This window comes from Microbacterium sp. K36 (assembly GCF_004794355.1).
Taxonomy (GTDB): Bacteria; Actinomycetota; Actinomycetes; order Actinomycetales; family Microbacteriaceae; genus Microbacterium; species Microbacterium paraoxydans_D.
In genome coordinates, this window is sequence record NZ_SSDN01000101.1 from 1 (window position 1) to 56,985 (window position 56,985).

Annotated in this window: 57 protein-coding genes (1 of these 57 only partly in view); 14 read left to right on the forward strand and 43 right to left on the reverse strand. The window is 68.7% G+C overall.

Annotation, left to right across the window (positions count from 1 at the left end; genetic code table 11):
- Both uvrB and coaE read right to left on the reverse strand, forming a co-directional pair.
- Nucleotides 1-2,017, reverse strand: a 2,017-nt coding sequence (gene uvrB / locus DW296_RS15710) for an excinuclease ABC subunit UvrB (RefSeq protein WP_136052976.1), incomplete at its 3' end; no start/stop codon positions are given.
- A 56-nt stretch (nt 2,018-2,073) separates the two neighbouring features.
- Nucleotides 2,074-2,673: a dephospho-CoA kinase gene (gene coaE / locus DW296_RS15715; RefSeq protein WP_136052977.1), complete on the reverse strand. Its 600-nt coding sequence runs from the start codon at nt 2,671-2,673 to the stop codon at nt 2,074-2,076.
- 126 nt (nt 2,674-2,799) lie between these two features.
- Here coaE and DW296_RS15720 point away from each other — a divergent pair, with 126 nt between their 5' ends.
- From DW296_RS15720 to DW296_RS15730, 3 genes are read left to right on the forward strand one after another with little or no spacing between them, the layout of a single operon-like run.
- Nucleotides 2,800-3,357, forward strand: a complete 558-nt coding sequence (locus DW296_RS15720) for a hypothetical protein (RefSeq protein ID WP_136052978.1) — start codon at nt 2,800-2,802, stop codon at nt 3,355-3,357.
- A gap of 34 nt (nt 3,358-3,391) precedes the next feature.
- Nucleotides 3,392-3,907: a signal peptidase I gene (locus DW296_RS15725; RefSeq protein ID WP_240743108.1), complete on the forward strand. Its 516-nt coding sequence runs from the start codon at nt 3,392-3,394 to the stop codon at nt 3,905-3,907.
- Nucleotides 3,908-3,930: 23 nt separating this feature from the next.
- On the forward strand, nt 3,931-4,434 hold the full coding sequence (locus DW296_RS15730) for a hypothetical protein (protein WP_136052979.1): 504 nt from the start codon (nt 3,931-3,933) through the stop codon (nt 4,432-4,434).
- 27 nt (nt 4,435-4,461) lie between these two features.
- On the opposite strand, the gene DW296_RS15735 is transcribed toward DW296_RS15730, so the two are convergent.
- The 7 genes from DW296_RS15735 to rpsA all read right to left on the reverse strand — a co-directional run bounded on the left by DW296_RS15735 (nt 4,462) and on the right by rpsA (nt 12,670).
- Nucleotides 4,462-5,034, reverse strand: coding sequence for a CoA-binding protein (locus DW296_RS15735; RefSeq protein WP_136052980.1), 573 nt, complete (start codon nt 5,032-5,034; stop codon nt 4,462-4,464).
- A complete protein-coding gene (locus DW296_RS15740; RefSeq protein ID WP_136052981.1) occupies nt 5,031-6,335 on the reverse strand; it encodes an O-acetylhomoserine aminocarboxypropyltransferase/cysteine synthase family protein in 1,305 nt (434 codons plus the stop codon). Before DW296_RS15740 ends, DW296_RS15735 begins: the two co-directional genes overlap by 4 nt.
- Entirely contained in the window at nt 6,332-8,338 is a 2,007-nt protein-coding gene (acs, locus tag DW296_RS15745; protein ID WP_136052982.1) for an acetate--CoA ligase, read from the reverse strand. Before acs ends, DW296_RS15740 begins: the two co-directional genes overlap by 4 nt.
- Nucleotides 8,329-9,186 carry an ABC transporter permease gene (locus tag DW296_RS15750; RefSeq protein ID WP_136052983.1) on the reverse strand — a complete coding sequence of 286 codons (858 nt, stop codon included), beginning with the start codon at nt 9,184-9,186 and terminating at the stop codon, nt 8,329-8,331. The genes acs and DW296_RS15750 overlap by 10 nt, the downstream gene beginning before the upstream one ends.
- On the reverse strand, nt 9,183-10,223 hold the full coding sequence (locus tag DW296_RS15755; protein ID WP_136052984.1) for an aliphatic sulfonate ABC transporter substrate-binding protein: 1,041 nt from the start codon (nt 10,221-10,223) through the stop codon (nt 9,183-9,185). The genes DW296_RS15750 and DW296_RS15755 overlap by 4 nt, the downstream gene beginning before the upstream one ends.
- Nucleotides 10,220-11,071 carry an ABC transporter ATP-binding protein gene (locus DW296_RS15760; RefSeq protein ID WP_136052985.1) on the reverse strand — a complete coding sequence of 284 codons (852 nt, stop codon included), beginning with the start codon at nt 11,069-11,071 and terminating at the stop codon, nt 10,220-10,222. The genes DW296_RS15755 and DW296_RS15760 overlap by 4 nt, the downstream gene beginning before the upstream one ends.
- 144 nt (nt 11,072-11,215) lie before the next feature.
- Complete coding sequence (gene rpsA, locus DW296_RS15765; RefSeq protein WP_060921208.1) at nt 11,216-12,670, reverse strand: 30S ribosomal protein S1; 1,455 nt, start codon at nt 12,668-12,670, stop codon at nt 11,216-11,218.
- Nucleotides 12,671-12,905: 235 nt separating this feature from the next.
- Here rpsA and DW296_RS15770 point away from each other — a divergent pair, with 235 nt between their 5' ends.
- The 3 genes from DW296_RS15770 to DW296_RS15780 all read left to right on the forward strand — a co-directional run bounded on the left by DW296_RS15770 (nt 12,906) and on the right by DW296_RS15780 (nt 15,186).
- Complete coding sequence (locus DW296_RS15770; protein ID WP_136052986.1) at nt 12,906-13,442, forward strand: hypothetical protein; 537 nt, start codon at nt 12,906-12,908, stop codon at nt 13,440-13,442.
- A 260-nt stretch (nt 13,443-13,702) separates the two neighbouring features.
- Nucleotides 13,703-14,203, forward strand: coding sequence for a hypothetical protein (locus tag DW296_RS15775; protein WP_136052987.1), 501 nt, complete (start codon nt 13,703-13,705; stop codon nt 14,201-14,203).
- Nucleotides 14,204-14,235: 32 nt separating this feature from the next.
- The gene (locus tag DW296_RS15780) at nt 14,236-15,186 is read left to right on the forward strand and encodes a 5'-3' exonuclease (RefSeq protein WP_136052988.1); all 951 of its coding nucleotides are present in this window, start codon (nt 14,236-14,238) and stop codon (nt 15,184-15,186) included.
- 12 nt (nt 15,187-15,198) lie between these two features.
- On the opposite strand, the gene DW296_RS15785 is transcribed toward DW296_RS15780, so the two are convergent.
- Both DW296_RS15785 and trpD read right to left on the reverse strand, forming a co-directional pair.
- Complete coding sequence (locus DW296_RS15785; protein ID WP_205808036.1) at nt 15,199-16,185, reverse strand: PHP domain-containing protein; 987 nt, start codon at nt 16,183-16,185, stop codon at nt 15,199-15,201.
- A 2-nt stretch (nt 16,186-16,187) separates the two neighbouring features.
- On the reverse strand, nt 16,188-17,258 hold the full coding sequence (gene trpD, locus DW296_RS15790) for an anthranilate phosphoribosyltransferase (protein ID WP_136052990.1): 1,071 nt from the start codon (nt 17,256-17,258) through the stop codon (nt 16,188-16,190).
- Nucleotides 17,259-17,450: 192 nt separating this feature from the next.
- Here trpD and ctaE point away from each other — a divergent pair, with 192 nt between their 5' ends.
- From ctaE to DW296_RS15820, 7 genes are all read left to right on the forward strand, one after another.
- Nucleotides 17,451-18,104, forward strand: a complete 654-nt coding sequence (ctaE, locus tag DW296_RS15795) for an aa3-type cytochrome oxidase subunit III (RefSeq protein WP_105950032.1) — start codon at nt 17,451-17,453, stop codon at nt 18,102-18,104.
- A gap of 20 nt (nt 18,105-18,124) precedes the next feature.
- Complete coding sequence (gene qcrC / locus DW296_RS15800; RefSeq protein WP_071329602.1) at nt 18,125-18,925, forward strand: cytochrome bc1 complex diheme cytochrome c subunit; 801 nt, start codon at nt 18,125-18,127, stop codon at nt 18,923-18,925.
- A gap of 36 nt (nt 18,926-18,961) precedes the next feature.
- Complete coding sequence (gene qcrA, locus DW296_RS15805) at nt 18,962-20,038, forward strand: cytochrome bc1 complex Rieske iron-sulfur subunit (RefSeq protein WP_025105059.1); 1,077 nt, start codon at nt 18,962-18,964, stop codon at nt 20,036-20,038.
- On the forward strand, nt 20,035-21,849 hold the full coding sequence (qcrB, locus tag DW296_RS15810) for a cytochrome bc1 complex cytochrome b subunit (RefSeq protein WP_136052991.1): 1,815 nt from the start codon (nt 20,035-20,037) through the stop codon (nt 21,847-21,849). The genes qcrA and qcrB overlap by 4 nt, the downstream gene beginning before the upstream one ends.
- Nucleotides 21,850-21,926: 77 nt before the next feature.
- Nucleotides 21,927-22,079: a hypothetical protein gene (locus DW296_RS16560; RefSeq protein ID WP_168429052.1), complete on the forward strand. Its 153-nt coding sequence runs from the start codon at nt 21,927-21,929 to the stop codon at nt 22,077-22,079.
- A complete protein-coding gene (locus DW296_RS15815; protein WP_136052992.1) occupies nt 22,076-22,600 on the forward strand; it encodes a GNAT family N-acetyltransferase in 525 nt (174 codons plus the stop codon). Before DW296_RS16560 ends, DW296_RS15815 begins: the two co-directional genes overlap by 4 nt.
- Before the next feature lie 80 nt (nt 22,601-22,680).
- Nucleotides 22,681-23,100 (forward strand): rhodanese-like domain-containing protein, encoded by a 420-nt coding sequence (locus DW296_RS15820; RefSeq protein WP_136052993.1) that lies wholly within the window; start codon nt 22,681-22,683, stop codon nt 23,098-23,100.
- A 63-nt stretch (nt 23,101-23,163) separates the two neighbouring features.
- On the opposite strand, the gene DW296_RS15825 is transcribed toward DW296_RS15820, so the two are convergent.
- From DW296_RS15825 to DW296_RS15845, 5 genes are all read right to left on the reverse strand, one after another.
- Nucleotides 23,164-23,598 (reverse strand): cytochrome c oxidase subunit 4, encoded by a 435-nt coding sequence (locus tag DW296_RS15825; protein WP_025105064.1) that lies wholly within the window; start codon nt 23,596-23,598, stop codon nt 23,164-23,166.
- 3 nt (nt 23,599-23,601) lie between these two features.
- Nucleotides 23,602-25,335, reverse strand: coding sequence for an aa3-type cytochrome oxidase subunit I (gene ctaD, locus DW296_RS15830; protein WP_025105065.1), 1,734 nt, complete (start codon nt 25,333-25,335; stop codon nt 23,602-23,604).
- 3 nt (nt 25,336-25,338) lie between these two features.
- Nucleotides 25,339-26,235 carry an aa3-type cytochrome oxidase subunit II gene (ctaC, locus tag DW296_RS15835; RefSeq protein WP_136052994.1) on the reverse strand — a complete coding sequence of 299 codons (897 nt, stop codon included), beginning with the start codon at nt 26,233-26,235 and terminating at the stop codon, nt 25,339-25,341.
- 138 nt (nt 26,236-26,373) lie between these two features.
- A complete protein-coding gene (gene erpA, locus DW296_RS15840; protein WP_136052995.1) occupies nt 26,374-26,736 on the reverse strand; it encodes an iron-sulfur cluster insertion protein ErpA in 363 nt (120 codons plus the stop codon).
- A gap of 66 nt (nt 26,737-26,802) precedes the next feature.
- Entirely contained in the window at nt 26,803-28,206 is a 1,404-nt protein-coding gene (locus DW296_RS15845; RefSeq protein WP_136052996.1) for a dipeptidase, read from the reverse strand.
- Between the two features lie 45 nt (nt 28,207-28,251).
- On the opposite strand from DW296_RS15845, the gene DW296_RS15850 reads away from it, so the two are divergent.
- Nucleotides 28,252-28,824: a DUF3043 domain-containing protein gene (locus tag DW296_RS15850; protein ID WP_060921218.1), complete on the forward strand. Its 573-nt coding sequence runs from the start codon at nt 28,252-28,254 to the stop codon at nt 28,822-28,824.
- Here the strand turns inward: DW296_RS15850 and DW296_RS15855 are convergent.
- The 27 genes from DW296_RS15855 to DW296_RS15985 all read right to left on the reverse strand — a co-directional run.
- A complete protein-coding gene (locus DW296_RS15855) occupies nt 28,799-29,836 on the reverse strand; it encodes a quinone-dependent dihydroorotate dehydrogenase (RefSeq protein WP_136052997.1) in 1,038 nt (345 codons plus the stop codon). The two genes, DW296_RS15850 and DW296_RS15855, sit on opposite strands and share 26 nt — an antisense overlap.
- Before the next feature lie 10 nt (nt 29,837-29,846).
- Entirely contained in the window at nt 29,847-30,317 is a 471-nt protein-coding gene (gene nrdR, locus DW296_RS15860) for a transcriptional regulator NrdR (RefSeq protein WP_025105071.1), read from the reverse strand.
- Between the two features lie 10 nt (nt 30,318-30,327).
- The gene (gene hisD, locus DW296_RS15865; RefSeq protein WP_136052998.1) at nt 30,328-31,632 is read right to left on the reverse strand and encodes a histidinol dehydrogenase; all 1,305 of its coding nucleotides are present in this window, start codon (nt 31,630-31,632) and stop codon (nt 30,328-30,330) included.
- A 1-nt stretch (nt 31,633) separates the two neighbouring features.
- The gene (locus DW296_RS15870; protein ID WP_136052999.1) at nt 31,634-32,860 is read right to left on the reverse strand and encodes a hypothetical protein; all 1,227 of its coding nucleotides are present in this window, start codon (nt 32,858-32,860) and stop codon (nt 31,634-31,636) included.
- Nucleotides 32,861-32,927: 67 nt separating this feature from the next.
- Entirely contained in the window at nt 32,928-36,446 is a 3,519-nt protein-coding gene (gene dnaE / locus DW296_RS15875; protein ID WP_136053000.1) for a DNA polymerase III subunit alpha, read from the reverse strand.
- A gap of 38 nt (nt 36,447-36,484) precedes the next feature.
- Nucleotides 36,485-37,549: a hypothetical protein gene (locus DW296_RS15880; protein WP_136053001.1), complete on the reverse strand. Its 1,065-nt coding sequence runs from the start codon at nt 37,547-37,549 to the stop codon at nt 36,485-36,487.
- Nucleotides 37,524-38,126, reverse strand: coding sequence for an RNA polymerase sigma factor (locus DW296_RS15885; protein WP_136053002.1), 603 nt, complete (start codon nt 38,124-38,126; stop codon nt 37,524-37,526). The genes DW296_RS15880 and DW296_RS15885 overlap by 26 nt, the downstream gene beginning before the upstream one ends.
- A gap of 31 nt (nt 38,127-38,157) precedes the next feature.
- On the reverse strand, nt 38,158-38,739 hold the full coding sequence (locus tag DW296_RS15890) for a GNAT family N-acetyltransferase (RefSeq protein WP_136053003.1): 582 nt from the start codon (nt 38,737-38,739) through the stop codon (nt 38,158-38,160).
- Between the two features lie 56 nt (nt 38,740-38,795).
- On the reverse strand, nt 38,796-39,716 hold the full coding sequence (locus DW296_RS15895) for an RluA family pseudouridine synthase (RefSeq protein ID WP_136053004.1): 921 nt from the start codon (nt 39,714-39,716) through the stop codon (nt 38,796-38,798).
- A 2-nt stretch (nt 39,717-39,718) separates the two neighbouring features.
- Entirely contained in the window at nt 39,719-40,291 is a 573-nt protein-coding gene (gene lspA, locus DW296_RS15900) for a signal peptidase II (RefSeq protein ID WP_136053005.1), read from the reverse strand.
- A 9-nt stretch (nt 40,292-40,300) separates the two neighbouring features.
- Nucleotides 40,301-40,903 (reverse strand): DivIVA domain-containing protein, encoded by a 603-nt coding sequence (locus DW296_RS15905; RefSeq protein WP_136053006.1) that lies wholly within the window; start codon nt 40,901-40,903, stop codon nt 40,301-40,303.
- Between the two features lie 181 nt (nt 40,904-41,084).
- On the reverse strand, nt 41,085-41,384 hold the full coding sequence (locus DW296_RS15910; protein ID WP_025105081.1) for a YggT family protein: 300 nt from the start codon (nt 41,382-41,384) through the stop codon (nt 41,085-41,087).
- A gap of 3 nt (nt 41,385-41,387) precedes the next feature.
- Nucleotides 41,388-41,849 carry a cell division protein SepF gene (locus tag DW296_RS15915; protein WP_136053007.1) on the reverse strand — a complete coding sequence of 154 codons (462 nt, stop codon included), beginning with the start codon at nt 41,847-41,849 and terminating at the stop codon, nt 41,388-41,390.
- Between the two features lie 43 nt (nt 41,850-41,892).
- The gene (locus DW296_RS15920) at nt 41,893-42,600 is read right to left on the reverse strand and encodes a YggS family pyridoxal phosphate-dependent enzyme (RefSeq protein WP_136053008.1); all 708 of its coding nucleotides are present in this window, start codon (nt 42,598-42,600) and stop codon (nt 41,893-41,895) included.
- Nucleotides 42,597-43,751 carry a cell division protein FtsZ gene (gene ftsZ / locus DW296_RS15925; RefSeq protein WP_136053009.1) on the reverse strand — a complete coding sequence of 385 codons (1,155 nt, stop codon included), beginning with the start codon at nt 43,749-43,751 and terminating at the stop codon, nt 42,597-42,599. The genes DW296_RS15920 and ftsZ overlap by 4 nt, the downstream gene beginning before the upstream one ends.
- 164 nt (nt 43,752-43,915) lie before the next feature.
- The gene (locus DW296_RS15930; RefSeq protein ID WP_136053010.1) at nt 43,916-44,839 is read right to left on the reverse strand and encodes an FtsQ-type POTRA domain-containing protein; all 924 of its coding nucleotides are present in this window, start codon (nt 44,837-44,839) and stop codon (nt 43,916-43,918) included.
- Between the two features lie 3 nt (nt 44,840-44,842).
- Nucleotides 44,843-46,243 (reverse strand): UDP-N-acetylmuramate--L-alanine ligase, encoded by a 1,401-nt coding sequence (gene murC, locus DW296_RS15935; RefSeq protein ID WP_136053011.1) that lies wholly within the window; start codon nt 46,241-46,243, stop codon nt 44,843-44,845.
- A gap of 42 nt (nt 46,244-46,285) precedes the next feature.
- Nucleotides 46,286-47,362, reverse strand: coding sequence for a UDP-N-acetylglucosamine--N-acetylmuramyl-(pentapeptide) pyrophosphoryl-undecaprenol N-acetylglucosamine transferase (locus DW296_RS15940; protein WP_136053012.1), 1,077 nt, complete (start codon nt 47,360-47,362; stop codon nt 46,286-46,288).
- Complete coding sequence (ftsW, locus tag DW296_RS15945) at nt 47,359-48,564, reverse strand: putative lipid II flippase FtsW (protein WP_136053013.1); 1,206 nt, start codon at nt 48,562-48,564, stop codon at nt 47,359-47,361. Before ftsW ends, DW296_RS15940 begins: the two co-directional genes overlap by 4 nt.
- Nucleotides 48,533-50,068 carry a UDP-N-acetylmuramoyl-L-alanine--D-glutamate ligase gene (murD, locus tag DW296_RS15950; protein ID WP_136053014.1) on the reverse strand — a complete coding sequence of 512 codons (1,536 nt, stop codon included), beginning with the start codon at nt 50,066-50,068 and terminating at the stop codon, nt 48,533-48,535. Before murD ends, ftsW begins: the two co-directional genes overlap by 32 nt.
- Entirely contained in the window at nt 50,058-51,164 is a 1,107-nt protein-coding gene (gene mraY / locus DW296_RS15955; protein WP_136053015.1) for a phospho-N-acetylmuramoyl-pentapeptide-transferase, read from the reverse strand. The genes murD and mraY overlap by 11 nt, the downstream gene beginning before the upstream one ends.
- Nucleotides 51,161-52,573: a UDP-N-acetylmuramoyl-tripeptide--D-alanyl-D-alanine ligase gene (locus DW296_RS15960; protein ID WP_136053016.1), complete on the reverse strand. Its 1,413-nt coding sequence runs from the start codon at nt 52,571-52,573 to the stop codon at nt 51,161-51,163. Before DW296_RS15960 ends, mraY begins: the two co-directional genes overlap by 4 nt.
- Before the next feature lie 27 nt (nt 52,574-52,600).
- A complete protein-coding gene (locus DW296_RS15965; protein ID WP_136053017.1) occupies nt 52,601-54,370 on the reverse strand; it encodes a peptidoglycan D,D-transpeptidase FtsI family protein in 1,770 nt (589 codons plus the stop codon).
- A 25-nt stretch (nt 54,371-54,395) separates the two neighbouring features.
- Nucleotides 54,396-54,968 carry a hypothetical protein gene (locus DW296_RS15970; RefSeq protein ID WP_136053018.1) on the reverse strand — a complete coding sequence of 191 codons (573 nt, stop codon included), beginning with the start codon at nt 54,966-54,968 and terminating at the stop codon, nt 54,396-54,398.
- The gene (gene rsmH / locus DW296_RS15975) at nt 54,965-55,903 is read right to left on the reverse strand and encodes a 16S rRNA (cytosine(1402)-N(4))-methyltransferase RsmH (protein WP_136053019.1); all 939 of its coding nucleotides are present in this window, start codon (nt 55,901-55,903) and stop codon (nt 54,965-54,967) included. The genes DW296_RS15970 and rsmH overlap by 4 nt, the downstream gene beginning before the upstream one ends.
- Nucleotides 55,904-56,006: 103 nt before the next feature.
- The gene (mraZ, locus tag DW296_RS15980; RefSeq protein ID WP_025105095.1) at nt 56,007-56,438 is read right to left on the reverse strand and encodes a division/cell wall cluster transcriptional repressor MraZ; all 432 of its coding nucleotides are present in this window, start codon (nt 56,436-56,438) and stop codon (nt 56,007-56,009) included.
- Nucleotides 56,439-56,699: 261 nt separating this feature from the next.
- A protein-coding gene (locus DW296_RS15985; protein ID WP_136053020.1) for a DUF3040 domain-containing protein crosses the window boundary here: on the reverse strand, nt 56,700-56,985 show its 3' portion. It continues 89 nt past the right edge of the window; 286 of the gene's 375 nt are visible here — the last part of the coding sequence; the start codon falls outside the window, past its right edge; its stop codon occupies nt 56,700-56,702.

Here is a 56,985-nt window from a genome sequence, read left to right on the forward strand (position 1 = left end):
CGTCGCGCAGGCGTCCGGCGAGCTCGAACTTCAGCTCGGCGGCGGCCGCGAGCATCTGATCGGTGAGGTCCTGGATCGTGGCCTCCAGCTGCTGGGCGCCCTCGGCCGCGATCCCGGTGCGCCTCAGGTTCGGTGTCGGCGACTTCCCCTTGCCCGACGCCCGGCCGCGGCCGGACATCAGCTCTGCCGTGTCCTGACCCTCGCGCGCCAGCACCTCGGTGATGTCGGCGATGCGCTTGCGCAGCGGCTGCGGGTCGATGCCGTGCTCCTTGTTGTACGCGATCTGCTTCTCACGGCGACGGTCGGTCTCCTCGATGGCCTTGGCCATGGAGTCCGTCATGTTGTCCGCGTACATGTGCACTTCACCGGAGACGTTTCGCGCGGCGCGGCCGATGGTCTGGATGAGCGACGTCCCGGAGCGGAGGAAGCCCTCCTTGTCCGCGTCGAGGATCGCGACGAGCGACACCTCCGGGAGGTCGAGACCCTCTCGCAGCAGGTTGATACCCACCAGGACGTCGTACACACCGGCGCGCAGTTCGCTGAGAAGCTCGACGCGACGCAGGGTGTCGACGTCGGAGTGCAGGTAGCGCACCCGGACGCCGTGCTCGCCGAGGAAGTCGGTCAGCTCCTCCGCCATCTTCTTCGTGAGCGTCGTGACGAGCACGCGCTCGTCACGCTCCACGCGAAGCCTGATCTCTTCGAGGAGATCGTCGATCTGCCCCTTCGACGGCTTGACGATGATCTCCGGATCGACCAGACCGGTCGGGCGGATGATCTGCTCCACCACGCCGTCGGCGATGCCCATCTCGTACTTGCCCGGGGTGGCGGACAGGTAGACGGTCTGCCCCACGCGGTTCTTGAACTCGTCCCAGCGCAGCGGTCGGTTGTCCATCGCGCTCGGCAGCCGGAATCCGTGGTCGACCAGGGTGCGCTTGCGGGACGCGTCGCCTTCGTACATCGCGCCGATCTGCGGCACGGTGACATGGGACTCGTCGATGACGAGCAGGAAGTCGTCCGGGAAGAAGTCGAGGAGCGTGTGCGGAGGCTCGCCGGGCATCCGTCCGTCCATGTGACGCGAGTAGTTCTCGATGCCGGAGCAGAATCCGAGCTGCTGCAGCATCTCCAGGTCGAAGGTCGTGCGCATCCGAAGGCGCTGCGCCTCGAGGAGCTTGCCCTGACGCTCGAACTCCTTCAGCCGCTCCTCCAGCTCGTGCTCGATGGTGCCGATGGAGCGCTGGATGACGTCAGTACCCGCGACGTAGTGCGAGGCCGGGAAGATCGGCACGGCGTCGAGCTTCTCGATGACCTCGCCCGTGAGCGGATGCAGCGAGTAGAGCGCCTCGATCTCGTCGCCGAAGAGCTCGATGCGGATGGCGTGCTCCTCGTACACCGGGATGATCTCGATCGTGTCGCCGCGCACGCGGAAGTTGCCGCGCGAGAAGTCGACGTCGTTGCGGTTGTACTGCATCGCGATGAACTGACGGATCAGGGCGTCGCGGTCGTACCGCTCCCCCACCTGGAGCGCGACCATGGCACGCAGGTACTCCTCCGGAGCACCCAGGCCGTAGATGCAGGAGACGGTCGATACCACGACCACATCCCGACGGCTCAGCAGGGAGTTCGTCGTCGAGTGGCGGAGACGCTCCACCTCTGCGTTGATCGAGGAGTCCTTCTCGATGAAGGTGTCCGTCTGCGGGACGTAGGCCTCGGGCTGGTAGTAGTCGTAGTACGAGACGAAGTACTCGACGGCGTTGTTCGGCATGAGCTCGCGGAACTCGTTGGCGAGCTGTGCGGCGAGGGTCTTGTTGTGCGCGAGCACGAGCGTGGGGCGCTGCACCTGCTCGACGAGCCACGCCGTGGTCGCCGATTTGCCTGTTCCGGTCGCACCGAGCAGCACGATGTCGGTCTCGCCCGCGTTGATGCGGGAAGCCAGGTCGGCGATGGCCTGCGGCTGGTCACCGGCAGGGGCGTACTCGCTGATGACCTCGAAGGGGCGGACACTGCGGGTGGGCTGCATACATCAAGCGTATGCCGCCCCTCCGACATCGGGGCCGCGTCCGGCGGCGGCACCGCTCAGCTCGCGCGGAGCCGGTCCCAGAGCGCGTCCGTCTGGGCCAGCGTTTCCGCGATCGATCCCGCGGTGTCGATGACGACGTCGGCGATCGCGAGCCGCCTGTCGTCAGGGACCTGCGCGGCGATCCGGCGGCGCGCCTCCTCCGGCGTCATCCCGCGCAGCCCGACAAGCCTCTCGAGACGGACCTCCGCGGGAGCGTGCGCGACGACGATCGCATCCCACGGGTCGTCCACACGCGCCTCCACGAGAAGCGGCACGTCGTAGACGACGACAGCATCCGGATCGGCACGCAACGCGGCGTCGAAACGGCGCTGGGACTCGGCCCGCACAGCAGGGTGCACGATGGCGTTCAGCTGCGCGAGACGGTCCGGATCGGCGAACACGGTCGCCCCGAGGGCGGCCCGGTCGAGCGACCCGTCTTCGGCGATGACGGCGTCACCGAACGTCCGCGCGATCGCATCGAGCACCTCGGATCCCGGCGCCTGGACCTCCCGCACGATCCGGTCCGCATCGACGATCACCGCGCCGAGCTCGGCGAGCCTGTTCGCGATGGTGGACTTCCCCGACGCGATGCCTCCGGTGAGAGCGATGAGCGGCATCCGACCATCCTGCCACGCCTGCCCGAGGGCGTCGCACGACACTGCCGAGGAACAATCGGGAAAGCTTCGGTCCCTCTTGAGGAAGACTTGACGGTCCCCTGAGGTGCGCTGCGTAACGTCGAAGCCATGACGAACACGGAAGCCACCGCACGCCCTGACCGCACCGAGCGACCCTCCCGACGGCGCCCGATCATGGCGTTCGCGCTGGCCGTGCTCGCGACAGGCGGCATCGGCGCCGCGCTCACGAGCGCCGCGTGGACCGACAACACGTTCTTCAGCGCCCCGGCCGCAGCGGCCACCTTCAACCTCCAGGGTTCCACCGACGGAACCACCTGGAAGGAGTCGGCCGCGAAGAACAGCATCGAGCTCGTCGTGCCCGCGGAGAAGCTGGCCAATCTGCTCCCGGGCGAGACCCGCACGATCAAGCTCTGGGTCAAGAACTCCAGCTCCGTCAACGCCGCACTCACCTCGACCGTCGAGTACGCGCCCGGCAACACGGCGACGGACTTCACGGTCAAGCCGACGGCGTCGATCAGCGGACTCGCCGCATCGCTGACCGCCTCCGGCTCCACGGCGAGCGACGAGTTCGAGCTCGTCGTCACCACCCCGGCCGACTGGGCGACGAGCAACCAGGGCAAGAGCGGCACGATCGTCGTCACGGTATCCGCCACCGCGACCAACTGACACTCACCGAGACAGCCGAGACGAAGGACGAACCGTGGTGCAGCTCCTCCGCCGCCTCTCCCTGGTCGTGCTCTGGGCGCTGGCCGCCACGGGCGTGGGCTGCGGCGTCGTCTGGGGCGCCACGGCGATCGGGCTCATCCAACCGCTCGTCGTGATCTCGGGCTCCATGGAGCCCGGGATCATGACGGGCGATCTCCTCGTCGCGACCAAGGTCCCCGCCGACTCCCTCGAAGTCGGGGACGTCGTCAGCCTCCGGAGCGCGCTGACCGACACCCTGGTGACCCACCGCATCACCGACATCGAGGCCGCCGATGGCGCGCACACCATCACCATGAAGGGCGACAACAACGACTTCTCCGACGCCTTGGACTATCCCGTGACAGGCGATGTGTGGAAGCCGGCAGTACAGCTCCCCGGGTGGGGAACCGCCATCATGAGGATGACGTCGCCCGCCGTCGCCGTCCCGCTGCTGCTCGGACTCCTGGGGCTGCTCGGCCTCAGCATGATGAGCCCCGTCGAGCGACCGGCGCGCAAGCCGCTGACCACGTGACACCCGCACGGAGGTTCTCCCCGGTGGCGGGCTTCGCGGTCGCGATGGCGCTCGTCCTCCTGTCCATCGCTCAGGGAGGCGTCTCCACCACCAGCGCGGCGTGGACGGATCGGACCGTGGTCACGGCGACGGTGACGTCCGCCTCGGCATGGTTGTCTCCGTTCGCGGGGAACACGTGCAAGGCCTACAGCAGCCGGTCGGCCGCCCCCACGACCTGCGCGATCACGGCGATCCGCTATGAGGAGATCAGCGACACCTCCGGCCACTTCTACATCAGCACCAATGCCCCCGGCGGGTCGCACCACGTCGAGGTCGACGTGGACCTGAAGAGGGCGACGGGCCTTCCCCGGACCTGGACTTCCTGGGCCGAAGCGGGGGTGCTCCGGGGCAGCCATGTCACGCCCGACCGCGCGTGGACGTGCGCGTCGCTGCCGCGGCTCACCGGCCGCAGTCTCGACTGGCACCTCACCGACCTCCAGGTTCCGGTCACGCTGCAACGCAGCACGGCGAACACGATCTGCGCGTGAGCACTCCGGAGACGGAGCGAGCGCCCCTCAGCGCGCGAGCAGCTGCCGTCGGGAGCTGATCACGCCGGTGTCGAAGCCGGCGAGATGCAGGCCGCCGTGGAAGCGGGCGTGCTCGATCTTGATGCAGCGATCCATGACGACCGAGAGACCGGCCTCCTCCGCGAGCGCCGCCGCCTCCTCGTTCCAGGAGCCGAGCTGGAGCCACAGCGTCTTCGCCCCGCTGTCGACCGCCTCCTGCGCGACCCCGGGGAGGTCGTCATGACGACGGAAGACGTCGACGATGTCGGGCTGCACCGGCAGGGCACTCAACGACGGATACACCGGTTGCCCGAGGATCTCGGTCTCCCTCGGGTTCACGAGGTAGACGTCGTAGGCCGTGCTGGAGAGCAGGTACGTCGCGACGAAGTAGGAGGCCCGCGCGGGGTTGCCCGATGCCCCGACGATGGCGATCGATCGCGCCCGCCGCAGCAGTCCGAACCGCTGCGGCTGGGTGGGGCCGGTCCAACTGCGCCCCGGTTCGACGACCGCGGGAAGCGCACAGCTGGCCGCGTCCGCGACGGGAGGAAGGGTGCAGGCGTCCCCGGCGGAGTAGGTGCTCATCGGTGGGCTCCCGTCGCGAGGGTGAGGGCCTGATCGAGGTCCCAGATGATGTCCTCCGCGTCCTCCAGGCCGACGGAGATGCGGATCAGGTCGGGGCGCACACCGGCGGCGACGAGCTGCTCCTCGGTGAGCTGACGGTGCGTGGTGGAGGCCGGGTGGATCACCAGGGTGCGGGCGTCGCCGATGTTGGCGAGATGGGACGCGAGCTGCAGGTTCTCGATGAACGCCTCCCCCGCGGCGCGGCCGTCCTCGGCGGAGACCCCGAACGCGAACACGGATCCCGGCCCCAGCGGCAGGTACCGGGCGGCACGGTCATGATGCGGATGACCTTCGAGCCCTGCCCAGGTGACGTAGGACACGCGGGGGTCGGCGGCCAGCCACTCGGCGACGACCCGGGCGTTGGCGATGTGGGCGTCGATGCGCTGGGGCAGCGTCTCCACGCCCTGCAGGAGCGTGAAGGCGGACTGCGGGCTCAGGGCGGGCCCGATGTCGCGCAGCTGTTCGGAGCGCAGCTTGGTGAGGAATCCGTACTCGCCGAAGTTGCCCCACCAGGAGATGCCGCCGTAGGAGGCCACCGGTTCGGTCATCTGCGGGAACTTGCCGTTGCCCCAGTCGAATGTGCCCTTCTCGATGACCACACCGCCGAGCGTCGTGCCGTGGCCGCCGAGGAACTTCGTGACCGAGTGGATGACGATGTCCGCCCCGTGCTCCAAGGGGCGCGCAAGGTACGGCGTGGCGAGCGTCGCGTCGACGACGAGCGGAACCCCGGCGTCGTGGGCGACGGCGGCGAGACCCGCGATGTCGGCGATCTCGCCCGACGGGTTCCCGATCATCTCGACGTAGACGACCTTGGTCTCCGGACGGATGGCCGCGGCGAAGTCGGCAGGGTCGGAGGAGCTGACGAACGTCGTCTCCACGCCGAACCGTCGCAGGGTCACGTCGAGCTGTGTGACCGTGCCGCCGTAGAGCTGCGCGGCGGCGACGACGTGATCGCCCGCGCCCACGAGGGCGGCGAACGTGATGAACTCCGCGCTCATCCCCGAGGCGGTCGCCACGGCCCCGATGCCGCCCTCCAGCGAGGCCAGCCGCTCCTCCAGGGCGGCGACGGTGGGGTTGCCGATGCGCGAGTAGATGTTGCCGTACTTCTGCAGAGCGAAGAGGTTCCCGGCGTCGGCCGCATCGTCGAAGACGAACGACGTCGTCTGGTAGATCGGCACCGCCCGCGCTCCGGTGGCGGCGTCCGGTGTGCCGCCGGCGTGCAGAGCGCGGGTGCGGAACCCGAAGCGGTGGTCCTCGGTCATGATGTCCTCGATTCTGCGGCGAGAGCGCCGGCGATGTCGTCGACGGCCCAGGGGTTCTGCAGTGACGTCGTGTCGCCGAGGGCCTGCGGAGTGCGTCCCGCGCGCCGATCCTGTTCGGCATCCCAGAGCTGCGCGAGCAGGCGGCGCATGATCTTCCCCGAGCGTGTCTTGGGCAGGTCCGGCACGACGACGACGTGCTTCGGCTTCGCGACCGGACCGATCGAGCGCGCGACCTGCGCGCGCAGCGCGTGCGCGTCGATCTCCGCCCGGCCGGATGGGGTGACGAACGCCACGACCGCCTGGCCGGTGACAGGATCCGCCACGCCGGCGGACCCGGCTTCGCCGACCGTCTCGTGCGCGACAAGTGCCGACTCGATCTCGATCGTCGAGAGGCGATGACCGGAGACGTTCACGACGTCGTCGAGTCGGCCCAGGATCCAGATGAACCCGTCGGCGTCCCGGGTCGCCCCGTCTCCGGCGACGTAGTAGCCGCCGTACGCGCCCACACCGGCGTACGCAGACCAGTACGCGTCCCGGTAGCGCTCCGGGTTCCCCCGGACGGTCCGCGCCATCCCCGGCCACGGGCGCCGGACGACCAGCGTCCCGGATCGGCCCGGCGCCACCTCGTCGCCGTTCTCGTCGACCACGGCGACGTCGATGCCCGGAAGCGGGACCGACGCGGAGCCGGGCTTCAGCGGCGTGATGCCGGGTAGGGGGGCGATCATCGCGGCACCGGTCTCCGACTGCCACCACGTGTCGATGACGGGGAGCTCATCCCGCCCGAAGTTCCGGCGGAACCACACCCAGGCCTCCGGGTTGATCGCCTCGCCCACCGTGCCGAGCAGTCGCAGGGTGGACAGGTCGTGGCCGCTCGGCAGCTCGTCGCCGAACCAGGTCATGAACGTCCGGATGAGCGTGGGGGCCGTGTAGTAGACCGTGACGCCGTAGCGCTCGATGATCTCCAGATGGCGCTCGCGGCGCGGAGTGTCCGGCGTGCCCTCGTAGATGACCTGGGTGAGCCCGTTCGACAGCGGTCCGTAGATCTCGTAGGTGTGGGCGGTGACCCAGGCGAGGTCAGCGGTACACCAGTGGACGTCGTCCGGTTTGGCGTCGAAGTGCGCCCAGTGCGCCCAGCTCGCGTGCGTCAGGTAGCCGCCGGAGGTGTGCACGAGGCCCTTGGGCTTCCCCGTCGTACCGGAGGTGTAGATGATGAAGAGCGGGTGCTCGGCGTCGAAGGCCGTCGCCTGATGCGCGGTGGGGGCCGTGTCGACGACGTCGTGCCACCACACGTCCCGGCCTTCGGTCCACGGGACGCTCTGTCCTGTGCGACGGAGCACGAGGACGTGCTCGAGCTCCGGCAGTCCCGCAGCGGCGGCATCGGCGGCGGATTTGACCTCGGTCGCCGTCCCCCTCCGGAACTGGCCGTCGCTGGTGACGAGCAGCTTCGCCCCGGTGTCCTCGAGCCGGAAACGCACGGCTTCTGCGGAGAATCCTCCGAAGACGAGAGAGTGGACGGCTCCGATCCGCGCGCAGGCGAGCGTGATGACCACGGTCTCGACGAGCACGGGGAGATAGATCACCACCCGGTCCCCCGGTCGGATCCCGAGGTCTTCGAGCGCGTGCGCGGCCTGCGCCACACGGCGCTGGAGGTCGGCGTAGGTCACCGAGACCCGGTCGCCGGGCTCCCCTTCGAAGTGCAGCGCCACCTTGTCGCCGCGTCCGGCGTCGACATGACGGTCCACGCAGTTCACCGCGACGTTCAGCCGTCCGCCGAGGAACCACCGCGCCGCGGGGACGGCACCGTCGACGGGCGGCTCCCACTCGTGCACGGCCGTCCACGGCTCGGCCCAGTCCAGTCGGCGCGCCGCGTCCTCCCAGAAGGCCAGAGGATCAGTGGCCGCGCGCTCGTAGGCGTCCGCGGTCACGTTGGCGTCGAGGAACGCGGGCGACGGAGGATAGACCCGCTCCTCCAGCAGCCGAGCCTCGGTCGTCGTCACGTCCATCGCCGCAGCAGGTACTTCTCCAACAGCGCGAGCACGCCGTTGGTGATCGTTCCGAGCAGCGCGAGCAGCACGATGGAGAGCAGGATGCGGTCGACACGCCCTGTGCTCTGGGAGTCGGTCAACAGGAAGCCGAGCCCCATCGAGGACGCGATCAGTTCGGCGGCCACGAGGAACAGCCATGCCTGGGCGAGCGCGAGGCGGAGGCCGGCGACGACGGACGGCACGACAGCCGGAAGCTGGACCGTGCGGAACAGCGACCATCCGTGCAGGCTGAACGAGCGTCCCGCCTCGACGAGCTGCGGATCCACATGCCGGAGCGCCGAGGCGACCGTCGTGTAGACCGGGAAGAACGCACCGATCGCGATGAGGGTCACCTTGGACTCCTCGCCGATCTGCATCCACAGGATCAGCAGCGGCACCCAGGCGAGCGACGGCACCGCACGAACCGCGGCGAGGGTCGGGCTGAGCAGCACGTCACCCCAGCGCGACAGCCCGACGATGCCTGCCGCGGCGAGCCCGATGACCGAGCCGATCGCGAACCCGAGCAACACCCGCTGGACGGAGATGGCGATGTGGGTCCAGAGCTGTCCGGACTCGGCGAGTTCCACCCCGGCCTGGAAGACCGACGCCGGCGCCGGGAGTCGGTACGGCTCGATGAGACCGGCCGTCGTGACCACCTGCCAGGCGATGAGGATCACGGCCGGGAGCAGGAAGCCCCCGAGAACCCGCACGACGGGCGGCAGGGCACGGCGTGCTCCTCCCGTCCCCCTCCGGGGAGCGCCCTTCGCGAACGCGAGCGCGTCCCGCGATTCCGCCGGGACGACCACCCGCTCCTCCAGACCGGTCACTCGCTCGCGCCCGCCTTCGTCGCGAAAGTGTCGTTGATGATGCTGGACAGCGCCTTGTCGACGGATTCCTGTCCGCCCTGGACGTCGCCGGACTCGACGAGCACGGGGGCGATCTTCTCGAGCACCGCGAGCTGGTCGTCACCGGGGACGCCGTTCACGTCGAGGTTCGACCGCTCCTGGATGACCGTGGTCGCGACCTCGAGGTCGATACCGGCGACCTCTGCCAGCAGGGCGGCGGTCTCCTCCGGGTTCTCGAGCGCCCACGCACGCGCCTCTTCGTAGGCGTCGACGACGGCCTGAGCGAGGTCGGGGTGGTTGTCGATGAAGTCCTCGGTCGCGTTGAGGAAGCCGTAGGTGTTGAAGTCGACGTTGCGGTAGATGAGCTTGTCGCCCGACTCCTGCTCCGCGGCGGCCATGATGGGGTCGAGCCCCGCCCACGCGTCGACGGAACCACCGTCGAGCGCCGCGCGCCCGTCGGCGTGCTGGAGGTTCTGCACCTCGACGTCGGCCAGAGACAGCCCGCCCTCCTCAAGGGCCTGGAGGAGGAAGAAGTAGGGGTCGGTGCCCTTGGTGGCCGCGACGGAGGCGCCCTTGAGGTCCTCCACCGAGGTGATGTCGCTGTCGGGACCGACGACGATGGCCGACCACTCGGGCTGGGAGAAGATGTCGATCACCTGGATGGGCGAACCGTTCGCGCGGGCGAGCAGCGCAGCCGAGCCCGCCGTCGATCCCACGTCGACCGAACCCGAGCGGAGGAGCTCGTTGGCCTTGTTCGACCCCGCGGACTGCACCCATTCGACGGTGACGTCGTCACCGAGGATGTCCTCCAGGATGCCCTGGTCGCGGATCACGAGGCTGAGGGGGTTGTAGGTCGCGAAGTCGATGGACAGCGTGTCCGCCGACCACTCGCCGTTCCCGGCGGGGGTGGACTCGGCCTCGGCGGACGCGTTCTCGCCGGCGACGCAGCCGGTGGCGACGAGCATCATCGTCCCGGCGACGGCGATCGCAGGGATGATGCGGCGGGTGATGGTGCTCATCGGGTCTCCTCGGGGGTGTGGTGATGCGTGTCCACGCCGAGCCCTTCGAGGAGCTCGGCGCGCAGGTCGGCGAGGCCGCGGTCAGCGCGGTCTCGGGGGCGGATGCCGGGGACGCGGATCGTCCGCGCGACGGACGACGCCGTGTCGTCCGCGTCACCGACGGTGCGCAGCAGCAGCACGCGGTCGGCGAGATAGAGGGCCTCCTCCACGTCGTGGGTCACGAGCAGCACCGTGGTGGGCTCGGCCGCGTGGATCTTCAGGAGCAGGTCGTGCATACGGAGGCGGGTCAGGGCGTCGAGGGCGCCGAACGGCTCGTCGAGCAGCAGCACCCCGGGGTTCCTGGCGAGAGCGCGGGCGAGCGACGCCCGCTGCGCCATGCCTCCGGACACCTCGCGCGGACGCTGATCGGCGGCGTGCTCGAGACCGACGAGCTGCAGCAGTTCGCGGACCCGAGTGCGTCCGGCGCGGCGGGAGACGCCGCGAGGAAGACCGAGTTCGACGTTCTGCGCGAGGGTGCGCCACGGAAGCAGCCGCGGCTCCTGGAACGCGATCGCGGTGCGCTCGTCGACATCGGCGACACCGGAGCCGTCCAGGCGGATCGTCCCCCGCGTGGGGGTGTCCAGCCCGCCGATCAGGCGCAGCAGCGTCGACTTCCCGCACCCGGACGGACCGACGACGGCGACGATCTCCCCGGCGGCGATGTCCAGGTCGAGATCGCGGAGTACCTCGCGCCGCCCCTGCGCGAGCGGGAACGACCGCGCGATGCCGTCGAGGCGCACGGGCTGTGCGGAACCCGCTGTCTTCGGGGCCTCAGCGGTGCGCGACGCAGCGGGCAGGAGGACGGTCATGTCCCCATGCTGTCGGAGGCTCCGGAATGTTACGAATGCGGCCGTAACGTTGCGTCACGCACGTGTTCCGCGGGATTCCGGGCATGCGAAAAGGGCCGCCACACCCGCCGCGAAGCGGGTTGACGACCCTTTTCGGAGTGTTGCTTAGGAGTTGCCGCCCGAGAGCTTCTCGCGCAGAGCCGCGAGAGCCTCGTCATCGGCGAGCGTGCCGGCGCCGGCCGACTCGCTCGAGAAGGACTGGCCGCCGAAGTCGTCGCCGGCCGCAGCCTCGGCCTCGGCCGCCTTCGCGACCTGAGCCTTGTGCGCCTCCCAGCGAGCCTGGGCCGCAGCGTACTCCTGCTCCCATGCCTCGCGCTGGGCGTCGAAGCCTTCCTTCCACGCACCGGTCTCGGCGTCGAAGCCCTCCGGGTACTTGTACTCGCCGTTCTCGTCGTACTCGGCGAGCATGCCGTACAGAGCCGGGTCGAACTCGGTGCCGTTGGGGTCGACCGACTCGTTGGCCTGCTTCAGCGACAGCGAGATGCGACGACGCTCGAGGTCGATGTCGATGACCTTGACGAAGACCTCTTCGCCGACCGACACGACCTGCTCGGCCAGCTCGACGTGCTTGCTGGAGAGCTCGGAGATGTGGACGAGGCCCTCGATGCCGTCTGCGACGCGGACGAACGCACCGAACGGAACGAGCTTGGTGACCTTACCCGGCGTGACCTGACCGATCGCGTGGGTGCGGGCGAAGACCTGCCACGGGTCCTCCTGGGTCGCCTTCAGCGACAGGGAGACGCGCTCGCGGTCGAGGTCGACCTCGAGGATCTCGACGGTGACCTCCTGGCCCACCTCGACGACCTCGGAGGCGTGCTCGATGTGCTTCCAGGACAGCTCGGAGACGTGCACGAGGCCGTCCACGCCACCCAGGTCGACGAACGCACCGAAGTTGACGATCGACGACACGACACCCTTGCGGACCTGACCCTTGTGCAGGTTGTTCAGGAACGTGGTGCGCGACTCCGACTGCGTCTGCTCGAGCAGCGCACGGCGGCTGAGGACGACGTTGTTGCGGTTCTTGTCGAGCTCGAGGATCTTCGCCTCGATCTCCTGGCCGAGGTACGGCGTCAGGTCGCGGACGCGGCGGAGCTCGATGAGCGAGGCCGGGAGGAAGCCACGGAGGCCGATGTCGACGATGAGTCCACCCTTGACGACCTCGATGACCGTGCCGGTGACGACGCCGTCGTTCTCCTTGATCTTCTCGACGTCTCCCCAGGCGCGCTCGTACTGTGCACGCTTCTTGGAGAGGATCAGGCGGCCTTCCTTGTCCTCCTTCTGGAGAACCAGGGCCTCGACCTCGTCGCCGACCTTGACGACCTCGTTGGGGTCGACGTCGTGCTTGATCGAGAGCTCGCGCGAGGGGATGACACCCTCGGTCTTGTAGCCGACATCGAGCAGGACCTCATCGCGATCGATCTTGACGATCGTGCCTTCGATGATGTCGCCGTCGTTGAAGAACTTCAGGGTCTTCTCGACCGCGGCCAGGAAGTCCTCAGCAGATCCGATGTCGTTGATGGCGACCTGCTTGGTGGCCGGGGCGGTCGTTGCGGTAGTCATGTAGTGGGTTGTCCTTGTGAATGGATACTCGGGCTGCGGAGCATGGCCGCGCACGGCCGGGATGTGCTTCGCAGCAGGTGGATTGTGGTGTCTTCGTCACCTGGGCATGCGTGTACACGCCACGAGTGACAGTTCAGGCTACCAGAAGTTGCCGCCCCATGAAGGGGCGGATCTCCCGCAGCCACTCTGTGGATAACGCCCGCGGCGACTTGCGCATTCCGCATACGGTGGCTCGGTGATGTCGCCCACTCCTCTCCGTCTCCTGGCCGTGCTGGCACTCGGCGTCTCGCTGCTCTCCGGATGCACCCCCACTCCGGAGTCCACGCCGACCCCCTCCCCCGCGTTCACCTCCGAAGAAGAAGCCTTCGCCGCCGCCGAGGCCACCTTCTCCGAGTACATTGACGCGCTCAACCGCGTCGACTTCTCTGACCCAGCTACCTTCGAGGGCGTCTTCAGTCATCTATCCGGGCAGGCGGCTGAATCCACGAGGCGCGCATTCAGTCAATTTCATGCCCAAGGAGTCCTCACCTCAGGCGCGACGCGGTTTCTATGGGTGAGCGGAGTGTCCGCCGACGCCGACTCGGGCGGGGTCCAAGCTCGGGTTTGTATAGACGTAAGTGAAGTGGATGTCGTCGACTCTGACGGCGCTTCGATCGTCGCTCCAGATAGACCAGCCCTGCAACCCACAGTGGTGACGTTTGCCGCTACCGCCAACGCCGCATCGACGATCTCCGACCTTCAGAACTCGGAGGAGTTTACGTGCGCCTCTTAACCGCGATCGTCGCGATCACACTTTCAACGCTCGGCCTCATTGCTCCATCAAGCAGTGGCTGCAACGCGGCGGTGTCCTTCGTCACTGGGTGCTCCAACACCGGAAACCGCCTGACGATCGCCGCGACCGAGAAGCGCTCAACGCCAAACGCTCCAAGTCACGAGCCTTCCAAATCTCCCTCGAACCCAGAGACGGAAAGCAAGCCGTGCCGGACAGACGACACGCCACTGAGCAGGTCGTGCGGGATGTACGCAGTGCGGGTGACCGAGGAATCCGGGCGGCCACTCACGATCGAGGATGTCGCACAGTTCGCACCCGACCCGGTGACGACCGCCGCCGAGCCGGGGAACGCGGGCGTCGCAGGTATGCCGACGAACTTCGTGGCCACGGTCGCCGCAGACACGGTGACCGGCACCCTGCTCGATCGGCCGGTGACCGTACGCTTCACACCGGTCCGCGTCGTCTTCGACCACGGGGACGGCACGACGGCCACGACGCCCGACGGCGGCCGCACCTGGTCGGAGCTCGGGCAGGCGCCGTTCACGCCCACACCGACCAGCCACACCTTCGCGCATCGGGGCACGTACTCCACGAGCACCCTGGTCGTCTACACCGCGGAGGTCGACATCGGCGGGGGCTGGTTCCCCGTGTCCGGTGAGCTGTCAGTCGACGGACCGTCCCGGAGCGTCCGCATCTACGAGGCCACCACCGCGCTCGTGGCACGGACGTGCGAAGAACGACCCGCGGCGCCGGGCTGCTGAGCACCTGATCTGGCACGCTCTACCCTGAACCCATGACCCGCGCCGAACGCCTCATGCTGCTCGACACCGCCAGCCTCTACTTCCGTGCGTTCTACGGCGTGCCCGACAAGGTGACGGCCCCCGATGGCTCCCCCATCAACGCCGCACGCGGATTGCTGGACATGATCGCCAAGCTGGTCACCGCTTATCAGCCGACCCACGTCGTGGCCTGCTGGGATGACGACTGGCGTCCGCAGTGGCGCGTGGATCTCATCCCCAGCTACAAGACCCACCGGGTGGTGGAGGTCGTGGCGGACGCCCCGGACGTCGAAGAGGTCCCCGACCCGCTGGAGGCGCAGATCCCCCTGATCAGGGAGACGCTCGGGGCCATCGGCATCCCGATCGTCGGCGTCGCCGAGCACGAGGCGGACGACGTGATCGGCACGCTCGCGACGAACGCGACGATGCCCGTCGACATCGTCACCGGCGACCGCGACCTGTTCCAGCTCGTCGACGACGAGCGCGACGTGCGTGTGATCTACACGGCCCGCGGCATGAGCAACCTCGAAGTCGTCACGGACGCGACGGTCGTCGCGAAGTACGGTGTCCTGCCGACGCAGTACGCGGACTTCGCGACGATGCGCGGGGACGCGTCGGATGGTCTCCCCGGCGTCGCCGGCATCGGCGAGAAGACGGCGGCCACCCTGCTGCAGAAGCACGGCGACCTGCTCGGCATCCGGGAGGCCGCGGAAGCCGGCGAGGGCATGAGCGCCGGCATCCGCGCGAAGATCCTCGACGCGCAGGCCTACCTCGACGTCGCTCCGACCGTCGTCGCCGTCGCCACGTCGCTCTCGATCGCTGCCCCGGAAGTCGCCCTGCACGCCCTCACGTCGGAGGAAGCCGAACATGCAACGGCCCTCGCTGAGCGCTGGAATCTCGGCAGCTCGATGACACGAGCCGTCACCGCGGTCACCACGGCCGCGAACGAGATCAGGGACGCCTGACCAGCATTGACGTCACTCCGCCCAGGCGAGGAGGCGCGAAAGCCCCCACGTGGTGACGATGCGTGACGCCGGAACGCCGGCGCGCTCCGCCCGTTCGGCACCGTGGTCCAGCAGGGAGAGCTGGCCGGGGGCGTGCGCGTCGGAGTCGATGGAGAAGAGGCATCCCGCCTCCAGCGCGGTCGCGATGAGATCGTCCGGCGGGTCCTGACGCTCGGGACGGGAGTTGATCTCCACGGCGACCCCGCTCTCCGCGCAGGCCGCGAACACCGCGGCGGCATCGAACGCCGACGGCGGTCGCGTGCCCCGGTCGCCCTGGACCAGGCGGCCAGTGCAGTGTCCGAGGACGTTCACCCGAGGATGCGAGACGGCCGCGATCATCCGCGCGGTCATCGCCCGTCCGTCCATGCGGAGCTTGGAGTGCACCGAGGCGACGACGATGTCCAGGTCCGCGAGGAGCGCATCCTCCTGATCGAGCGCTCCGTCTTCCAGGATGTCCACCTCGATACCGGCGAGGAGCGTGAACCCGTCCCCGGACTGCGCCCGAACCTGCGGGATCTGCTCTCGGAGTCGCTCCGCCGACAGGCCCCGCGCCACGCGAAGGCGCGGTGAGTGATCCGTGATGGCCTGGTACTCGTGGCCCTGCGCGCGGGCGGCAGCAGCCATCACCTCGATGGAGGTCGTCCCGTCCGACCACTCGGTGTGGGCGTGCAGGTCACCGCGGAGCTTCCCGCGGAGCACCGACACCTTCTCGGGTTCGACGTCGCCACGGAGCTCGATCAGATACTCCGGCACCTCTCCGGCCTGAGCCTGCCGGATGACGGCGAACGTCGACTCGCCGATGCCCTTGGCGGCCCGGAGACGCGTCGGGTCGCCCTGCACGTCGGACGGAAGATCCTGGAACGTGGCCGCCGCCTGGCGGAACGCCTTGGCCCGGTATCGCGACGCCCGCTCGCGCTCCAGCAGCGAAGCGATTTCGAGCAGCGCGTCGACCGGGTCCATGGTCACTCCTTCGGGGCAGCCAGCTCGCGGCTCACGCCGATCCATTGGTCGAGCTTCGCCAGCGCACTCCCGTCATCCACCGCAGCGGACGCCCGGGTGAACCCGTCGCGGAGGCGCTCGAGGATGGGCCGCTGCACCTGGGTCGCGTCCTGGGACAGCTCGAAGGCGACGATACCGGCGGCGGCGTTGAGGAGAACGATGTCCCGCACCGGTCCCTGCTCTCCCGCGAGGGTCCGACGGAGGATCTCGGCGTTGTGGGCGGGCGAGCCGCCGATCAGATCGGAGAGGTCGGCGAGGGGGATCCCCAGGTCGCGCGGGTCGAGGTCGTGCTCGTGGATGTCCCCGCGGGTGACCTCCCAGATGCGGCTGTGGCCGGTGGTCGTGAGCTCGTCCAGTCCGTCATCGCCACGGAACACCAGCGCGGTGGCACCTCGTGTGCGGAAGACGCCGGTGATGAGCGGCACGCGCTCCATCTGCGCCACGCCGACCGCGTTCGCCTCGGCGCGCGCCGGATTGCAGAGCGGTCCGAGCATGTTGAACACCGTGGGCACGCCGAGCTGCGAACGGACCGCGCCGGCGTGCTTGAAACCGGGGTGGAAGGCCCCCGCCCAGGCGAAGGTGATACCCGTCCGGTCGAGGATCGAGGCGACGGCCGCGGGGTCGAGCGAGAGTTCCAGGCCGAGGGCACCGAGGACATCGGAGGAGCCGGACGCGGAGCTCGCGGCCCGGTTCCCGTGCTTGACGACCGGGATCCCGGTGGCACCGATGATGACGGCCGCCGTCGTCGAGACGTTCACCGTCCCCACCCGGTCCCCGCCCGTGCCGACGATGTCCAGCACGTCCGGAGAGACCGGAAGCGGCACCGCGGCTTCGAGGATGGCATCCCGGAAACCGACGATCTCGTCGATCGTCTCGCCCTTCGCGCGCAGAGCGACGAGGAACCCGGCGAGCTGCGCTTCGGAGACCTCGCCCTTCATGATCTGCCGCATGGCCCAGGTGGACTCCCAGACGCTGAGGTCGCGACGCTCCAGGAGAGAGGTGAGCACGTCGGACCAGGTCAGGGAATCAGCCATGTGTGCGATCCTATCGGCGCAGAAAAAACGTGCAGTGCGATCCGGGCGGGCGCCCAGCCGACGGAGGGACGGCGTTTCCCGCGTATTCACCGGGTATTCGCAGTGTTTTCTTAGGGTCCCCTAAGTCCCCGAAGGGCGAATCGAGGGTCTGGGGTGCAAGAATCACGCTCGCGGATCGGCCATAATGGAGGGGTGACGACCTCAGCGACGTATGCCCCGGCGGCGAGAACCATCAAGCGGCCCAACCCGGTAGCTGTCGGCACCATTGTGTGGCTCGGCAGCGAGGTGATGTTCTTCGCGGGACTCTTCGCGATCTACTTCACGCTCCGCAGCACCTCACCCGAGCTGTGGGCCGACCGTACCGAGCTCCTGAACGTTCCGTTCGCGGCAGTGAACACGGCGATCCTCGTGCTCTCCTCGTTCACGTGCCAGATGGGCGTGTTCGCGGCGGAGGACCTGCAGCCGTACAAGATCGGCAAGGGACAGAAGAACGGTGCCGGCCGCCGTCGTCTGTTCGGCTGGGGCATGGTCGAGTGGTTCTTCCTCACCTTCGCCCTCGGCGCGATCTTCGTCTCGGGTCAGGTCTGGGAGTACGCCCAGCTGGTCGCCGAGGGAATGCCGATCCAGGCTGATGCCTACGCCTCGGCCTTCTACATCACCACCGGCTTCCACGCCCTCCACGTCACCGGCGGACTCGTCGCGTTCCTCCTGGTGATCGGCCGCGCGTACGCCGTCAAGAACTTCCGGCACAAGGAGGCGACCTCCTCGATCGTGGTGTCCTACTACTGGCACTTCGTCGACGTCGTCTGGATCGTGCTGTTCTTCGTTATCTACTTCCTGAAATAAGAGCGGAGCTGATCCCCGAGATGGCACGAGAGAAGAAGCGCCGTTCGAGCGGTCGTCGCAGCCCACTGGCGGCGGCCGCGCTCATCGGAGCAGGCCTCATGATCACCGGTGCGGTGTACGCGGGCGCGACGGCGGCATTCGCCGCCAACGACGCCCCGACGGCATCGACGCAGCTGACGGTCGAGGACGGCGAGAAGCTGTTCACGGCCAACTGCGCCACCTGCCACGGCCTCGACCTGGAGGGCACCCCCAACGGCCCGAGCCTCTACGGCGTCGGCGAGCTGGCGGTGGAGTTCCAGGTGTCGACCGGCCGTATGCCGCTGCAGATGCAGGGACCGCAGGCTCCGCAGAAGGAGCCGCAGTTCACCGAGGAGCAGATCCTCGCGATGGCGGCCTACGTGCAGTCCGAGGCCCCCGGCCCGACGTACCCCGCCGACGAGATCCTCGACGGCGAAGGCGACGTGGCACACGGCGCCGAGCTCTTCCGCGTCAACTGCGCGATGTGCCACAACGTGGCCGCCGCCGGTGGCGCTCTCACCGAGGGCAAGTACGCTCCGGCCATCACCGAGACCAGCGCGCTGCACATCTACGCGGCCATGGTCACCGGCCCGCAGAACATGCCGGTCTTCGGCGACATGAACCTGTCCGACGAGGACAAGCGCGACATCATCTCGGCTCTGCTCTTCCAGCAGCAGTCCGTCCAGATCGGCGGCTTCTCCCTCGGCTCGCTCGGACCGGTCTCCGAGGGCCTGTTCGTGTGGATCTTCGGTATCGGCGCTCTGGTCGCCATCACCGTGTGGATCACGGCGAAGTCCAACTGACGCTTATTCATCGAAGAGGAACGTACGAGGAGCACCATGGCACACGACGACGACTCGCAGGCTCTTGACAGGGCCTACCAGCCCTCTCCGGGGCTGGGTGTCGCAGTCAGCGATCCCGTGCAGAACCCCGGTCTTCCGCCGCACCGCGAGCGGATGACCGACAAGGACCCGCGGGCTGAGAAGGCCGCCGTCCGCACCGTCTACACGCTGTTCTACCTGTCGCTCGCCGGCAGCATCTGGGCGGTCGCCGCCTACATGCTGTTCCCGATCGAGAGCGGCGCTCTCATCGACATCCGTCAGAACAACCTCTTCATCGGTCTCGGCATCGCGCTCGCGCTGCTGGCCCTGGGCATCGGCGCGATCCACTGGTCGAAGGCCCTCATGTCCGACAAGGAGCACGTCGAGCTCCGCCACCCCACCCGGGGCAAGGACTCGACGCGTGAGGCGGCCATCAAGGCCTTCGCCGACGCCAACGAGGAGTCCGGCTTCGGCCGTCGCACGATGATCCGCAACTCGCTGTTCGCAGCGATCGTCGCGTCGATCATCCCCGGTGTGACGTTGTTCCGCGGACTTGCTCCGCACTCAACGCCGGACGACCCCACTGCGGGCGACCCGGTCGCGCTGCTGAAGCACACGATGTGGGATGAGGGCATGCGCCTCGTCCGCGACCCCGACGGCACCCCGATCCGTGCCGCCGACGTCACGCTCGGCTCCGCCTTCCACGTGATCCCGGAGGACCTCGCGGAGCTCGGTCACGATGAGGGCTACCTCGAGGAGAAGGCCAAGGCCATCGTGCTGATGATGCGCCTCCGCCCGGAGCAGCTCATCGAGGCCGAGGACCGCAAGGACTGGTCCTATGACGGCATCGTCGCGTACTCCAAGGTCTGCACCCACGTCGGCTGCCCCGTCGCGCTGTACGAGCAGCAGACCCACCACCTGCTGTGCCCGTGCCACCAGTCGCAGTTCGACGTCACGGACCACGCGAAGGTCATCTTCGGCCCGGCTGCCCGGCCGCTGCCGCAGCTGCCCATCACCGTGGACGACGAGGGCTACCTCATCGCACGCAGCGACTTCACCGAACCCGTCGGCCCGAGCTTCTGGGAGCGCCATTGAGCACCGCAACGCTGTCCAAGGACGAGAAGGACACCAAGGCGCCTCTCGGCGGCCGCTTCGTCGGCGCCGCGTCGAACTACATCGATGAGCGCACGAGCCTCTCGGGCTTCGTCAAGGAGCTCGGCCGCAAGATCTTCCCCGACCACTGGTCGTTCATGCTCGGTGAGATCGCGCTCTGGAGCTTCGTCGTCGTGTTCCTCTCCGGAACCTTCCTGACGTTCTTCTTCCAGGCGTCGATGGTGGAGACCCACTACACCGGCGCCTACGCCCCCATGCGCGGCATCGCGATGTCGTCGGCTCTCGAGTCGACCCTGCACATCTCGTTCGACCTCCGCGGTGGCCTGCTGGTCCGCCAGATCCACCACTGGGCCGCGCTCGTCTTCATCGCCGGCATCGGCGTGCACATGCTGCGCGTGTTCTTCACGGGCGCGTTCCGCAAGCCGCGCGAGCTGAACTGGGTGATCGGCTTCGTGCTGTTCATCCTCGCGATGGCCGAGGGCTTCACCGGTTACTCGCTCCCCGACGACCTGCTCTCCGGCAACGGCCTGCGCATCATCGACGGCATGATCAAGGGTCTGCCGCTGATCGGCACCTGGACCTCGTTCCTCCTCTTCGGCGGCGAGTTCCCGGGCACCGACATCGTGGGTCGCCTGTACACGCTGCACATCCTGCTGCTCCCGATGCTGGTCATCGCCTTCATCGCCGTGCACCTGATGCTCATGATCATCAACAAGCACACGCAGTTCGCCGGCCCCGGCCGCACGAACGACAACGTCGTGGGTTACCCGATGATGCCGGTCTACATGTCCAAGATGGGTGGCTACCTGTTCATCGTCTTCGGCACCATCGTGCTGATCGCGACGTTCTTCCAGATCAACCCGATCTGGAACTACGGCCCCTACGACCCCTCCCCTGTCTCGGCCGGTACGCAGCCGGACTGGTACATCGGGTTCGCGGACGGCGCGCTGCGCCTGGCACCGTCGAACTGGGACATCGTGTTCCTCGACCACACCTGGTCGTTCGGAATCCTGGCTCCGGTCGCCGTGCTCGGTCTGTTCATTGTCATCGTCGCGATCTACCCGTTCATCGAGGCGTGGGTCACCGGCGACAAGCGCGAGCACCACATCGCCCAGCGTCCGCGCAATGCGGCCACCCGTACCGCGATCGGCGTCGCCGGCGTCATCTTCTACGCGGTCCTGTGGGCGGCGGCCTCGTCCGACCTCATCGCCACGCACTTCATGCTCACCATGGAAGGCGTCATCCACACGCTGCAGGCTCTGCTGTTCCTGGGACCGATCATCGGCTACTTCGTCACGAAGCGCATCTGCATCGCTCTCCAGAAGAAGGACCGTGAGATCGTCCTGCATGGCTTCGAGTCCGGACGCATCGTCCGCCTCCCCGGCGGCGAGTTCATCGAGGTGCACCAGCCGGTCGACGTCTACGACCGTTGGAAGCTCATCGACGTCGACGGCTACGAGCCGCTGGTCGTCCGCCCGAACGCCAAGGGCCGCATCCCGTGGACGGAGAACCTCCGCTCTGCGATGTCGCGCTGGTTCTTCGAGGACCGCCTCGCCCCGCTCACGCAGGCCGAGATCGACGCCGCCGACGCGCACCAGCACCACGTCACTGCGGGGAACGAGGAGGCGGAGGCCGCCGAGATCCAGGGCGCTCACGAGCGCGCCGGGTTCCCGGACGCGCCGCTCACCGTCGACGAGACGCACGTCGACGAGACGCCGAACACGCCTAGCACGGTGATCTCGACCGAGCCGGTCAAGAAGCCTCGGAAGAAGAAGTCGGAGGACGACGCGTAGTCGTCGCTCCCCCTCGCGAAGGCCCCGTCCGCTTGGACGGGGCCTTCATCGTCCTCCCCTGATGAGAGGATCGTCTCATGTCTTCGGTCGTCCGCCTGCTCCGTGCTCCCCTCCTCGCCGACGCCCCATACGCGTACGCCGCCACCACCCCCGCTGACGCCGTTCTTGGCTACGACGGCCAGCTCGTCGAGATCGAGGCGGTCGCCGCGCTGCCCCCGGAGCGTGCATGACCACCCTCATCCGACACGCGACGCATCAGGACCATGCCGTCCTGGAGGAGATCGAGCGCGCTGCTGACAGCCTTCTGACCGATCGCTTCGGTGCCGAGGACTGGCCCCCGCCGTCGACAGCCGGTGACCGCCAGCGCGCCGAGGGATTCGTCCTGGTGGCCACCTGCTCCCCTGCGGCGGAGGCTGCCGGCGGGCTCGAGGTACCGGTCGGGTTCGTGCAGGTGCTGGAGGGACCCGGGTACGCCCATATGGAGCAGCTCTCCGTCCACCCCGCCTCCGGTCGCCGCGGGATCGGTCGTGCCCTCGTCATGGCGGCCCAGGACGAGTCCCGCCGTCGCGGCCGCTCGCAGCTCACGTTGCGCACCTACGCGGACGTACCCTGGAATGCCCCGTTCTACTCCCGCTGCGGCTTCACGGAGTCCACGCCGGACACCGACTTCCTCCGCGAGCTCGTCGCCGTCGAAGAGCGTCTCGGCCTGAACCGGTACGGACGGCGGATCCAGATGACTGCGGCGCTCTGACCGGCTACGACGGCAGGATTCGCGCGACGCACGACGGTATCCCTCGGTCGTCGACGCCGGCGCATCCCTAGTCTGGGCTCATGATCGATCCCCTCGACTACTTCGCCGCCCGACTCGCGTTCGAGACCGACCCCAGCGACGTGCACGCCGACCGTGCCGCCGGCCGCGCACTGGTCGTGGTCGACGTCCGCTCGACCGAGGCATTCGCCCAGGGGCGCGTGTCCGGCGCGCTCCACATGCCTCACAGCGAAATCGCCCGCCGTGCCCCGGAGGAGATCCCCGCGGACGCCGAGGTCGTCGTCTACTGCTGGAGCCCCGGATGCAACGGCGGTGTCCGCGGCGCGCTCGAGTTCGCTCGTCTCGGCTATCGCGTGCGCGAGATGATCGGCGGCTTCGAGTACTGGGCCCGCGAGGGATATCCCGTCGAAGACGCCGAGGGTGTGCACCACCGTCCCGTCGACCCGCTGACCGGAATCCCCCGCATCCGCACCCACGTGTGACCGGATCCCAGGAACGACGAAGGCCCCCGGAGTGATCCGGGGGCCTTCGTGGTGTGAGGAGACTCAGCGGGCGAAGTTCCCGCGGTAGTACTCGTAGACCCAGCCGACGATGGCGACCACGAAGATCGCGAGGCCGATCGGGAGCAGGAAGTGACCGACCGCAAGACCCACGACGAAGACACCCGCCGAAGCCGCGAGCACCAGCGGCCACCAGGACCACGGGCTGAACTCGCCGAGCTCGGGGTCACCGTCGTCGATGTCCGACGTGAGGATGTCCTCGGGCAGCTCGCCGTTCTGCGCCTTGTGCGTCCGGTCGAGGTAGAAAGCGACCATCGCGCCCATGAAGGCCGAGAAGAACAGGGCGACCGTGCCGACCCACTCGATCTGGTTCACCAGCGGAAGGCCCGGGTGAGCCAGGATGTTCCAGCCCGTGTAGACGACGCCGACGAGGGCGAAGAACGCGGTGAGGACCCACCAGATGATGACGTTGTCGCGCATGGCTCAGTGGCCCTCTCGCTCGCCGGGTGCGGTGGTCGCGAACTCCGCGGCCTCCGGGTGGTTCAGGTCGAACGCCGGACGCTCGCTGCGGATGCGCGGGATCGACGTGAAGTTGTGCCGCGGCGGCGGGCACGAGGTCGCCCACTCCAGCGAGGCACCGTAACCCCAGGGGTCGTTCACCGTCACCTTCGGAGCCTTGCGGGCGGTGATCCAGACGTTCAGGAAGAACGGCAGCATCGAGGCACCGAGAATGATCGCACCGATCGTGGAGACCTGGTTCTGCCAGGTCCAGCCGTCCGCCGCGGAGTAGTCCGCGTAGCGACGCACCATGCCGTCGACACCGAGCCAGTGCTGGATGAGGAAGGTCATGTGGAAGCCGACGAACAGCATCCAGAAGTGCACGTAGCCGAGACGCTCGTTCAGCATGCGACCCGTCCACTTCGGCCACCAGAAGTAGAAGCCGGCGAACATCGCGAACACGACCGTGCCGAACACCACGTAGTGGAAGTGCGCCACGACGAAGTACGAGTCGCTGAGGTGGAAGTCCAGCGGCGGGGCCGCGAGGATCACGCCGGTGAGACCACCGAAGACGAACGACACGAGGAAGCCGAGCGAGAACACCATCGGCGTCTCGAACGTCACCGAACCTCTCCAGAGCGTTCCGATCCAGTTGAAGATCTTCACACCCGTCGGCACCGCGATGAGCATCGTCATCAGGGCGAAGAAGGGCAGCAGCACGGAGCCGGTGACGTACATGTGGTGCGCCCACACGGCCACGGACAGGGCCGCGATCGCGATGGTCGCGTAGACCAGGGTCTTGTACCCGAAGATCGGCTTGCGGCTGAACACCGGGAAGATCTCCGAGACGATGCCGAAGAACGGCAGCGCGATGATGTAGACCTCGGGGTGGCCGAAGAACCAGAACAGGTGCTGCCAGAGCAGGACACCGCCGTTGGCCGGGTCGTAGATGTGCGCACCGAGCACGCGGTCGGCGGCGGCAGCGAAGATCGCCGCGGCCAGGACCGGGAAGGCCATCAGGATCAGCAGGCTGGTGATCAGCGTGTTCCAGCTGAAGATCGGCATCCGCCACATCGTCATGCCGGGAGCACGCATCGTGATGATCGTCGTGATGAAGTTCACCGCACCGAGGATGGTACCGAAGCCCGAGATGCCGAGACCGAGCATCCAGAGGTTTCCACCCGCTCCTGGCGAGAACGACGCGTTGGCCAAGGGCTGATACGCGAACCAGCCGAAAGAGGCCGCACCCTGCGGGGTGAGGAAGCCGGCGACCGCGATGGTCGAGCCGAACAGGAACAGCCAGAAGGCGAAGGCATTCAGACGCGGGAAGGCGACATCCGGAGCACCGATCTGCAGCGGAAGGATCGCATTCGCGAAGCCTGCGAACAGCGGCGTCGCGAACATCAGCAGCATGATCGTGCCGTGCATCGTGAACAGCTGGTTGTACTGCTCCTTCGTCGGGACGATCTGCATGCCCGGCGCGAACAGCTCGGCACGGATGACGAGCGCCATCACACCGCCGAGGAGGAAGAACATCACCGAGGCGATGAGGTACATGTACCCGATCGTCTTGTGGTCCGTGGAGGTGATCCACTTGACGACGATGTTGCCCTTCTGCTCGACGCGCGACGAGCTCATCAGAGCGGCCTGGCGCGCGGGCAGGGTGGTGGGACGGGAGCGGGGTGCCTCGTCGGTGCGAGGAGCTTCAGTGGTCGACATGACTTACTCCTCTCCTTCCTCGGTGTCGGTCTTCCCGGAGGTGCCGGGGAGGTTCGAGAGACGGTCGTACGCGTCGGTGATGTCTCCCGTGTTGCCCTCTTCCTCGAGGGACTGGAGGTAAGCGTCGTACTCGTCCTGCGAGACGACCTTCACGTTGAAGAGCATCATCGAGTGGTACTCGCCGCAGAGCTCGGCGCACTTGCCGGCGTACTCGCCCTCACGAGTGGGGATGAAGGACCAGGAGTTGTCCTTCCCGATGAACATGTCCTTCTTGTAGAGGAAGTCGATGATCCAGAAGGAATGGATCACGTCGCGGGACTGCAGGTTGATCGTGACCTTCTGGTCGACGGGGAGCACCAGCGTCGGCAGCTCGGCCTGGTCGATGTTGCCCTCGGCGTCCGGCTGGGCCTGGATGCCCATCGTCCAGACGGTGTCCTCTTCGGTGTCACCGTCGTACTGGAAGTCCCACGCCCACTGCTTGGCGATCGCGGTGATCTCGACGTCGGGGTCGTCCCACTTCGCCTCGATCTCGGTCTGATCGCGAGCCGTGAAGAAGAACATGCCCAGCACGAGGATGAGCGGCACGATCGTGTAGAAGATCTCGATCGGCATGTTGTAGCGCATCTGCACCGGCAGGCCGGTCTGGCCCTTGCGCCGGCGGTACGCGATCGCAGCCCAGGCCATGAGGCTCCAGGTGACGACGCCGACCGCGAGGAGAACGATCCAGGAGTTCACCCAGAGGGACGAGACGCGCTCCGTCTGGTTGGTTGCTGCCGGACCACCATCCACGAAGCCCGGAAGAAAGCCGTTCAGCTCGGTGGGAGTACATCCCGCCAGAGCCACAGCTGCCACAACTCCCACAGGGAGTGCGGCCCAACGAAGGCGGCGTTTCGAGGGCACGATGCACCTTTCAGATCGCGGACAAGGCATGTTCAAGTCTAGAGCAACCTCACACCTGATTCATGCCAACCATGCAGGTTGAGAAGCGGAACGGCCGCCGTCACGCAAGGTGACGACGGCCGTTCGGGGGAGAACGTGTCAGTGGAAGCTGTCGCCGCAGGCGCAGCTGCCCGCCGCGTTCGGGTTGTCGATCGTGAAGCCCTGCTCGGAGATGGTGTCCTTGAAGTCGATCGAGGCACCGTCGAGGTAGGGAACGCTCATGTTGTCGACGATGACCTCGACACCATCGAAGTCGACCGTCTCGTCACCCTCGAGGAAGCGCTCGTCGAAGTAGAGCTGGTAGATCAGGCCCGAGCAGCCGCCGGGCTGCACGGCGACGCGCAGACGCAGGTCGTCGCGTCCCTCCTGCTCCAGGAGGTTCTTCACCTTCGTGGCGGCGGCGTCCGTCAGCTTGACGCCGTGTGCGCTCGTGGTCTCTGCGGACAGGGTGGTGTCGCTCATGTCGCTCCTCGTGACGGGCCGGGTACGGGCTCTCCTACGATTCTACCGCCGGTGGGGACGGAAGGCTCAGATCTCCCGCGCGTTCATACGGGCGAGCAGCAGTGCCTCGGTCGCCACGGCGTGCCGGAAGGTGTCCAGATGCAGCGACTCGTTGGGGCTGTGCGCGCGGGAGTGCGGATCCTCCACGCCGGTGACGAGGATCTGGGCCTCCGGGAACTCCCGCACGAGATCCGCGATGAACGGGATGGACCCGCCCACACCGAGATCCACCGGGGGCACCCCGTACCCGTCACGCATGGCGTCCCGGGTCAGCGCGACGGCCCACCCGCTCGTGTCCACGAGGAAGGGGTTGCCGAGGTCCACATCGGAGAAGGTCAGCTCGGCACCGAAGGGCGCGTGTGCACGGAGGTGACGCTCCAGAGCCTCGTAGGCGTCCTGGCCGGACTGCCCGGGGGCGACACGGGCGCTGATCACCACGGTCACCTCCGGGAGCAGGGTATTCGAGGCCGCGGCGACGCTCGTCGCATCGATGCCGATGACCGTGACGGAGGGCTTGTTCCAGATGCGGCTGAGGATCGTGCCGTCGCCGATGGGCGTCGTCCCCGGGAGGAGCCCGGCCTCGTCGCGCAGCGTCTCCTCGGTGTACTCGGGCGTCTCGGCATTCCGAGCGGTCATCCCCTCGACCGCGACGGAGCCGTCCTCGTTCCACAGCGTGGCGAGGAGTCGCACGGTCGCCATCATCGCGTCGGGCACGGCGCCGCCGAACATCCCGGAGTGGGACGCGTGGTCGAGCGTGCGCACCTTCAGGGTGAAGCGCGCGTTGCCGCGGAGGGACACAGTCAGGCCCGGCGTGACGGAATCCCAGTTGCCGGAATCCGCGACGACGATCGCATCGGCGCGGAGGGCGTCCTTGTTGTCGGAGAGGAACTGCGCGAACGACCGCGAGCCGTACTCCTCCTCCCCCTCGACGAACATCGCGATCCCGAGGTCGAGGTCGTCGCCAAGCACGTCCGCGACCGCTCGGATCGCGCCGATGTGCGCCATGATGCCCGCCTTGTCGTCCGCCGCGCCGCGGCCGTAGAGACGGCCGTCACGCACGGTCGGCTCGAAAGGCGGCGTCTCCCACAGGGCGTCGTCCCCCGGAGGCTGCACGTCGTGGTGGGCGTAGAGGAGGATCGTCGGCTTGCCGTTCCGCGCCGCGCGGGTCGCCAGGACGGCAGGCTGGCCCTGCTCCTCGGTGCCGGGGATGTCGGCGCGGAGCACGGTCACCTCGTCGAACACCCCGGTGCCGCGCGCGAGCGCGGCGACGGCGTCGGCGCTGCGCTCGAGCTGGGTCTGGTCGAAGGCCGGCCAGGCCATGCCGGGGATGCGCACGAGGTTCCCGAGGTCCGACAGCGCGGAGGGGATGCCGGTGGCGACGGCTTCGAGGACGGCGGCGTCGGACTCGCTGGGAAGTGCAGGTGAGGTCATGCGAGTAATCTTAAGGCGACCCACCCCAGCGAACCGAGGAACCTCGTGGCCACTACCCCCGCCTCCCCTTCGACGAACGACGACGCCCCCCAGACGCCTGCCGTCGGCAAGGGACGCGCGACGCCGACCCGCGCCGAGCAGGAGGCTGCGCGTCGCCGCCCCCTCGTGGCGAACACCAAGGAGGCGAAGGCCGCGGCTCGCGCCGAGCTCAACGAGCGTCGCGCGAAGGCGCAGGCCGGCATGGCCGCCGGTGAGGAGAAGTACCTCCCCGCGCGTGACAAGGGCCCGCAGCGCCGGTGGGTGCGCGACTACGTCGACGCCGGCTGGCACCCCGCCGAGTTCGTGATGGGTGTCATGGTGCTCGTCATCCTGGCCTCGCTGCTGCCGACGAACATGATGATCTCGTTCTACGCGTACCTGTTCATGATGGCGTACCTCGTGATCGCCATCGGCGGCATGATCCTCCTCGGCATGCGGGTCAAGCGCAAGGCGGCCGCGAAGTTCGGCAAGGACCGCGTCGAGAAGGGTCTCGGCTGGTATGCGGGCATGCGGGCCCTGCAGATGCGCTTCATGCGCCTGCCCAAGCCGCAGGTCAAGCGCGGGCAGTACCCGGACTGACCAGTCCGCGGTTGATCTCGCGGCCCCAGAACGGGCCGCGGTAGAGGAACGCCGTGTAGCCCTGGACCAGCGTGGCCCCGGCATCCAGACGCTCCTGCACATCGGCGGCCGTCTCGACGCCGCCCACGGCGATCACGCAGAAGTCGTCCGGCACCGCCGCACGGACGACCCGGAGCACCTCCAGCGACCGCTGCTTGAGTGGCGCGCCGGACAGACCGCCCGCGCCCGCCGCCTCGACGACGGCCGCATCGGTCCGCAGGCCGTCACGGCTGATCGTCGTGTTGTGGGCGATGATGCCCGCGAGCCCCTCCTCGACGGCGAGCCGCGCGATCGCGGTGATCTCGTCGTCGGGCAGGTCGGGCGCGATCTTCACGAGCAATGGGGTGGACCCGGCTGCCTGACGGACGGCCCGCAGCAGCGGCGCCAGGGTCTCCACCGCCTGCAGACCCCGCAGCCCCGGAGTGTTCGGCGACGAGACGTTGACCGCGAGGTAGTCGGCCAGCGGAGCCAGGCGGGTGGCGGAGGCGACGTAGTCGGCGACGGCGTCCTCGACGTCCACCACGCGGCTCTTACCGATGTTCACGCCGATCACCGTGTCGGGGGCACCGCGGCGAAGGCGGGCGAGACGACGGGCTGCGGCATCCGCGCCCCGGTTGTTGAAGCCCATGCGGTTGATGACTGCCCGGTCCTCGACCAGCCGGAACAGGCGCGGCTTCGGGTTGCCCTTCTGCGGGACTGCCGTGATCGTGCCGACCTCGACGTGGCCGAAGCCGAGCGCCGCGAGTCCGCGAACCCCGACGGCGTTCTTGTCGAACCCGGCCGCGATGCCGAACGGCGACGGGAACGTCAACCCCAGGGCCTCGACGCGAAGCGAAGGGTCAGGGCGGGTCATCGCGCGGGTGGCCCACGAGAACGGCGGCACACCGAGGACGCGGATCACCGCCATGCCGGCGTGGTGGGCGAACTCGGGGTCGAAGCGCGACAGGACGGCGCGGAAGAGCAGCGGATACATCCCTGCCAGATTACCGGTCCGCCGCCTCCGCCTTCGCGTGGTCGGCCCGGAGGTCGCTGATCGCGGACTCGAAGTCCTCGAGCGAGTCGAACGCCTGGTAGACGCTCGCGAAGCGGAGGAAGGCGACCTCGTCGAGCTCACGGAGCGGCCCCAGGATGGCGAGGCCGATCTCGTTCGTGTCGAGCTGGGAGACGCCGGTCTGCCGGACGGCCTCCTCCACCCGCTGCGCCAGGATCGCGAGGTCCGCCTCCGTCACGGGGCGCCCCTGGCAGGCCTTGCGCACACCGGAGATGACCTTCTCCCTGCTGAAGGGCTCCATGACGCCCGAGCGCTTGATGACGTTGAGGCTCGCCGTCTCCGTCGTGGAGAACCGTCCCCCGCATTCCGGACACTGACGGCGCCGACGGATCGAGAGTCCGTCGTCGCTGGTGCGGGAATCGATGACCCGGGAGTCGGGGTGACGGCAGAAGGGGCAGTGCATCTGACAGATCCTACGCGGTGAAGCGGGCCTCGATCGCCTCGCCGTGGGCCGGGAGCACCTCGGTTTCGGCCAGCGCGACCACGCCCTCCCGAACAACGGCCAGGGCCGAGCGGTCGTAGGAGACGACCTGCTGTGGGCGGAGGAACGTGTAGGCGCCCAGGCCCGGTGCATAGCGAGCCTGACCACCGGTGGGCAGCACGTGGTTGCTTCCGGCCATGTAGTCACCGAGGCTGACGGGGGTCTGATCGCCGACGAACACGGCACCGGCGCTCGTGAAGGCGGCTGCCGCCTCCTCCGCATCCGCGAGGTGCAGCTCCAGGTGCTCGGGGGCGTAGGCGTTGCTGAACGCGGCCGCCGTCGCTCGATCGTCCACCAGCACGATCGCCGACTGCGGACCGGACAGCGCAGCCCTGACGCGTTCGCTGTGCCGGGTGCGCGCGGCCTGCTGCTCGACCTCCGCGCGGACCTGCTCCGCGATCTCCAGGGCATCTGTGACGAGGACGGCCGAGGCCTGCTCGTCGTGCTCGGCCTGGCTGACGAGGTCGGCGGCGATGAGACGAGGGTCGGCCTCGGCGTCGGCGACGACGAGGATCTCGGTCGCGCCGGCCTCGGAGTCCGTACCGACCACCCCGGCGACGGCCCGCTTCGCCGACGCGACGTAGTTGTTTCCCGGCCCCGACACGACGTCGACGGGATCGAGCCCCAGGCTGGCGACGCCGTGGGCGAGCGCACCGATGGCTCCGGCTCCGCCCATCGCGTAGACCTCGGAGACCCCGAGCAGCGCCGCGGCGGCCAGGATGGTGGGGTGGACGCGACCGTCCTGGTCCGCCTGCGGCGGCGAGGCGAGGGCGATCTGCTGCACCCCCGCGACCTGCGCGGGGACGACGTTCATGACGACGCTCGACGGGTAGACGGCCTTGCCCCCGGGGATGTAGACCCCGACACGGGCCACCGGCTGCCAGCGCTGCGTGATGGTCGCTCCCTCGCCGATCCTCGTCACCTGCGGTGCGGGAACCTGCGCGGCCGAGGCCAGGCGCACACGTCGGATGGCCTCTTCGAGGGATGCGCGGACCGTCGGAGCCAGGTCCGACAGCGCCTCAGCGAGGTGTGCTTCCGGCACCCGCACAGCGTGCCCGGTGACCCTGTCGAACCGCTCCGCCTGCTCCCGCAGCGCGTCCTCGCCGCGATCCCGCACGTCGTCGACGAGACGCGCGGCGGTGTCGAGCGCCTCGGCTCGTGCCTGGGTCGCGCGCGGAACGACCGCCAGCATGTCAGCGGGCGAGAGCTCGCGCCCCCGCAGATCGATCGTGCGCATGTCAGCCCTTCGTGATGCCGGCGATGTCGTGGAGGTAGCCGATGCGTCCGTCATCGTGGCGCACGACGAACGCCCCGCCCCGATCCTCGATGACGAGCGCCCAGGCGGTCGGACCGATGCGGAAGATCGGCTCTCCGCGTTCGTCGTGCACGTCGCGCTCCGTCGGGGCGAGGATCCAGAAGGGCTGCGCCTCGGGCGCGGTCCGACGCGGGGCGGCTGCCTGGTGATCGTCGATGACGGAATGCACCGCCGTCACGCCATCCGATGCCGGTTCCTGCGCGGCCGCGAGTTCCTCCTCGGAGAGCGCCTTGGCGCCCAGCAGCGACTCGATGCTGCCGGTGTCGGAAACGATCTCCGGCTGCTCTCCGCGGGACCGCCGTGAGTACACCGGGGTGTACTCGTCCTCCGCGGAGACCGGCACGGTTCCGGTTCCCCCGCCCGAGGCATGCGCGGTGAGAGGGACGCGATCCACGCCGTTCGCCGACACGTCGCGCGTGTCGGTGTCGGTATCGCGGAGATCGGCGGCGGCGTCCGCGTCAGCAATGCTCTGCTCGGCATCGGCGTCGGAGATCACGGCTGTCTCGCCCTCGGCTGCCGCGGCAGGAGACTCAGTGACTGCAGGGGCCTCGGCGGCGGATCCGGTCGACGTCGCCTCGGGACGCGGCCGTGCGATCACCGGGCGCACCGGATTGGCGTTGCGGTGCGCGAGGGTGACGAGCCGCCCCTGGAAGTCCTCCTTGAGCCCCGGGATGAGCGGCGCGAAGACCGTGAGGACGACGAGAGCAGTCGAGGCGATGACCTGGACGACGGCGTTCCAGGGCAGCCCCCAGTTCCCCGTGGAGATGACGGCGGAGAGAGCGAGCCACAGGTTTCCGGCCCAGACGCAGGCCGACACCGAGAACGCCACGGAGGCGAACTGGTCGATTCCGAGCGACCCGACTCGCCGGATCCCGTCCGGCGAGAAGCGCCGGAGGACGAGAAGGAAGACGGCCACGGTGGGCACGCCGATCGGCAGGATCCACTGGATGCCGATGCCCCACAACGAGATGCCCCCGCTGAGGGGGAAGAACGAGACGAGGAAGGAGACCAGCCACACACCCACGATCAGCAGCTCGCGCAGCGTGAAACCGAGGATGCCGTACTCCGGCGTGACCTCGTCGTCGTAGAGGACGCCGTCCTCATCGCTGAACACCGCTTCGGCGTCCGGCTCGGGAAGATCCGTGCTCATAGTCGTCCTTTCCTCATCGGCGCACCACGTCTTTCCGGTGCTCTCGACGGCTCCCGATCCTACCCGCTCACCCCAGACAGGTTGGTCCGAGCAGTGACTTGAGGTCACCGAAGAGGTCGGCGGAGACCTTCACCGGCATGGGCACCTCGAACACCTTCGCCGTGCCCGCGCGATGCACACGCAGCAGCACCTCGGTGTCCCCGCTGTGCCGCCGGAGTACCTCTGCCAGCTCCGTCATGACCCGCTCGGTGGCGCGCTGTTCCGCGAGGACGAGCGAGAGCGGACCCGCCGCGTCGAAGGAGCCGACGTCGGGCGCGAACGCCGACTGCGCATGCAGATTGAGCCCGTCGTCGCGGCGCGACACCCGACCGCGCACGGCGAGGATCGCATCCTGTTGCAGAGTGTGCTGGAACTCGAGGTACGTCTTACCCATGAACATCACGGTGACCTCACCGTTGAAGTCCTCCACGGTGATCATGCCGTAGGGGTTTCCGCTCGCCTTCGCCACCCGATGTTGGACACTCGTGACCAGGCCGGCCACGGTGACCTGATCACCGTCCTGCAGGTCCTCGGAGTTGTTGAGGTCGTGGATGGAGATCGAGGCATGCTTCGCGAGCGGGACCTCGAGACCAGCCAACGGGTGGTCAGAGACGTAGAGGCCGAGCATCTCTCGCTCGAAGGCGAGTTTGTCCTTCTTGATCCACTCGGGACGCGGGGGCACCTTCGCGGGTGCCGCCTCCTCCATGCCGTCGTAGAGACTGTCGAAATCGAAACCGATGGCACCCTGGGCCTCGTTGCGCTTCCGGTCGACCGCCGCCTCGACGGCGTCCTCATGGATCTCGAGGAGGGCCCGGCGGGTGTCCCCCATGGAGTCGAAGGCGCCGGCCTTGATGAGCGATTCGACCGTGCGCTTGTTGGCCACGTGCAGCGGCACCTTGTCGAGGAAGTGATGGAAGGAGGTGAACCGCTCGTCCTTCCGTGACTGCACGATGCCGTCGACGACGTTCGTGCCGACGTTGCGGACGGCGCCGAGGCCGAAGCGGATGTCGTCGCCGACGGCCGCGAAGAAGTTGATCGACTCGGAGACGTCCGGCGGCAGCACCTTGATGCCCATCCGGCGGCACTCGTTGAGGTAGAGCGCCATCTTGTCCTTCGAGTCACCGACGCTCGTGAGGAGTGCGGCCATGTACTCGGCCGGGTAGTGCGCCTTGAGGTAGGCGGTCCAATAGGACACAAGACCGTACGCGGCGGAGTGCGCTTTGTTGAAGGCGTAGTCCGAGAACGGCAGGAGGATGTCCCACAGCGCCTTGACCGCTCCTTCCCCGAAGCCGCGCTCGGTCATTCCCGCCGCGAACCCCGCATACTGCTTGTCCAGCTCGGACTTCTTCTTCTTCCCCATCGCGCGGCGCAGGATGTCGGCCTGACCGAGGCTGAACCCGGCCACCTTCTGCGCGATGGCCATGACCTGCTCCTGGTAGATGATGAGTCCGTAGGACTCCTCCAGGATCTCGGCGAGCGGTTCCGCGAGTTCGGGATGGATCGGGGTGATCTCCTGCTGCCCGTTCTTGCGCAGCGCGTAGTTGGTGTGGGAGTTCGCTCCCATCGGCCCCGGACGGTACAGCGCGATGAGGGCCGAGATGTCGCCGAAGTTGTCGGGCTTCATGAGCCGCATGAGTGAACGCAGCGGCGGACTGTCGAGCTGGAAGACGCCGAGCGTGTCGCCGCGGGCCAGCAGCTCGTAGACGGCGGGGTCATCGAGGCCGAGGTGCTCGAGGTCGAGCTCTTCACCGCGGTTCATCCGGATGTTGTCGAGCGCGTCCGAGATGATCGTGAGGTTCCGGAGGCCGAGGAAGTCCATCTTGATGAGGCCGAGGGACTCGCACGACGGATAGTCGAACTGCGTGACGATCTGGCCGTCCTGCTCGCGGCGCATGATCGGGATGATGTCGAGCAGGGGCTCCGACGACATGATGACGCCGGCGGCGTGCACGCCCCACTGTCGCTTCAGCCCCTCGAGGCCGAGGGCCCGGTCGAAGACCGTCTTCGCCTCGGGGTCGGTCTCGATGAGGGCGCGGAACTCGCTCGCCTCCTTGTAGCGCGGGTGCGCGGAGTCGAACATGCCGTCGAGGGGCATGTCCTTGCCCATCACGGCCGGGGGCATGGCCTTGGTGAGCCGCTCGCCCATGCTGAACGGGAAGCCGAGGACGCGACCGGCGTCCTTGAGCGCCTGCTTCGACTTGATCGTGCCGTAGGTGACGATCTGGGCGACCCGCTCGGATCCGTACTTCCTGGTCACGTACTCGATGACCTCGCCACGACGACGGTCGTCAAAGTCGACGTCGAAGTCGGGCATCGAGACGCGGTCCGGGTTGAGGAAGCGCTCGAAGATCAGACCGTGCTCGAGGGGATCGAGATCCGTGATCTTCATCGCGTAGGCGACCATCGACCCGGCACCGGAGCCACGTCCCGGACCGACGCGGATGCCGTTGTCCTTGGCCCAGTTGATGAAGTCGGCGACGACGAGGAAGTAGCCGGGGAAGCCCATCTGCAGGATGATCCCGGTCTCGTACTCGGCCTGCTTGCGCACCTTGTCCGGGATGCCGCCCGGGTACCGGTAGTGCAGCCCGGCCTCGACCTCCTTGATGAGCCAGCTGTCCTCGGTCTCGCCGTCCGGGACCGGGAACCGGGGCATGTAGTTCGCCGAGGTGTTGAACTCGACCTCGCAGCGCTCGGCGATCAGGAGCGTGTTGTCGCAGGCCTCCGGGTGGTCCCGGAAGAGCTGTCGCATCTCGGCCGCGGTCTTGATGTAGTACCCGTCGCCGTCGAACTTGAAGCGGTTCGGGTCGTCGAGCGTGGAGCCGGACTGCACGCACAGCAGGGCTGCGTGGGCATCGGCCTCGTGCTGGTGGGTGTAGTGCGAGTCGTTGGTGGCCACGAGTGGAATGCCGAGGTCTTTCGCGAGCCGCAGCAGATCGGTCATGACCCGGCGCTCGATCGACAGGCCGTGGTCCATGATCTCGGCGAAGTAGTTCTCCTTGCCGAAGATGTCCTGGAACTCCGCTGCAGCCGCGCGGGCGGCGTCGTACTGGCCGAGCCTCAGCCGCGTCTGCACCTCTCCCGACGGGCACCCCGTCGTGGCGATGAGCCCCTTGCCGTACGTCTGGAGCAGCTCGCGGTCCATTCGCGGCTTGAAGTAGTACCCCTCCATGCTCGACAGCGAGCTCAGCCGGAAGAGGTTGTGCATGCCCTCCGTGCTCTGACTCCACATGGTCATGTGGGTGTACGCGCCTGAACCCGACACGTCGTCGCTGCGCTGGTCCGCCGAGCCCCACTGCACGCGGGTCTTGTCGCTGCGGTGCGTGCCCGGAGTGACGTAGGCCTCGAGACCGACGATGGGCTTGATGCCGGCGTTGCGCGCGGCGTTGTAGAACTCGAACGCCGCGAAGGTGTTCCCGTGGTCTGTCACCGCGATCGCCGGCATGCCGTAATCGGCTGCCGCCTGCGTCATCGCATTGATCTTCGCAGCCCCGTCGAGCATCGAGTACTCGCTGTGCACGTGCAGGTGGACGAAGGAGTCGGATGCCATGCTTCGAGTCTACGTTCGAGCATCGACATCGGCCGGCCTCACGGCACCTCGTCCACCACCTCGGTGACGACGCTCGTCGTCGACTCCGGCGTGTCTCCGATGACCCCTCCTGACCCGTAGCCCTCCGCGATCGAGTTCACCAGTCCGCGCGACGCGTCGACGACGATGGTCGTCGTCCGGTGGCCGGGTACGGCATAGCGCAACGTAGCCGTACCGCCCTCCTCATCGACCAGCTGGAAGCCCGGGATCAAGGCGATCGCGCGGAAGAAGGCCGCTCTCAGGTCGGCCGGCATGAGGTTGATCGCCGAAGGGTCGGACAAGCTCGCCACCACCCACCGATCCCCCTCCGCACCCGTCAGACCCGACCGGGCGCGCAGCCAGTCCCGCAGTGCTGCCGGTTCCCGCGGCATCTCGGCGTAGTAGGGGCGATAGCCGTCCGCCAGATGCGGAACGGGCGCCGGATCGCCGTCGCCGACCGGCCAGGCGCCGCCGGGGAGGACCTGCACCGTGCCGCGCTCGCGGATCGCCGCACCGGGTGACGAGGGCCACTCCTGTGCGGCCCGCGTGCCCTGCGCGCCGAACGACCGCACGACTTCGGCGTTACCCCAGTCGTAGAACCAGTCGGCCGAGGGGTCCGCCGGGACGTACAGCACCCGCGTGTCCCTGACCAGGACGGCCGCATCCCCCGTCTCCCGGGAGGCGTTGAAGGCGAAGGTGTCCTCATCGCCGTCGTCGGCCGCCTCCTCATCCCAGAACTGGACGAACTCGTCGACGGTCTCGATCCGGATGTACTGTCCCTCCCTTGGGGTCAGATCCTGGGCATCGACGGTGACGCTCGCCGCCTGCTCGAGAACCGCCGCGGCGGCGGCATCGGGCATGCCAGGAAACAGGATGCCCCCGGCCCCCAGCGCCACGACCGCGGCCCCGGCTGTCAGCCCCGCGATGCCGAGGCCGGTCCACACCCGCGCCCGTCGTCGTCCGCCCCGCGGAGCACGCGCGGCGGACACCGCGGCCGCCAGAGCGGCGCGGGCACGACGGATGCTCTCGTCCGAGGCTTCCGCCTGATCCGCACCGAGGTCACGCACTCGTTCCGTAAGCAGCATCGCTCTCCTCCTTCGCCATCCACGTGAGTCGGGTCTGTCCGCGAGAACCGGGCGGGGCGAGCCGTCGTCTGACCCGGTTGAGCCGCGACCGCACCGTCCCGACCGGGATGCCGAGGGCCTCGGCGATCTGCTCGTAGGTGAGATCACCCCAGGCATGCAGGAGCAGCACGTCCCGGTCCCTGGCCGGGAGCCCGGCGATGCGGGGCGCGAGTGCTCGCAGGGCGGCATCGGCGTCCAGCCGCGCGTCGGACGCCGCATACGGGTGCTCCCCAGGTCCAGCCGCGGCGGACGTGGCTTCGAAAGCCCGCCACTGCCGCACTTCGGCGGCACGGTGCCGCTTGACCATCCGCGTGGCGATACCGAGCAGCCACGGGAGAGCCGACGCGACATCGAGATCGAAAGAAGCTCGACGGCGGAAGGCGACCAGGAACGTCTCGCTGAGCACGTCGTCGACGGCATCCTCGCCGACACGCCGCCGGATGTACCCGCCGACCGGGCGCACATGCCGCTCGAAGATGGCGGAGAACGCCCGCGGCTCGTCGAGCGACCGGGCGATGACCTCGCTGTCTGTGTTCACACTCTGTATTGCCCGGGACGCCGAAGACGGTTCACGCTTTCTCGCGGAGGTCCAGCCGCATGAGCACGCGGGGGAAGCCGTCGAGGACGGAGCCCGTGTCCGCTGCCTTCGCGAACCCCGCGCTCTCGAAGAGACGCCGCGTCCCGACGTACGCCATCGTGAGGTTCACCTTCGCGCCGGCGTTGTCGACCGGATACCCCTCGATCGCGGGTGCGCCCCGCTCGCGTGCGTAGGCGACCGCGCCCTCGATGAGGGCGTGGGAGACACCCTGTTTGCGATGCCCAGGGCGGACCCGGAAGCACCACAGGGACCACACGTCGAGGTCGTCGACATGCGGGATGAGGCGATTGCGCGCGAAGCTCGTGTCGCGTCGAGGGTGCAACGCCGCCCAGCCGACCGGCTCGTCGTCGAGGTAGGCGAGTACGCCGGGGGGAGGATCCTGGTGGCAGAGCTCACGCACCCGCTCGGCCCGTGCGGGACCGCGAAGGGAGACGTTCTCCTTGTTGCCGATCCGATAGCTCAGGCAGAAGCAGACGTTCGACGTCGGCTTCTTCGGTCCCACGACCGCGGCGACGTCATCGAAGACCGTCGCCGGGCGCACCACGATGCTCATGTGGTCAGTGTGGCGGAGACCCCGGACACCGGCGCGCTGACGCCCCGGCGGATGAGCTATTCCCCGCGCAGCACGTCCAACGCGTGCTGGAAGTCCTCCGGGTAGGGCGAGGCGAACTGCACCCACTCCCCCGTCGTCGGATGGGCGAATGCCAGCTGATGCGCGTGCAGCCACTGCCGCGTGAGTCCGAGGCGAGCCGAGAGTGTCGGATCGGCGCCGTAGAGCGGGTCCCCGACGCACGGGTGCCGGTGCGCCGCCATGTGCACGCGGATCTGGTGCGTACGGCCCGTCTCCAGATGGATCTCGAGCAGGGACGCACCGGGAAACGCCTCGAGCGTCTCGTAGTGCGTCACGGAAGGCTTGCCGTCCGGGACGACCGCGAACTTCCAGGAGTGGTTCGGGTGCCGACCGATCGGCGCATCGATCGTGCCCACGAGCGGGTCCGGATGCCCCTGCACCACCGCGTGATAGATCTTCTCGACCGTGCGATCCTTGAACGCGCGCTTGAGGGCCGTGTACGCGGACTCGCTCTTGGCGACGACCATCAGCCCGCTCGTCCCGACGTCCAGCCGGTGCACGACGCCTTGACGCTCCGGTGCGCCGCTGGTGGCGATGCGGAACCCGGCGGCGGCGAGAGCGCCGACGACGGTGGGACCCTCCCACCCGAGCGAGGGGTGCGCGGCGACGCCGGTCGGCTTGTCGACGACGACGATGTCGTCGTCGTCGTAGACGATGCCGAGTTCGGGCACCGCGATGGGCACGATCTTCGGCCCCTCCTTCGGCTCCCACTCGACGTCGAGCCAAGCACCGCCCCGCAGGCGGTCCGACTTGTCGAGCGTGACGCCGTCCAGGCGGACGCCGCCGGACGCGGCCACCTCCGCCGCGAAGGTCCGCGAGAACCCGAGGAGCTTGGCGAGGGCGGCGTCGACCCGCGTGCCGTCGAGCCCGTCCGGGACGGGCAGCGAGCGGGACTCCACGCTCAGCGCCCCTCGGACGCGGCGGCGGCCTCGGCGTCCTCGTCGGTCTCGACCGGGGCGTGGTCCTTCTCCCGCGTGCCGTCGAGACGGAGGCCGAACACCACGAGCAGGGCGATCGAGATCATCCCGGTGACGATGAAGATGTCGGCGACGTTGAAGATCGCCGGCATCATCCACGGCATGGAGATCATGTCCACCACTTCCCCGACCGGGAAGCCGGGGGCCCGGAAGAGACGGTCCGACAGATTGCCGAGCACGCCTCCGAGCAGGCACCCGAGGACGACAGCCCAGAGACGCGACCGCAGCCCGAACGCCTTCCAGACGATCACGCCTGCGACGACGGCGAGGGCGATGGTGAAGATCCAGGTCACCCCCGAACCGAGGGAGAACGCCGCACCGGGGTTGCGCACGTAGTAGAGCTGAAGGAACTCACCGAGGACCGGGACCACCTCATGCAGCGGCAGGTTCTCGATCGTGAGGTACTTCACAAACTGATCGGCGGCCAGCACGACCGCTGCGAGAATCGCAACGATCGCACCGGCCGCCGACCGACGAAGGGGACGACGTCCTGACAAGAGGGCGCCTTACAGGCCGATCGCGGAGACCGGCGTGGAGTCCGTGGAGGCCGACTTCTCGTCGAGCTCGCGGAGCTGGCCCTCGATGTAACCGCGGAGCTGCGAGCGGTAGTCGCGCTCGAAGTTGCGCAGCTCCGTGATGCGGGCCTCCAGCGTGTTGCGCTCGCGCTCCAGGCGAGCAGTCTCCTCGCGCTGCTTCGCCTCGGCCTCCGTGCGGATACGGGCGACCTCGGCCTCGGCCTCGGAGATGAGCTGATTGCGCTTGGCCTCACCCTCGGCCACGTGCTCGTCGTGCAGACGCTGCGCGAGCTCGATGATGCCGGCGGTCGCGGTCGCGGATCCGGTCGGTGCGGCGTCGGCGGCAGGAGCCTCGGCGGCGGGGGCCGGGGCGGGAGCAGCGGCGGCCGGCTCGGCGGCAGCGGCGGGGGCAGGCGTGGAGCCCGACTCATACGCGGCGAGCTTCGCCTTCAGCTCGGCGTTCTCCTCGAGGGCCTTGCGCCACTCGATGACGATCTCGTCGAGGAAGTCGTCGACCTCGTCCGGGTCGAAGCCGTCCTTGAAGCGGACGTGCTGGAACTGCTTGGTGACGACGTCATCCGGGGTAAGTGCCATGGGTGGCTCCTCTTTCGATGAGTTCGATTGCCAGTACCGATGTATGGCGTGTTCGTGATGTGGCGCGAACCCGGGGCGCGCACCTGGGTGCCAGCATAGCCCCCGAGCCTTGGGGTCGCGATGCCACGACACCCAGGCTCGGCGAACTCGCCGCCGTCCACGGGCGCGACACGCGGGGCGGTCAGCGGATGAACAACCGGACGATGTTCATCAGGATCAGGACGACCAGAAGGGTCAGCGCGAAGCCGAAATCCAGCGACAGCTGACCGATACGCAGCGGTGGGATGATCCGCCGGAAGAACCGGATGGGCGGATCGGTGACGGTGTACACCGCCTCGGCGGCCACGAGACCGAAGCCCTTGGGACGCCATTCCCGATTGAACATCGGGATGTAGTCCAGGATGAGCCTCGCGAAGAGCACGAGGATGTAGACCAGCAGCACCAGATGGACGATGCTGGCGAGGACCGAGACCAGCTGCACGGTCTACGAGTGGTCGAAGCCCGCAGACTCGGCGTCTGCGTGCGCGATACCCCCGTGGCCGGACACCGCGATGTTCTCCGGCGAGAGCAGGAAGACCTTGGAGGTCACCCGCTCGATCCGGCCGTAGAGGCCGAGGGAGAGACCGCTCGCGAAGTCGATGAGGCGGCGCGCGTCGGCGTCGCTCATCTGGGAGAGGTTGATGATGACCGGGACGCCCTCGCGGAAGCTCTCCGCGATCAGCTGGGCGTCGCGGTACTGCTTCGGGTGGACGGTGAGGATCTCGTTCACGGCTCCTGCTGCAGGCTGGCGGACGGCGACGGGACGACGGAGCGGCGTGACGGGAGCCGGAGCGGGCTCTTCACGCTCACGCTGGGCGCGGGCGGATGCCGGCGTCTCCTCTTCGTAGACCTCTTCCTCGTCGGCGAGGCCGAGATACACCATGGTCTTCTTCAGCGGGTTACCCATCGTGTCCTCCGGTTCGAACGTTTCGGGCTGGTCTTGTCACAGGTTAACCCCGGGCGGGGCGCGGTCCCGTGATTGCGGAACCGATCCGCAGGTGTGTCGCGCCGGCGGCGATGGCCTCGGCGAAGTCGCCGGTCATCCCGGCGGAGATCCACGTCGCGTCGGGAGCGACGGTCCGCACGTCGGCGGCGACGTGGTGCAGACGGGCGAAGGCGCTCGCGGGATCCTCGTCGAGGGGCGCGACGGCCATCACACCACGGAGCCGCAGCGAGGACAGACCGAGCACGTGCTCGGCCAGCGCCACGGCCGACGCTGGCGCCACGCCTCCCCTGCCCTCATCCTCGGTGAGGTTCACCTGGACGAGCACGTCGAGCACCTCGTCGGTCTCGGCTGCACGGTGCAGGGCGTCGGCGAACCGGTCACGGTCCACCGAATGCACGACGTCGGCGCTCCGCCTGATCGCCGCGGCCTTGTTCGTCTGCCCCTGCCCGATGAAATGCCACTCGAGGTCGAGGCCGGAGAGCTCGCCTGCCTTGGCGGTGAGCTCTTGCTGCCGGTTCTCCCCCACCGCGTGCACTCCGAGAGCGTGCAGATCGCGCACCAGGGAGGCGGGGTGGAACTTGGTGACGACGATCCGGGTGATCCCCTCGGGGGACCGCCCGGCGGCACGCGCGGCGTCGGCGATCTTCTCGTCGATCGCCGACAGCCGCGCGGCCAGGTCCGATGGCGCCGAAGCGCCGACCGGTGTCGTCACTTCAGGAATTCGGGGATGTCGATGTCGTCGTCGGCGAAGGCCGGCTCGATGCTCGTCGTCGGCGTGCGCGGTGCCGTCGGCGCCGGGGCGGGCTCGGGCGTGCTCTTCTCGACCGCAGGCTCGGCGGTCTCCGACAGCGCCACCTCGGGAAGGGACGCGGTCGAGGGACGCGAGACGACCATCGGGTCCAGCCGCAGCGAGGGCTCGCCGCCGTCGAAGCCCGCGGCGATCACGGTCACCCGCACCTCGTCGCCGAGCGTGTCGTCGATGACCGTACCGAAGATGATGTTGGCCTCGGGGTGCGCGGCCTCCTTGACGAGATCGGCCGCGTCGTGGATCTCGAAGATGCCGAGGTTCGAGCCACCCTGGATCGAGAGCAGCACCCCGTGGGCACCTTCGATGGAGGCCTCGAGCAGCGGCGACTCGACGGCGAGCTCCGCCGCCTTGATCGCGCGGTCGGCGCCGCGGGCCGAACCGATGCCCATCAGGGCGGATCCCGCTCCCTGCATGACCGACTTCACGTCGGCGAAGTCCAGGTTGATGAGACCGGGCGTCGTGATGAGGTCGGTGATGCCCTGCACACCGGCGAGGAGGACCTGGTCGGCAGTGGCGAACGCCTCGATCATGGAGATGCCGCGGTCGCTGATCTCGAGCAGACGATCGTTCGGGACGACGATGAGGGTGTCGACCTCTTCCTTCAGCTTCGCGACGCCCGCCTCGGCCTGGCTCTGGCGGCGACGCCCCTCGAAGGAGAACGGCTTCGTGACGACACCGATGGTCAGCGCACCGATCGACTTTGCGATGCGGGCGACGACGGGAGCGCCACCGGTTCCGGTGCCACCACCCTCTCCGGCGGTGACGAAGACCATGTCGGCACCGGTCAGGGCCTGCTCGATCTCCTCCGCGTGGTCCTCTGCGGCACGACGACCCACCTCGGGGTCGGCACCGGCACCGAGGCCGCGGGTGAGCTCGCGGCCCACGTCCAGCTTGACGTCGGCGTCGCTCATGAGCAGCGCCTGGGCGTCGGTGTTGACGGCGATGAACTCGACTCCGCGGAGACCGAGCTCGATCATGCGGTTGACGGCGTTGACGCCGCCACCGCCGACGCCGACGACCTTGATCACGGCGAGGTAGTTCTGGTTCTGGCTCATGGCCGGCCTCCGATTAGTAGAGCCTGGAAGGGGGTGAACCTTAAACCTCAACTAGAGGTGTAAAGTATTTCCCGGTATTGCGTTCTCTCAGATCGAAGGTATGCGCCGCCTGGCCGCGCACGCGCAGCGACATGGGCGTGTCGCGCCATTCCCGCCGAAAGTGATCAGCCGACGACCGCCACGTCGGGAGACGTGACGTCGATCGACGAGGCATCGGGGTTCTTCACGAGCGCGGCGGATAGTGCGAGCGCCTTCAACCCCGAGTCCTCCTGACTCCCCCACACGACCGTGAGTCCTGAGTCGAGGGTCAAGGTCACGTCGTCAGCCGTCGAGGCCCGCACGCCGGTGAGCGTCTTGCGGATGTCCGCCGGGAGCGCCCGGACGACGAGCCCGGCACTGCGGAAGGCAGCCGAATCGACCCCACCCTCCACCTCCACCAGCGGCTGTCCCGCCGGGCGCTGGGCTGTCGTCGAGAGAGCGACGCCCGCTGCGTCCACGAGCGTGAAGCCGGCACCCGACTCGACCACCCCGATCGGCGTACGCTCGACGATGCGCACGGTCAGGTCGTGCGGTGGACGTGCTTCCAGGGCATACGTCTCGATGAGCGGGAACGTCAGCAACGCCGCCTTGACCTCGCTCGTATCGACCAGGGCGAGCGGCGTGCCGAGCTGGTCCGCGAGGGCACCTTCGATCACTGCGGGATCGATCGTCGTGGTGCCGGTGACCGTGATGCGCTGCACAGCGAAGAGCGGACTGTAGGCGGCGGCGACGCTCCCCCCGATCATCAGCACCACGGCCGCGAGAGCGCTCAGCCAGACGATACGACGCCGCCGGGATCGCTGGGTGAACCGACGGATCTCCGCCCGGAGCGCCCTGCGGCGGGCGCGTGCGGCGCGCCAGACATCCATGGACGAACGCGGGGCCGGTCGTTCCTCGGGCATCCCTGCGGCGGACTCGACCGGCGAGGCATCGCCCCGCTCCTCCGGCGACGGCAGCGGGGCGGGACGCCGACGGAGGGTCCGTTCGGACGCGTCGTCCTTCTCCCCCGGAGTATCCGGAGCGCTCGGGAGCGGGGGCGGCCGGCGCATGGGCTACGCCCTGTCGGTCCGGCGAAGCGACTCCAGCACCTGCGGGATGAGCTGGTAGACGTTGCCGCAGCCGAGGGTCACGACGAAGTCGCCCTCCTCTGCAACCGATGCCGTGTAGTCGGCAGCCTCCTGCCAGTCGGCGACGAAGTGCACGCGGGAGGGGTCCTGGAACGCGCCGCTCACCAGCTCACCGGTGACGCCAGGCACCGGGTCTTCCCTGGCGCCGTAGACGTCCAGCATCACGGTGTGGTCGGCAAGCTCCTCCAGGACGTCCGCGAACTCCTGGTACATGTGCTGCGTCCGGGAGTACGTGTGCGGCTGCTGGATCGCGATCAGCCGGCCGGGGCCCGCCAGACTGCGCATGGCCTCCAACGCGGCGCGCACCTCGGTGGGGTGATGGGAGTAGTCGTCGTAGACCGTGACCCCGCGCTCCTCACCGTGGCGCTCGAGACGACGGACGGTTCCCGCGAAGCCCTCGACGGCGCGCACGGCGTCGCGGAGCGGGTAGCCGAGCGCGAGCAGCACGGCGACCGCTCCGGTGGCGTTGATCGCGTTGTGCACGCCGGGGACCGCGAGCTGCATGCGCTCCGTCTCCCCTCCGTGCGAGACGACGGCGGCGACGGGGCCTGCGGTGACGATCTCGCTGACGCGGACATCGGCGTCCTCGGCCTGCCCGAACGTCAGGACACGCGGGTGGGACAGCCCTGCCAGGACCCGGAGCGCGCCGGGGTCGTCGCTGGAGATGACGACCGCCTCCGACGCGGCGTCCGCGAACCGCACGAAGGCGTCGTGGAAGGCCTCGTCCGAGCCGTAGTGGTCGAGGTGATCGGGGTCGACGTTCGTGATGAGAGCCACGGCCGTGTCGTAGAGGAGGAAGGTGCCGTCGGACTCGTCGGCCTCGATGACGAAGAGGTCGCCGCTCCCGGTCGCGCTGGACGTGCCGAGCTGCTCGATCACTCCGCCGTTGACGAAGTGCGGATCGGCGCCGAGGTCACGCAACGCGGTGACGATCATGCCCGTCGAGGTCGTCTTGCCGTGCGCACCCGCCACCGAGACGAGGCGCCGCGTGCCGATCAGCCAGTGCAGCGCCTGGGACCGGTGGATGACGTGCAGGCCCCGCTCCTTGGCGGTGACGAACTCGGGGTTCTCCGGCCAGATGGCGCCGGTGTGCACGACCGTGTCGGCGTCGCCGAGGTGGGCGGCATCGTGACCGACGTGGACCGTCGCGCCCGCGGCGGCCAACGCCCGCAGGTTGTCGCTGTCGGCGCGGTCGCTGCCGGAGACGCGGATGCCCGCGTCGAGGAACATCTTGGCGAGTCCGCTCATCCCGGATCCACCGATGCCGATGAAGTGCGCGGAGGTGATCGTCTCGGGGATGGGGAGGGAGAGGTCGGGTCTGATCATGTCCGCTTCAGTCTACTTTTCGTTCTCGTCCGGGCGGCGGCGTCACGCCGCACCGAGGGCACGATCGATCATCGCCACGACGTTCTCGGTCCCTGTCCGGGTGCCCGCGGTCTCCGCCGCCTCCGCCATGCGCCGGATGCGGTCCGGATCGCCGAGCAGCGGCACGACGATCCGCCGGACGGCGTCACCGTCGAAGGTCGCGTCGTCGAGGAGCTGCGCGGCACCGGCGGCGACGGCCGATCCGGCGTTGAGACGCTGCTCCCCGTTGCCCACCGAGTACGGCACGTAGAGCGCGGGGATGCCGAGCGCGCTGATCTCGCTCACCGTGGCCGATCCCGAACGCGACACGATGAGGTCGGCCAGCGCGAACGCGAGATCCATGCGGTCGACGTACCGGCGCAGGGCATAGCCGGGCACTCCCGGGTCTGGCAGGTCGCTACGCTCCCCGGTGACGTGCAGCAGCTGCCAACCGGCGGCGAGGATGTCACGCCAGGAGTCCGCAAGGGCGTCGTTCAGCCGCTGTGCCCCGAGCGAGCCCCCGAAGACGAGAAGTACGGGACGATCGGCATCGAGCCCGAAGTACTCGGCCGCCTCGGCCCGCCGTGCTGCCCGGTCGAGCGTGATGACCTCGCGCCGCAGCGGCATGCCGACCACCTCGCTCCCGCGGAGGGGCGTCCCGGCGAACGCCACGCCCACTCCCGCGGCCGCACGGGCGCCGAGCACATTCGCCAGCCCGGGCTTCGCATTGGCCTCGTGCACGACGAAGGGCACGCGCTCGCGACGCGCGGCGACGTAGGCGGGTGCGGAGGCGTAGCCGCCGAAGCCCACCACGACGTCGATGCCGTGCTGCCGGATGTGCGCACGCACCTGGGCGATCGCCCGGCGGAACCGCGCGGGGAACGCGGCGGCCTGCGCGTTCGGGCGCCGCGGGAACGGCACCTTGTCGACGATGAGCAGCTCGTAGCCGCGCTCGGGGACGAGACGGGACTCCAGCCCCTCGGCTGTGCCGAGCACGAGGATCGTCGCGTCGGGGTCGCGCTCGCGGAGCGCGTCGGCGACGGCGAGCAGCGGATTGACATGGCCGGCGGTGCCACCGCCGGCGAGGAGGTACGAAGTCACCTCGCGACCCTACCCCGCTCGGCTGACTGCTTCTCGGCGACCGGGATGGTCCGCGCGAAAGCCAGCAGCACACCGCAGGCGATGAGCACGGCGAAGAGCGCCGTCCCGCCCTGGGACATGAAGGGAAGGGGCACACCCATCACCGGGAAGACCCCGATGACGACGCCGACGTTCAGCACGGCCTGACCCACGATCCACACCGTGATCCCACCGGCCGCCACACGGATGAACGGGTCGGACGTCTTGCGGATCACGTGGAAGGCACCGACCGTGAAGAACGTGAAGAGGGCGAGCACGACGATGCAGCCGATCAGACCCAGCTCCTCCCCGACGATGGCGAAGATGAAGTCGTTCCCTGCCGCCGGGAGCCACCCGTACTTCTCCTGGGAGTTGCCGAGCCCGAGGCCGAAGATGCCGCCGGTGGCCATGCCCCAGATGCCGTGGATCGACTGGTAGCAGTCCGTGTAGTACAGCGCCATGTCATCGCACGTCGCGGTGATGCGGCGCATGCGGTCCTCGCTGGAGAGCGCGTAGGCGAGCACCGCGACCACGCCCAGGATCATCGGGATGATGAAGAGGCGCAGCTTCACACCGGAGAAGAAGAGGCAGCCGAGGAGGATGAGGACCATCACCATCGCCGTGCCGAGGTCCTTGCCCGCGAGCACCGTGCCGATCGCCAGCGCGCCGACGGGGATGACGGGGATGAAGACGTGATGCCAGGTTCCGAGCATGGTCTGCTTGCGCAGCAGGACGGCGGCGATCCACAGGGCGAGCGCCAGCTTGAGGAACTCGGACGGCTGCATCTGGAAGCCCGCCACCTGGATCCAGTTCCGGTTTCCGCCGTCGGCGATGCCGAGCGGCGTGAACACCAGGAGCTGCAGGGCCACGGCGCCGAACAGCGCCGGCCACGCCATGCGCTTGAGGAACGCCACGGGGAAGCGGCTGATGAGGAACATCATCGGGATGCCGAGCAGAGCGAACACGCCTTGGCGGAGAGCACCGTCCAACGGGTTCTGGGCATTCGCCACCGCTGTCGCGCTCGTCGCCGACAGCACCATCACCAGGCCGAAGATCGTCAGGAGCAGGGCGGTCGACGCGATCAGCAGGAACTCGGTGGACACCGGCGTGAACCGGCGTCCGAGCGAGACCCGCGCCGCGAGGCCTCCCGACTCAGACCGCGGAGGGCGAGCCACCTGCGTCATCGGCGCTCCCCCGATCGATCCATTCCCGCACCGCTTCGGCGAAGCGGCGGCCGCGATCCGCGTAGCTGGAGAACTGGTCGAAGGACGCGGCGGCGGGAGCGAGGAGCACGGTGCCCTCCCCGTCGACGATCCCCGCCGCGATCTCCACGACGCGGTTCATGACCTGTCCAGTGTCGCCAGCTTCGACCTGGAAGACCGGCACCGTCGGCGCGTGTCGCTCGAATGCCGCGACGACGGCCGTGCGGTCCACTCCGATGACGACCGCTGCGCGTGCGGTCGCACCCGCGTCGGCGACGAGATCGCCGATGTCGACGCCCTTGAGATCGCCGCCCACGACCCACACCGCCCCGGGGTACGCGCGCAGCGACGACGCGGCCGCGTGCGGGTTCGTCGCCTTGGAGTCGTCGACCCAGGTGATGCCGGCGTGGCGCGCGACGACCTCGATACGGTGCGCGTCCAGCCGGAAGCTCTGCAGCGCCCCGTGGATGGCCTCGGGCTCGACCCCGAGAGAGCGGGCAAGAGCACTGGCGGCGAGGATGTTCTGCACGATGTGCGGGGCCGACAGGCCGGCGGCCTCCAGGTCGGCGACCGTGGTCAGCTCCAGGGCGCTGCGCGCGCGGTCGTCGAGGAACGCGCGATCGACGAGCAGCCCCTCCACGACGCCGAGATCGCTCGGCCCGGGGATGCCGAGGTCGAAGCCGATGGCACGAGCGCCCTCGACGACCTCGGCCTCCTCGACCATCCGGCGCGTGGCCTCGTCGGCCTTGTTGTAGACGCAGGCGACGCGGGTGTTCCGATAGACCAGGGCCTTCGCGTCCCGGTAGGCCTGGGCGCTGCCGTGCCAGACGAGATGATCGTCGGCAAGGTTCAGGCAGACCGCGGCGTGCGGGAAGAGCTCCCCCTCCGGGCGCGACAGGCCGAGATACCAGAGCTGGTGGCTGGAGAGTTCGACGACGAGCACGTCGAAGCCGGCGGGGTCGCGGACCGCGTCGAGCACGGGGACGCCGATGTTGCCGCACGGTGCAGCGCGCAGTCCGCCGGCGACGAGCAGTGTCGCCGTGAGCTGCGTCGTGGTCGTCTTCCCGTTGGTGCCGGTGATGAGCACCCAGTCCGCCGGCGTGCCGTCCGCACGGAGCACCTTGTCGCGCACCCGCCAGGCGAGCTCGACGTCACCCCACAGGGCGATGCCCTCGTCTTGGACCCAGCGGATGACCGGGTGCGCCGGAGCGAATCCCGGCGACGCGATGACGACCTCGGGCGCGAACGCCGACAGCGCCTCGGGAACGGCGTCGAGCGGTCCGAGCTCCAGCCGTGCGCCGATGACGGGCAGGAGGCGGGCGTACTCCTCTTCCGCGGACTCGCTCAGCACGAGGACGTCGGCACCGAGCTCGGCGAGGGTGTCGGCCACGGAGAAGCCGGTCATGGAGAGGCCGAGGACGGCGACGCGCAGGCCGCTCCAGTCGGCATGCCAGCTCGTCAGCCCGGCCAGACGCTCAGCCGACACGGGTCAGCCACTCCACGTAGAACAGTCCGACGGCGGACACGGCGAGCAGACCCGCGATGATCCACATGCGCACCACGATGGTGACCTCCGACCAGCCCCGCATCTCGAGGTGGTGGTGGAACGGGCTCATGAGGAAGAGCCGCTTGCCGCGGGTGATCTTGAAGTAGGCGCGCTGGAGGATCACGGATCCGGAGGCGAGCACGAAGACACCGGCGATGATGAGGAGCAGCAGCTCCGTCCGGGTCATGATCGCCATCGCGGTGATGACTCCGCCGATGGCCATCGAGCCCACGTCGCCCATGAAGACCTTCGCCTTCGGGGCGTTCCACCACAGGAAGCCGATGAGGCTGGCGGCGAACGAGGCCGAGATGATGGCGAGGTTGAACGGGTCGCGCACCTCGTAGCAGCCGCCGAGGGAACCGGGGTCCCCCCCGATGCACGGCTGCTTGAACTGCCAGAACGCGATGAGGCTGTAGGCGCCGACGACGATCACGCCCGCGCCGGCGGCGAGGCCGTCGAGGCCGTCGGTGAGGTTGACGCTGTTGGAGGTCGCGACCCCGATGATCGAGATCCAGGCGAGGTAGAGGATCCAGCCGAGGATCACGCCGAACGCGAAGAGATCCAGCCAGGTGATGTCCCGGAAGAGGGAGATGGACGCACTGGCCGGCGTCTGCCCCCACTTGTTCGGGAAGTTGAGCGCCACGATGCCGAACGGGATCACGACGATGAGCTGACCGATCACCTTCCGCCACCCCGACAGCCCGAGGCTGCGCTGGCTGCGCACCTTCATGTAGTCGTCGATGAACCCGACCACGCCGAAGCCGACCATGAGCCAGATGACGAGGATCGCGGACAGCGCCGGCGTCTCCCCGCTGACGAGGACCCCGGTGAAGTAGCCCACGATCGAGCCGAGTATGAAGATGACCCCGCCCATCGTGGGCGTGCCGCGCTTGGCCTCGTGGCTCGGGTTGCCTGCGGCCTCCGGGGTGCGGATGACCTGCCCCCAGCCCCATTTGCGGAAGAGCCGGAGGAAGACGGGAGTCAGGAAGAGAGTGAAGGCGAGCGAGATGGCCGCCGCCATGATGAGGGACCTCACGAGAACAATTCTCCCAGACGATCGCCGAGATGCCGGAGGCCCACGGAATTGGACGACTTCACCAGGACGCGGTCGCCGTCGCGCAGCTCGGTGCGGAGGTACTCGAACGCGGCGTCCTGGTCTGGCAGATGTACCGCTTCGCTGTCCCACGACCCCTCGCCGACGGCGGAGAGGTAGAGCCGACGGGCCTCCGGGCCGACGACGACGATGCGCCGGATGTTGAGGCGCACGGCGAGCAGACCGATGCGGTCGTGCTCCTCCCCGGCGCTCTCGCCGAGCTCGCTCATGGCACCGAGCACGGCGACGGTGCGCTCCTCGGGGCCGGTGATCTGGGCGAGGGTCCGCAGCGCGGCCGCCATCGAATCGGGACTGGCGTTGTACGCGTCGTTGATGATGCGGACGCGGTCGTTGCCCAGCGGCTGCATGCGCCAGCGCTCGGCGATCTCGACGGTCTCCAGCCGGGAGACGGCATCGGACGGGGCCACGCCGAGCTCCACGGCGGCGGTGATCGCGGCGAGGGCGTTCGTGACGTGGTGGGCGCCGAGGACGCGCAGGCGCAGCGGCAGCTCCTCTCCCGCGGCCTCGATCACGCACTGCGTGCCGGAGGCAGACACCTCGATGTCCCGCGCGTGCACGGCGGCTGCGGCCGACTGGCCGAAGCCGACGACCCGGAGGCCGCGGCTCTCCGCGAGCTCGCGCATCGCCCAGACGCGGGGGTCGTCAGCGTTGAGCACCGCGGTGCCGGGCACGCGGGCCGCGGCGACGAGCTCGGACTTGGCCTTCGCGGTCGCCTCGATGCCGCCGAAGCCCCCGGCGTGAGCCATCCCGACCATGAGCACGACGACGAGGTCGGGCTCGACGAGGCCGGCGAGCCGCGCGATGCTGCCCGGGGCGGCGGCACCGAACTCGCTCACGAGGAAGCGGGTGTCATGCGTCACGCGGAGCATCGTCACCGGGGCCCCGACCTCGTTGTTGAAGGACTTCACCGGGGCGACGGTCTCGCCTTCGTCCTCGAGGATGCGGGCGAGGAAGTTCTTGGTCGTCGTCTTGCCGTTGGAGCCGGTGATGCCGACGATGCGCAGGTTCCCGCCGGCCCGCACGCGCGCCACGACCTCGCGAGCGAGCTCGCCGAGCGCCGCGACGGCATCGGGTACGACGATCTGCGAGACGTCGACGTCGACCGGGTGCTCGACGATCGCCAGCACGGCACCGGCTTCGACGGCGGCGCCGACGAAGCGGTGCCCGTCCGTCTCGGCTCCGGGCTTGGCGACGAAGATCGACCCCGCCTCCATGGTGCGGGAATCGGTGTCGACGATGCCGTCGACCACCGTCTCCGGCGTGTGCTCTCCGGCCACGCGCAGCTCACCACCGATGGCGGCGGTGATCTCAGCGAGCGTCAGGGCGATCATGTCATCTCCATGCGCGGCTCTCGCCGGCTATCCGAACTTGGGGAGGAGCGCGTCCATCGGGACAGAGGACGGCATCACGCGATAGGTCTTCATCACCTGCGTCATCGCCTTCTGGAAGGCGGAAGCGGTGGCCGCGGACGATACAACCTTAGTCGGCTCGTCGAGGGTCACCACGACGACGTACTGGGGGTCGTCGACGGGAGCGAAGCCCACCATGCTCGTGTAGTACACGCCGGCCTTGTAGCCGCCCTTGCCGTCCGACACCTGCGCGGTACCGGTCTTGCTGGTCACCCGGTAGCCGGGCACCTGGATGCGATCGGCGTTGCCGCCCTGCACCGCGACGTTCTCCAGCATCCGGGTCAGGTCGGCCGCGGTCTGCTCCTTCACGATCTGCTCGTGCTTCGGCTTCGGGGTTTCCGTGACGGTCCCGTCGGGGGCGGTGCAGGACTCGACCATCGACAGGTCGATCTTCTCTCCCCCGTTGGCGATGGCCTGGTACGCGCCGGCGAGCTGGGGGGCCGTCACCGTGAAGTACTGACCGAACGTCGTCGTGTAGAGCGACTGGCTATCCCAGTCGCTCACCGGGTGGAGGATGCCGCCCACCTCGGAGGGGAAGTCCAGCGTCTTCTGCCCGACCCCGAAGCGCTGCAGGTAGTCGTAGCGGACCTCGGGGGCGACCATCGTGCCGAACTTCGACAGCGCGGTGTTGGACGAGTCGATCAGTCCGCCGGCCAGCGTGTAGTTGTAGGCGGGGTGGCTGAACGCGTCGTTGACCACGGCGCCGTTGGGGAAGGTCTCCCGCGACGACGCCGTGACCGTGCTGAGCGGAGTGAGACCGGCACCCTCCATCGCCGCGGCCGCGGTGATCGCCTTGAACGTCGAGCCGGGCTCGAAGTCGCGGTGGAAGATCTGGCTGTACCGGGTCTCCGGCGTCGAGGAGTCCAGGTCGTTCGGATCCATCGCCGGCCATTCGGCGGCGGCGCGGATCTTGCCGGTGCCCACCTCGACCACCGTCACGGTCCCGCCCTTCGCGCCCTGCTTCTGCGCCTCTTCGCCGACCATCTGCTGGAGGTACCACTGCAGGTCGCTGTTGATGGTGAGCTGCACCGTGCCGCCGTCGACGGCGTCGGTGACGGACTCGCTACCCGGGATCACGACCCCGTCCTTGCCCTTGCGGTAGGTCTTCTCGCCGTCCACAGGCGCCAGGCACGCCTGCTCGAGCTGCTCGACACCGGCCTTGGCCTCGCCCGTGTTGTCGAGGAAGCCCAGCACGTTGCCTGCGACGGCGCCGTTGGGGTAGACCCGGGTCTCGCGCGGCTTCAGCGCGAGATACGACCCGAGGCCCAGGTCGCGGAGCGCGATGAACTGCTCGGTGTTGAGCCCGGTCTTCAGGGGCGCGTACTGGCTGTTCGGGTTCTCGGCGAGGGCGTCGGAGACCCGCTTGCGGATCTCGTCTCCCGGCACCCCCGTGATCGCGGCGATCTTCTCGGAAGCCTCGGCCCACGGCAGAGCCGGATCCTTCTCCTCCGTGAGCCTGATGACCTGCGGGCTGAGCTGCGCGTCGTAGACCATGACGCTCGATGCGAGGACCGTGCCCTCGGAGTCGACGATGGATCCCCGCTGGCCGGGGATCTTCGAGCCGTCGCCGATGTGCTCGAGGGATTGGCTGACGTGCTCGTCGGCGCTCACCACCTGGATGTCGATGAGGCGGACGACGAACGCCACCAGGATGGAAAGGATGACCGCCAGGGCGACGACAGTGCGTCGCCGCGGTCCGCGCGTGGCTCGTGTCGTCATGGGATCTCTCCGTCGGTCGGGATGGTCAGTGCGTCGTGGGGCTGGGCAGGCCGTCGGTGATGGCCGGCGGCAGGTCTTGCGCCGGCGATGTGCCGCCGGCCGCCTCGTCGGCCGTGTCCGTCGCCGGCGGCGTCTCCTCCGTGACGAGGACGTTGCCGACGGCCGCCTTCCCGTTGGGATCGATCGTGGACACCCCCTCCGCCCCGGTACCCGCCCCGAAGACGGCGCCGTCGCTGAGGCGGAGATAGGACGGGGCGCCCGCCACGACCATGCCGAGGTCGGCGGCGCTGCTGGCGAGCACCTGCGGGGAGCTCAGTCCCGTGAGCTCTTCCTGCAGCGCATCGGTCCGGAGGTCGAGTTCACGCTGCTGGGACGTGAGCCCGGCGAGCGTGAACGAATCCTGGGTGATGGCCAGCGAGAGCCCGACCTGCCCCGCGCCGATGGCCAGGGCGCCGCCCAGCGCGACAAGCGCGTAGCCGAGCTTGGGCTTGCGGCGTCGTGCCGGGGCCGTCACCGGCCGCAGGCGCCGCTCGGGCGCCGTCTCCGGAGCGGCCGGCTGCAGCGGCAGGGTCGGCTTGCGGACTGCGTTCATGCTCATGCGCTCTCCCGCATCTTCTCGGCCGCGCGCAGGCGCACCGGTATCGCACGCGGATTGCGTGCGCGCTCTTCGTCGTCGGCGAGTTCCGCCCCCTTGGTCAGGATGCGGAATCGGGGGGCGTGCTCGGGCAGTTCGACAGGCAACCCGGCGGGCGCCGTCGAGGAGGAGGCGGCGGCGAAGGCCTGCTTGACCAACCGATCCTCGAGGGACTGGTACGACATCACCACGATGCGTCCGCCGACCGCGAGGGCGTCCATCGCGGCGGGGATCGCGTCAGCGAGGACGTTCAGCTCGGCGTTGACCTCGATCCGGAGGGCCTGGAACACGCGCTTCGCCGGGTGCCCTGATCGCTGCGCGGCCGCGGGGGTTGCGGCCACGAGGATGTCGACGAGCTCACCCGATCGCGTGATCGGCTGGTTCTGACGGGCGTCGATGATGAAGCGCGCATACCGGCCGGCGAGCTTCTCCTCCCCGTACCGTTCGAAGATGCGCCGCAGGTTTCCCTCGCTGTAGGTGGCGATGACCTCGGCGGCGGTGATGCCCTTCGTCTGATCCATCCGCATGTCGAGCGGAGCGTCCTTGGAGTAGGCGAAGCCGCGTTCGGCCTCATCAAGCTGCAGCGACGAGACACCCAGGTCGAACAGGATCCCGGCGGCGCCCTGAGCGTGCAGCCCGATCTCGTCGTAGACGGTGTGGACGAGCGTGACCCGATCCCGGAACCGGGCGAGCCGCTCCCCCGCGATCCTCAGCGCGTCGGTGTCACGGTCCAGCCCGATGAGGCGGATGCCGGGGAATCGCTCGAGCAGCGCCTCGGAATGGCCGCCCATGCCGAGGGTGGCATCGACGAGCACGGCGCCGTCCTCCTGGAGGGCGGGCGCGAGGAGCTCGACGCAGCGGTCGAGCAGGACAGGAGTGTGGATGTCGCGGAGGTTCATGATCTCTCTCGGGTCCGACCTTCGGCTCTGATCCCCCTCCGCATCTCGACCCGGCACCGGGGAAGTGTGTCGGGGCGGGAGCGGCGGGGCATCACAGCCGTGGTCAGAACAGTCCGGGAATCACCTCCTGCTCCAGCTCGGCGTAGGACTCCTCGCCGGCGGCGAGGTAGGCGTTCCAGCTCTCCGCGTCCCAGATCTCGGCGTGGGCGCCGACTCCGGTCACGATGAGCTCCTTCTGAAGACCCGCGTACTGACGCAGGTGGGCGGGGATGGTGATGCGGTTCTGGCTGTCGGGCATCTCCGCGCTGGCGCCGGAGAGGAACATGCGCATGAAGTCACGCGCCTGCTTGTTGGCGAGCGGTGCCTGACGGATCCGCTCGTGCATCGCCTCGAACTCGGCCGTGCTGAAGACGTAGAGGCAGCGCTCCTGGCCCCGGGTGACGACGATGCCGCCGCCCAGGTCCTCGCGGAACTTCGCGGGAAGGATGACCCGTCCCTTGTCGTCCAGCTTCGGTGAGTGCGTGCCCAGCAGCATCGGCCATCACCCCCTCTCCGTCCGGCCAACTCGAGGTGCGCCCCACTTTACTCCACTTTCCTCCACATTCCTACGACAAATCCAGGCTACCGCCACCCACTCCCGGGAGGACATCCACTCGTGCCCCGGAATTCCGAGGCCGAGAGGGGTGGAGGACCGGTGGAGGACAGTGGAGGGCTGGTGGAGGGCCGACGGTGCAGCACGCACGAAAAAGCCCGGATGCTCAGCATCCGGGCTTCGTGGTGGAGAGAAAGGGAGGGGTCAGTTGCCGTCCTGCCGCCGATCCCATCGGTCGTTCATGCGATCCATGAAGGAAGAGGAGTCCTGCCGCTTCGGGGCGGTGCGCGTGTGGGCCTCTGCCGGACCGCTGCGCCGGACCGGGGTGACCGCCAGCATCACTCCGCCGAGCATGGCCGCGAATCCGATCACGCCGACGACGATGCCCCAGACGTCCCCGAGGATGACGCCGACGACGAGTCCGCCGATGCCGGCGAGCAGGAGAAGGGCCCCGTAGACGAGGTTGCGATAGCTGAGCGTGCGATCACCC

Coding starts and splice junctions, on each gene's coding strand:
- rsmH (WP_136053019.1), bottom strand. CDS start 55,903: ATGAACCTCCGCGACATCCACACTCCTGTCCTGCTCGACCGCTGCGTC.
- DW296_RS15740 (WP_136052981.1), bottom strand. CDS start 6,335: ATGACCGAGGACCACCGCTTCGGGTTCCGCACCCGCGCTCTGCACGCC.
- ctaD (WP_025105065.1), bottom strand. CDS start 25,335: ATGTCGACCACTGAAGCTCCTCGCACCGACGAGGCACCCCGCTCCCGT.
- DW296_RS15965 (WP_136053017.1), bottom strand. CDS start 54,370: ATGACGACACGAGCCACGCGCGGACCGCGGCGACGCACTGTCGTCGCC.
- DW296_RS15720 (WP_136052978.1), top strand. CDS start 2,800: ATGACGAACACGGAAGCCACCGCACGCCCTGACCGCACCGAGCGACCC.
- nrdR (WP_025105071.1), bottom strand. CDS start 30,317: ATGCACTGCCCCTTCTGCCGTCACCCCGACTCCCGGGTCATCGATTCC.
- DW296_RS15845 (WP_136052996.1), bottom strand. CDS start 28,206: ATGACCTCACCTGCACTTCCCAGCGAGTCCGACGCCGCCGTCCTCGAA.
- DW296_RS15820 (WP_136052993.1), top strand. CDS start 22,681: ATGATCGATCCCCTCGACTACTTCGCCGCCCGACTCGCGTTCGAGACC.
- DW296_RS15760 (WP_136052985.1), bottom strand. CDS start 11,071: ATGACCGTCCTCCTGCCCGCTGCGTCGCGCACCGCTGAGGCCCCGAAG.
- DW296_RS15785 (WP_205808036.1), bottom strand. CDS start 16,185: ATGGACCCGGTCGACGCGCTGCTCGAAATCGCTTCGCTGCTGGAGCGC.
- DW296_RS15755 (WP_136052984.1), bottom strand. CDS start 10,223: ATGAGCACCATCACCCGCCGCATCATCCCTGCGATCGCCGTCGCCGGG.
- DW296_RS15855 (WP_136052997.1), bottom strand. CDS start 29,836: ATGTATCCGCTGCTCTTCCGCGCCGTCCTGTCGCGCTTCGACCCCGAG.
- DW296_RS15915 (WP_136053007.1), bottom strand. CDS start 41,849: ATGGGTAACCCGCTGAAGAAGACCATGGTGTATCTCGGCCTCGCCGAC.
- ftsZ (WP_136053009.1), bottom strand. CDS start 43,751: ATGAGCCAGAACCAGAACTACCTCGCCGTGATCAAGGTCGTCGGCGTC.
- hisD (WP_136052998.1), bottom strand. CDS start 31,632: ATGCGCACGATCGATCTGCGGGGGCGCGAGCTCTCGCCCGCTGACATG.
- DW296_RS15870 (WP_136052999.1), bottom strand. CDS start 32,860: ATGAGCACGGATCTTCCCGAGCCGGACGCCGAAGCGGTGTTCAGCGAT.
- mraZ (WP_025105095.1), bottom strand. CDS start 56,438: ATGCTGCTGGGCACGCACTCACCGAAGCTGGACGACAAGGGACGGGTC.
- DW296_RS15890 (WP_136053003.1), bottom strand. CDS start 38,739: ATGAGCATCGTGGTGCGCCCGGCGACGGTCTTCGATGACGTCGCCGCG.
- DW296_RS15815 (WP_136052992.1), top strand. CDS start 22,076: ATGACCACCCTCATCCGACACGCGACGCATCAGGACCATGCCGTCCTG.
- qcrA (WP_025105059.1), top strand. CDS start 18,962: ATGGCACACGACGACGACTCGCAGGCTCTTGACAGGGCCTACCAGCCC.
- DW296_RS15930 (WP_136053010.1), bottom strand. CDS start 44,839: ATGCGCCGGCCGCCCCCGCTCCCGAGCGCTCCGGATACTCCGGGGGAG.
- dnaE (WP_136053000.1), bottom strand. CDS start 36,446: ATGGCATCCGACTCCTTCGTCCACCTGCACGTGCACAGCGAGTACTCG.
- DW296_RS15880 (WP_136053001.1), bottom strand. CDS start 37,549: ATGCTGCTTACGGAACGAGTGCGTGACCTCGGTGCGGATCAGGCGGAA.
- DW296_RS15905 (WP_136053006.1), bottom strand. CDS start 40,903: ATGGCACTTACCCCGGATGACGTCGTCACCAAGCAGTTCCAGCACGTC.
- DW296_RS15960 (WP_136053016.1), bottom strand. CDS start 52,573: ATGATCGCCCTGACGCTCGCTGAGATCACCGCCGCCATCGGTGGTGAG.
- DW296_RS15825 (WP_025105064.1), bottom strand. CDS start 23,598: ATGCGCGACAACGTCATCATCTGGTGGGTCCTCACCGCGTTCTTCGCC.
- coaE (WP_136052977.1), bottom strand. CDS start 2,673: ATGCCGCTCATCGCTCTCACCGGAGGCATCGCGTCGGGGAAGTCCACC.
- qcrC (WP_071329602.1), top strand. CDS start 18,125: ATGGCACGAGAGAAGAAGCGCCGTTCGAGCGGTCGTCGCAGCCCACTG.
- DW296_RS15780 (WP_136052988.1), top strand. CDS start 14,236: ATGACCCGCGCCGAACGCCTCATGCTGCTCGACACCGCCAGCCTCTAC.
- murC (WP_136053011.1), bottom strand. CDS start 46,243: ATGATCAGACCCGACCTCTCCCTCCCCATCCCCGAGACGATCACCTCC.
- DW296_RS15735 (WP_136052980.1), bottom strand. CDS start 5,034: ATGAGCACCTACTCCGCCGGGGACGCCTGCACCCTTCCTCCCGTCGCG.
- trpD (WP_136052990.1), bottom strand. CDS start 17,258: ATGGCTGATTCCCTGACCTGGTCCGACGTGCTCACCTCTCTCCTGGAG.
- ftsW (WP_136053013.1), bottom strand. CDS start 48,564: ATGACGCAGGTGGCTCGCCCTCCGCGGTCTGAGTCGGGAGGCCTCGCG.
- rpsA (WP_060921208.1), bottom strand. CDS start 12,670: ATGACTACCGCAACGACCGCCCCGGCCACCAAGCAGGTCGCCATCAAC.
- erpA (WP_136052995.1), bottom strand. CDS start 26,736: ATGAGCGACACCACCCTGTCCGCAGAGACCACGAGCGCACACGGCGTC.
- acs (WP_136052982.1), bottom strand. CDS start 8,338: ATGGACGTGACGACGACCGAGGCTCGGCTGCTGGAGGAGCGGGTCTAT.
- DW296_RS16560 (WP_168429052.1), top strand. CDS start 21,927: ATGTCTTCGGTCGTCCGCCTGCTCCGTGCTCCCCTCCTCGCCGACGCC.
- DW296_RS15970 (WP_136053018.1), bottom strand. CDS start 54,968: ATGAGCATGAACGCAGTCCGCAAGCCGACCCTGCCGCTGCAGCCGGCC.